Here is a 56,181-nt window from a genome sequence, read left to right on the forward strand (position 1 = left end):
GCAGATTCAACTTTACCAGTTCACCTTTGCATCGCTCGAAGGGCTACTTGGGGCCGATTTCCGCCCTTCGCGACAGCCAGAAATCAGCCAAAAGCAATCATTCACACCCTCGGAAAAGTGCGACTCAGACAGGTATGGGATATCTTGCCAACCTCGAAACGGACTTGTATCCATGGAGGAAAAATTGCGGATTTACATTACAGGTGCTTCGTGTGCGGGGGTGACCACTTTGGGTCAAAACCTCGCAACGCTGCTCGGGCTACGACAGGTCGATGTCGATGATTTTTTCTGGATGCCCACGAACCCTCCTTTTACGACTAAGCGACCTGTCGGTGAGCGCGTGTCATTGATTCAGCAAAAACTCGGTGACGAAGATTGGGTGCTGACCGGCTCTTGTATTGGTTGGGGAGATGCACTGATTACCCATGCGGATCTGATTGTTTTTGTTGTAACAGCTACACCCGTTCGCCTTGAACGGTTGGCCGCACGTGAACAGGAGCGCTTTGGAGATCGGATTGCACCTGGTGGTGATATGCATGAGATACATGTGGCCTTCCGGGAATGGGCCTCGGAGTATGACAATCCGAACTTTTCAGGACGTAACCGAGCGTGGCACGAGGCGTGGATATCAGCGCAAACGGCTCCGGTCTTACGGATTGACGGGATGAACAGCGCTGAAAAGATGGCTGCGGATGTCATTCATGCGTTGTCGCAAGTATCGCAATAGCTTGAAACCTGGACGGCAGAGGCGCCGTTGTAGGCAACTTCCCTGCCGGGATTGATTTAGAGGATGACCGCGATAAGCAACACGACGGTTATTTCCCGCCCAGGGCTTTAATGTCCTGAACCAGGCTATCGAGTGTCGGGCGCATGATTAATGGATCTGGCGCACCAGCGGGCGCATCTAGCCCTACTCTGTTGTGCCAGAAGGTTGGCAAGCCGACTTTCTGCGTGCCAAATAGATCGTAGGCTGACCCTGCTACGAACAGGGCGTGAGCGGGTTCTACACCCGCTAGTTGCAGCGCGAGCCTGTAAGGTTGCGGATCGGGCTTGTAGAAACCGGCCTGTTCAGAAGTGACAACGACGTCAAATGGCACCCCGAGAAGATCCGCCGCGATGCGCCCCAATCGCTCGGAACAGTTGGTAACCACCCCCAGTTTGTAGTGCGGCGCCAACTCGGTGAGAACGCGTTTGGCCTCGGGCCAGGGTTGCAACTGCGTCCAGCGTGCCTCCAGATTTTGCGCGGCCTCTTTGCCGAGCCCCACACTGATCGCGGCCTCCTCGACCAGCGTTTCATAAGGCCGGTAAGCGCCACAGCCGTAAGTCGCCTTCAAATAAGCCATACGCCAGGTGCGCCCCATTTCATCGGAGCCCGCAACGCAATTCCAAAGTGTCCACGAGTCCAGCAAAGCGGTGAGCAAATCGAACAAGACGAGTTTGACTGGAGTTTGCTGCACATTGTTTTCAATCAAATTCATAACGACTGACCTTCTTTAAAGTATTCAAACTTCAGCCACTGCTGAAATTTCCACCAAGGCCCCGTGATGGAGTGAACCACACGGGACGATGACTCTTGCGGGACGGTGCGCGCCCATCAGCGTTGCATAAGTCAGATTCACGGTCGGCCAGTCAGCCACATCAACAATGTAAATGTGCACGCTGACTAAATGACTCAACGAAGCACCCGCTGCATGCAGCACAGCCTCTACATTTTCCATTGCCTGAATAGTCTGGGCTTCGATGCCATCGGGAAAGGCTTGAGCATTCGGTGGAAACGGCAACTGGCCGGAAATGAATAGAAGCGGTCCTGCCATTACGCCATGTGAGTAATGCCCGCCGGGTACAGGTAGTTTCTCTGCCGTGATCAACTTCATTTGCCCTCCTTGATCGATCAACGTTGTGAATTCTGATGAATGAATCAATTACCAACCCGCGATGCGTGGCCAGTAACCAAGACTGCGTCCCTCGCTGAAAACGTGATAACCCGCGTGCTGCGCCGAGGTGGCGCAGGCGTGATTCGGCAGGATCCGCAGCAGCGTGCCCAAGGGCAGCAAACTCAAGGGGTCAAGCACCCCGGAGCGCGATGAAATGATCCCGTGTTCCTGATTGGTTGCGCTGACGATCAGGTCGCCAAGGGGCTGGCCGGCGGCGTCACACACGACACCATATCCCTGATCCACCGCTTGTTTGGCGGTACCACGATCGCGAGAAAGTGCCATCCATCCCGCATCCGTAATGATCCAGCCTTTTTCAGCTTGATGGCCAATGACCGTCGTCAGCACCGAGACCGCAATATCCTGCACCTGACAAACACCCAAACCCGCCATGACCAGATCGAAGAAGGCGAACACACCCGCACGCACTTCTGTCACCCCGGATAAATCCTCAGTAAAAAGTGCCGTGGGTGTCGAACCGACGCTGATGATCGGCAGGTTGAAACCTGCACGCGTCAATAGTTGGCTGGCATCGATCACTGCCGCGCGCTCCTGCCGGGCGCAGGCCTGGATTTGCGCGATCGACTGGCTGTCGTAGGACTTTCCGGCGTGTGTCATCAAGCCGCTGAGCCTGACGCCATTGGCGCTCAACAATTGCGCGATTTCCACCAATAGCGGTGATTGCGGGCTGAGCCCGGAGCGGTGACCGTCGCAATCGATTTCCAGCAAGACATCAAAAACATGCCCCGTCGTGTGCGCGAATTCGGCCAACAGTCTGGCGGTGTCCAGATTGTCGAGGACCAGCTTGAGCTGCGCGCCTTGGCTGATCAACGCGGCGGCATGCGCGAATTTGTTAGGCGCAATGCCAACGCCATACAGGATGTCGGTAAACCCGGCCTCGAAAAAGAAATCGGCCTCACGCAGCGTTGAAACGGTGATGGGTCCGCGCCCACCTGCAAACAGGCGCTCGGTGACTTCCAGCGACTTGTTGGTCTTCACGTGAGGGCGCAATACCACATTGAATGCCGCGATTTTATTGCGCATCCGTTGGATGTTGGCGTCGAGCCGATCGCAGTCCAGCACCAAGGCGGGGGTTTCGATTTGGGTGAGTAATGACATGTCTGGCCTCCTGGAATGAGGCTATTCTAGGCTTCCAGATTCAAATGAAAATTTAATACTCCTAACTCTAATATTCAGTGATGCTTAATGAACGAGACGTTGGATATCCGCTTTCTCCTGGTCATCCGGGAAAGCGAAAGTTTGTTGGCCGCGTCACGCAAGCTAGGGTTGACGCCCTCGGCGGTGACCCAGCGGCTTCAGCAAATGGAGAAAAAACTGTCGATTCGATTGCTCGATCGGTCAGCCCGGCAGCTGCGCTTTACCGATGAGGGCGAGTTCTTGTGCCTGCGCGGGGCTGAGCTGGTCGAGCAATTCGATTCCCTGCTGGCAGATTTGCAGGAGCGCCGCAGCGGCTTCGTTGGCAAGTTGAAAATCAATGCACCGTTCGGATTTGGCCGCCAGTACGTAGCGCCTGCGGTGGCGGCGTTTCAGCGCTTGCACCCAGAAGTCGAGATTGCATTGAGTTTGTCCGAACAGCCAATGGTCGAAGTCACTGATCGATTTGATGTTGTCATCCATATTGGGGAGTTGCGCTCATCCAATCTGGTGTGCCACTCCATTGCCGCCAACCGTCGCTATGTATGCGCCTCGCCTGCCTTTATCGAACAACACGGTTTACCGGAACACCCCGACAACCTGGCGACCCTGCCCTGCATTGCCCTGCGTGAAAACAACGAAGACGTCACGCGCTGGCATTTCACACGCGCACGTAAAACACTCAATGTGCGCATCCGCCCGGCGTTGAGCTGCAACGACGGCAGTGTTATCCGGCAATGGGCTTGCGAGGGGCACGGCATCATCATGCGTTCTGAATGGGATGTTGCCGATGCTCTGGCGGATGGAACGTTGATACGACTGTTTCCAGGCTGGAAACTGCCAGATGCCAATATTGTTGCCCTGACGCATCAACGCGAAGGGTTGCCCGCGAGAACGGTCAATTTCTTGCGTTTTCTCAAGGATCAGTTCGGAACGCAACCACCCTGGCGGCAGTAGATTGAGCTCCATCCATCGTCTGAAAGTGTTGCTTCCTGTGCGTCTTCTACACTGACCAAGCCCGCTCGTGACCGTTGATTACGACCACGAGCCAGCGGCCTTTTGCACGCCCCACACAAACCAGATCGCGAGGGGACATACGCCATGAATGCAATCACGACCAAAGACGGGACCGAGATTTTCTACAAGGATTGGGGTCCGAAAGACGCGACGCCCATCGTGTTTCACCACGGCTGGCCATTGAGCGCGGATGACTGGGACAACCAGATGATGTTCTTCTTGCTCAAGGGCTACCGGGTGATCGCGCACGACCGGCGCGGTCACGGGCGCTCGACCCAGACGTGGGAGGGCAACGAAATGGATACTTATGCCGCCGATGTCATCGAGTTGACCGATGCGCTCGACCTCAAGGGGGCGATCCATGTCGGCCATTCGACCGGTGGTGGTGAAGTCGCACGCTACACCGCGCGAGCCAAGCCAGGACGCGTGGCCAAAGCCGTACTGATTAGCGCGGTTCCACCGATCATGGTCAAGTCGGAAAAGAACCCTGGAGGTTTACCTCTGGAGGTGTTCGACGGGTTCCGCTCGGCACTGGTCGCCAGCCGCGCGCAGTTTTACGTGGACGTGCCGGCGGGGCCGTTCTACGGCTTCAATCGCCCCGGCGCCAAAGTCTCCCAAGGCGTCATCGACAACTGGTGGCGGCAAGGCATGATGGGCGGCGCAAAAGCGCATTACGACTGCATCAAGGCCTTCTCCGAGACCGACTTCACCGAAGACCTGAAGGCGATTCAGGTGCCGACACTGGTCATGCATGGCGAGGATGATCAGATCGTACCGTTTGCCGACTCGGCGCCGCTTTCGGCCAAACTGTTGAAGCACCCCACGCTCAAGACCTACCCGGGCTTCCCGCATGGTATGCCGACGACCAACGCGGATCAGATCAATGCTGATTTGCTGGCGTTTATTCGCGGTTGAAAATATGGGGACAGATTTATTTTCGAAGAAAATAGGTATGTCCCTTTATTCCCCGCAGGGAAGAAATATTCATGTTTGAAAAACACCCTGAACAGGCTAAAGAACGTCGGCTCACTCTGTGGGCAGGATCTGGCGCTGTTGTTGTTGGCATATTGTTTTTTTGGGGCGGAGGTGGGGCCGTCTCTTTTGCATTTATCGGACCTGGATTCGCGTTTGTTCTCGTCGCCATTTTTTGTAGTCATGAGGGGTTCGAGACTGCGCAGCGAATTGGAAAGTTTTTCCAATGGTTTTCTTAGTTTTGTGTCTGGAAGGTGACTTCGCCGCAGCCTTACTCATCCTGAGCGCAAACAGAGCCTGAGAAATTGGAGCGAGATGCTTGGGAAATGTCCTACATCAGCAACGGACATATCTCGTTAGTGTTTTCTCTCCAATCTCGATAAGGCACTGTCTTATGTCTCTGTTCAAACGTTCGGCTACTGAGTTGTTGGGTACGTTCTGGCTGGTATTTGGTGGTTGCGGCAGTGCGGTTTTGGCCGCGACGTTTCCTGGCGCGGGGATTGGTTTTCTGGGAGTTTCCCTGGCGTTTGGTCTGACGGTGCTGACCATGGCTTTCGCCATCGGCCACATATCCGGCTGTCATCTCAATCCCGCGGTCTCGGTCGGACTGGTAGTGGGTGGAAGGTTTCCGGTCAAAGAACTACCCGCCTATATCCTCGCTCAAGTGATGGGAGGGGTGATTGCAGCAGGCCTGCTGTACTTCATCGCCAGTGGTAAACCCGGTTTCGAACTGGCCAGTGGCCTCGCGTCCAATGGCTACGGCGAACACTCGCCAGGTGGCTACTCGATGGCGGCGGGGTTTGTCACCGAGTTGGTGATGACCGCGATGTTCATCCTGATCATCCTTGGCGCCACCGACAAACGCGCCCCTGCCAGTCTGGCACCGATTGCCATTGGCCTGGGGCTGACTCTGATCCACCTGATCTCGATCCCCGTCACTAATACTTCGGTCAACCCGGCGCGCAGTACAGGCCCGGCACTGATTGTTGGCGGTTGGGCGATTCAGCAGCTGTGGCTGTTTTGGTTGGCGCCGATGTTGGGCGCCGTCATCGGTGGCGTGACCTATCGCTGGCTGGGTAAAGATTCCCGATAACCTGCGTGCCCTGCGCGAAAGCGAGCATTAAGGGGACGGATGTATTTTGAATAAAATAAATCTGTCCCGTTATCCCGGTTTTACTGGGTCATGTAGCAGCAGGCTTCGCCAGCTGCTACAACGCCTGCTTTTCCCCTTTTTCAAGCCTCGTTCAGGAAGGCTTCAAGCGCACTTTCCAGATCCGATAACTCGACTGTTTTTCCGCTCCCCCAACGAGCAACGCGCCCATCACAGTCGACGACTACGCGCACGCCCTGCCCCATCCGGTCTCCAGGGAATTTGCGTAGTTTGAGTTCTACGGTCGTCGGGGTGAGCCAATTGGATTGATCCGCCGACCAACAAGCGTCCGAGAATCGAAAAACGCAGATGCCCTGCCGGGTATCGATAATGCGCGGCGGATATACCCAAAGAGAGTTGCGTGCTTCCCAAGGCGTCACCTGAACACAATAGTGACCGTCCGGTGAGCTGGATTGAATTTCGCTTTCGCCCACTAGCTGTGCGGGTTTTCGGGGATTACGCGAGGTTACGTACAGGTCGAATGCCCCGACTTGAGCAGTCATCAGAGCGGCATCCTTGTAGTAGTGAACGTGATTTCGATAGGCCACGAATTCATCCGACTGCGGACCGTCAGCAAATAACGAAGCCAGCGCCGCGCTTTGCATCAGCCAGTAAATGTCCTGCGAGAGTTCCTGGGCTTTGGAGCTGCTGAGATCAATCGCTTTTTCAAGCAGGTCCCTGGCCAAACGCCGCCCGGCCACGCGCAACGCTTCGTTGGCCACTGGCGTATCGAGTGTCTCTACTTGCGCAATGTAGGCCCGATAGCGACTGACCAACTGGCCGGTGGATAGCCCTAATGGAGGACAGGCGGGAGGCGGAAGATCAAGGGGCTTGAGCGCTTCAAAAGTCGGCATCCACACCAGGTTTTGTTTCAGGCGGGACGATGCTTGAGCGTCATCTTGCGCCATTGAAGCGTCGGCCTCCCGATGCGAATCCCATCCAAAGTACGCCTTGATGCGTTGCACAAACTTCATCACCCAATCATCCCTGAAAATAGCCTGATCGCCGTTGGGCGACTGACTGTATGTACACACTCTGGCCCGCGGCCGGATCGGGGCGCGATTCTGTCGAGCAATGTCGTGCATTTCAAGTTCATGCGACCAGGGTCATAGATAAAAAGATAAGGAAATAAGGGGACAGATTTATTTTCGAAGTAAATAAATCTGTCCCCTTTTTTCACAGCTTGTTTCGCGCGTCGTTCGACATTTTTCACTGTGCCCTTAGCAGCACGAAAAATGGCCGAACGACCCCGGTCAGCAGTTCACGATCGGGATTGGTTCGGGCCAGAACCCGCAGGCCCAGGATAATACCCAGTGCGAGTCGCGCAATGTCGGCTGGAGGTTGCGAGATAAGGATTGTCCCGTCGCGCTGCCCGGCCGTGACACAGTCGCGGACACACTTTTCGATTTCCTCAAAGACTTTGGTGACCACCTCTCGAAAGTCTTGATCATGCGACGCCACCTCCAACGCCGTGTTCACCACAAAGCACCCCTTGTGAAGCCGGTCGCCCAGCACTTCTTCAAGGGTTGCATCGAAGAACCGCTCCAATGCCTGTAGGGGCGGGTCATCGCTTCCGAAAATCGTCGAACAGGTTTCGAGTGCCTGACGGACATACCGATCGAGCACGAGACGGTAGATGGCTTTCTTATCACCGAACGCGTTGTAGAGGCTCGCCGTCGTCATTCCGGTTTGGTCGGCGAGGTCACGCATCGATGTGGCCTCAAAGCCGTTATTCCAGAAACGTTGCATTGCGGATTCGAGCACCGTTTCTTCATCGAATTGCCTAGGTCTGGCCATCTGAATCCCTTGATCAACTATGAGTGCAACATCGTTTATGGGCCAGTTTTATCACGGTCGTCATAAAAAAACCATTGCACGTTTTGTGACGTACGTTATAGAACTGTATAGAGCCGATATCGCGCTTCACATTGAGTCGCAACCGATCGTTGTGTCATCGCGCAGTAAACGGCCAATCCCCTCGACTAGATGCAAACCTGGAGTACACAGATGAACGAGCATACCCACGTAAACGGGATCTACCCTTTCCCGGCCGTCATGCAGTCTCGGACGATCGAAATCAATGGTGCATCCATCCATGTGCGGGTCGGCGGTCATGGGCCGGCAGTCATCATGCTGCACGGCTTCGGTACAACGGGCGACATGTGGGGGCATCTGGCGAGCGCACTCATCGAAGATCACATGATTATCGTGCCCGACCTGCGTGGCTGGGGCCTTTCGTCGAAGCCTGATGGCGGCTATGACAAGAAGACGCAGGCTGCGGACATAGTGGGTGTCCTGGACGCTCTGGGTGTTCAAACGGTCGATTTGGTAACGCACGACATCGGCGTGATGGTCGGCTACGCAGTTGCCGCCATCCACCCCGAGCGTGTTAGCCGATGGGTGGCAATCGATGCGCCGCTACCCGGCATCGGGCCATGGGGTCAGATCACACAAGATCCGGCCATGTGGCACTTTGGCTTTGGTGGCCAGGACATGGAGCGCTTGGTCGCCGGTCGCGAGCGCATTTATCTCGACCGGTTCTGGAACGAACTTTCTCAGGATCAAACGCGGTTTGATGAAGCGAAGCGCCAGCATTATGCGGCGCTCTATGCGCAACCCGGCGCAATGCGAGCGAGCTTTGCCCAGTTCCTGGAGTTCAGTCAGGATGCGATCGACAACAAGGCGCTACTTGCGCAAGGCAAGCTTCAAATGCCGGTCTTGGCCTTGGGTGGCGAAGCGACATTCGGCCCTATGATCGGCGCGGTGTTGCGAAGTGTTGCCGATAACCTCGAAGCCGTGATTATTCCGGATTGCGGGCACTGGATCACCGAAGAGCAGCCCCAGGCGACGACAGACTTGGTTGTCGATTTCCTGCATCGTCGTTCTTGAGTTAACCACGTTCGCTGTTTTACCGGGTCATGTCGCGAGCCTTACTGGGGCCTCTGTAACATCCTTTGATGTTGGTCGACTGGTCACCGTTATCGCTGTGGCGAGGGAGCTTGCTCCCTCGCCACAGAGATTCCATCGCTGGCTCTACCTCTTGACTGACGGGCATGAGACGAAATCTGTCCCCTGTTCCTCAATCGTAAAACGCCTCGACCAACGCCCGGCTCCCCACAAAAAAACTGTCCGCAACCAACCGCAACGGCTGAAGATCCAGGTCACTGGTCTTGTCGTCAATCAACTGCTGAAAATGCCGATACACCGCCGCGTACTCGCCCTCCTCCGATACCGCTTGGCGCACGCCGTCGACGCTCAACAAAGCACCGCCGTTGTCCAGTCGCAGGACGCCTTCAGTGCAGCGAATCTCGATGCTCCAGAGTTCGTCATGGCCGTGATCGAAATCGAACTCCGCGCGGACATCGAGGTGGCGCGCGTCGGACATTTTGATCGACGCGGCAATCGGCGACTGGCAGTTGCTGGGGACGCGCAGTTCGGCGGATTCGACAAACAGCGGCAACGCCAGCAGATGCGTGGCAATCGACAAGGCATTGATGCCCGGATCGAAGACGCCCAGGCCTCCGGGTTGCCAGATCCACGTCTGGCCGGGGTGCCACTTGCGCACGTCTTCCTTCCAGTCGATCTGCACGCTTTGCAGGGTGCGGGTGGCCAGCCAATCACGGGCAGCCTGAATGCCGGGTGCGTAGCGTGAATGCCAGGCGAACAAACCGCTGACGCCTTGCTCCGCGATCTGATTCACCAACGCCATCGCTTCACCCAGCGTGGCGCACGGCGGTTTTTCGACCAGCACGTGTTTGCCAGCGGCAAGTGCTTGTTGCACCAGGGCGAAGCGTCCTTGGGGCGGTGTGCAAAACGCAATCGCATCGACGGGCGGGCCGTTTTCCAGCAGCTCACCCAGGGACTTGAAGTTCTCGACCCCGGCGCAGGGCTGCCCTTGGGTGGCGACGGACACCAACTGGAACGCGGGATTGGCGTGGATAGCGGGGACGTGTTGGTCCTGGGCAATCTTGCCGTAGCCCACCAGACCGAGACGGATCGGTTGCATCAATGACTCCTGATTATTTTTCTTATCTTGGTAAGCGTGCGCGCAAGGTTACACCTCCCGGATCATTGATCGCAGCCCCCCACCGAACCTTTACCCGACAACCACCGTCCGAGTTAGAGCATTAATGCCCACCACTCGCTGCGAGGTCGCCGCTTGAAAGCCGCCATCATCAAAAAATACCGTCTGATCATCAAGACCATGGGCTATGTCGGCTGGGCGCTGTTCTGGTTGTTGCTCTGGGATATCGCCGTCACCGTGGACTTCATGCTGATTCTCAACAGCAAGATCACCCTGCCACTGATGCCTCTGACGTTGCTCGGTTCGGCATTGGTGGTGTTGATCAGTTTTCGCAACAGCAGTGCCTACAATCGCTGGTGGGAAGCGCGCACGTTGTGGGGGGCGATGGTCAATAACTCCCGCAGCTTTGCGCGGCAAGTCCTGACGTTTCTGGATGACCCGGGTCATGAGGTCAATCCGATGAAATCAACCCTGCTGCGCCGCCACGTGGCGTACGTAAATTGCCTGGCGGCGCACTTGCGGGGTCAGCCGTGCCCGGACGAGATACGCGCGTTTATTCCCGCCGAGGAGTTCGCGCGCAGCGGCTCTACCAATAACTTTGCCAACGACATCCTCAACGGTTCCGCGGCACTGTTGGCCCAGGAATACAAGGCCGGGCACCTGGACAGCATTCGCCTGGCGCGGCTGGAGACGACCCTGGTTGACTTGTCCAACAGCCAGGGCGGCATGGAGCGGATTGCCAATACGCCGCTGCCCTACCCTTACGTGTATTTCCCGCGGCTGTTTATTTCGCTGTTCTGCCTGATTGTGCCGGTGGGGCTGGTCGAGTCCCTGGGCTGGTATACCCCGCTGGCCTCGACGGTGGTGGGTTTCATGCTGCTGGCCATCGAACGCATCGGCACCGATCTGCAAAGCCCGTTCCGCAACAGCGAACACCAGATCCAGATGGAAGCCTTGTGCGAAACCATCGAGAAGAACCTGCACTCCATGCAGCGCGATTCGCTGGGCGGCGAACGTCTCCACTACCCCAGCCCGGCGGTGATTTAACAAAAATGCGGCGAGTGGTGAATTATTCCGTGTCTGCATGTATCTGAACCAAGAGGACGTGCCATTAAAACAATGGCATCGACAGCCATCAGGGACAGAGTAATTCGCATGAACTCAAGCAAGAAAACCGTCAATCCCATCGGATTGGAAGACATCACCATTGTCGACGACGCCAAGATGCGCAAGGCGATCACCGCCGCCGCACTGGGCAATGCCATGGAATGGTTCGACTTCGGCGTCTATGGCTTCGTCGCCTATGTGCTCGGCAAGGTGTTCTTTCCCGGCGCGTCCCCCAGCGTGCAGATGATCGCCGCACTGGCGACCTTTTCGGTGCCCTTCCTGATCCGTCCTCTGGGCGGTCTGTTCTTCGGTGCATTAGGCGACAAATATGGCCGGCAGAAAGTCCTGGCGGCCACCATCGTGATCATGTCCCTCAGCACCTTCGCCATCGGGCTGATTCCGTCCTATGACACGATTGGCATCTGGGCCCCGATCCTGCTGTTGCTGGCCAAGATGGCCCAAGGCTTCTCGGTGGGTGGCGAATACACCGGCGCCTCGATCTTCGTCGCCGAGTATGCCCCGGACCGCAAGCGCGGCTTCCTCGGGAGTTGGCTGGACTTCGGCTCCATCGCCGGGTTTGTCCTCGGTGCAGGCCTGGTGGTGCTGATTTCCGCGGTGATCGGCGAAGAGCAATTCCAGGCGTGGGGCTGGCGTCTGCCGTTCTTCCTCGCCCTGCCCCTGGGCATGATCGGTCTCTATTTGCGTAACGCACTCGAAGAGACGCCGGCCTTCCAGCAACACGTCGAAAAACTGGAACAAGGCGACCGCGAAGGTTTGGCACGCGGCCCGAAAGTATCGTTCAAGGAAGTCGCCACCAAGCACTGGCGCAGCCTGATGACCTGCATCGGTGTGGTGGCCGTGACCAACGTCACCTACTACATGCTGCTCACCTACATGCCGAGCTATCTTTCGCACAACCTGCACTACAGCGAAAATCACGGCGTGTTGATCATCATCGCGATCATGGTTGGCATGTTGTTCGTGCAGCCCCTGATCGGCTTTATCAGCGACAAGATTGGCCGCCGGCCCTTCATCCTGTTCGGCAGCATCGCGCTGTTCTGCCTGGCCATTCCTGCCTTTATGCTAATCAACAGCGGCAAGCTCGGGCTGATTTTTTCAGGGCTGCTGATCATTGCCGTGGTGCTCAACTTCTTCATCGGCGTGATGGCCTCGACCCTGCCGGCGATGTTCCCCACGCACATCCGCTACAGCGCTTTGGCCAGCGCGTTCAACGTGTCGGTGCTGATCGCGGGCCTGACGCCGACCTTGGTGGCGTGGCTGGTGGAAAGCACCAACAACCTGTACATGCCGGCGTATTACCTGATGGTGATCGCCATCGTGGGCCTGGTGACCGGCATTACCATGAAAGAAACGGCAAACATGCCCCTGCGCGGCGCGGCTCCAGCGGCTTCCGATCTTGAGGAAGCGAAGGAGCTGCTGCAGGAGCACGAAGACAATATTGAACAGAAGATCGAAGACATAGACGCCGAAATCGCCGCGTTGGAGGCCAAGCGCAAGACGCTGGTGCAACAGCACCCGCGCATCGACTGACGTCCCTAGCGACTGATCAAGGATGTCGCCAACAACGCCGCCAACCCCATCGGTTTGGCAAAGTAATAACCCTGAGCCTGCCCTGCGCCCATTTCGCGCAGCAGGTCCAGGGTCGCTTGATCCTCGACACCTTCCGCCACCACGCTCAAGTCCAGGGATTCGGCCATGCGCACAATCGCCCGGACGATCGCGCGACTGCGGGCGCTGGTGGTCAGTTCGAGGATGAACGACTTGTCGATCTTCAAGCCGCTGAAACGGTATTGATGCACATAGCTCAGGGATGAAAACCCGGCGCCAAAGTCATCGAGCACCACCGACATGCCGTTGTCGGCCAATTGCTGCATGGTCAGGCGGGCAATCGCCGGCTCGGCCACCAGCGCACCTTCGGTCAACTCCAGGCAAATCCGTGACGGCGCGACCCCGTGCCGCGCCAACAGCGCCAGCACATCACTGGCGAAGTCCGGGCGGGTCATGCTGTAGCTGGAGCAATTGACGTGCACCGGCGGCCAATTGGCGTGCTCGGGCTGGGCGAGGATCACGGCGATGCTGGTAAGCATGTACAAATCCAGTCGACCGATCAGGCGCAAACCCTCGACATCCGGCAAAAACTCGCCCGGCGCGATCACCCGACCGCCCGGCTGATGCCAGCGGATCAGCGCTTCCAGGGCCAACAGTTCGCCGGTTTCGACGCTGACGATCGGCTGGAAATACGGCAGCAGTTCGTCGGTCCGTTTGAGCGCGTTGCGCAAGGCGCCTTCCCGTTCGACCTGGTCCGATACTTCGCGGCGCACTTCCTGGTTGAACACCGCGTAGCTGTCACGGCCGGCACTCTTGACCCGGTACATCGCGGCATCGGCGTCGCGCAACAAGTCGGCGGGCTCGTGATGGAACTGATTGTCGGCGCTGACAATACCGATACTGCAGGACGAAAAAACCTGATGGCCATTGATGACAAACGGCAGGTCAAACGCCACCAGAATCCGCTCGGCGATTTCGATCACCACCTCCAGCGGCGCCTCGGGCGCGAGCACCGAAAACTCATCGCCCCCCAAGCGCGCCAGCATGTCGGTGTCGCGCAGGCAACCGCGTAAACGCTGGGCGGCCTGCATCAACAGCAGGTCGCCAAAATGATGGCCGAGGCTGTCGTTGACCATTTTGAAACGGTCTAGGTCGATGAACATCACCGCCAGGTGCCCGCCTTCGCTGCCGAACCGCGACCAGGCCAGATTGAGGCGCTGTTGCAGGTAGGTGCGATTCGGTAGCCCGGTCAGCGCATCGTGGGAGTTTTCGTGCTGCAACTTGGCATTGGCGTGATCAAGCTCACGGGTGCGGTTCTGCACCCGGGCTTCGAGTTTGAGGTTGGCGGCATGGATCGCTTCGGCGGCGGTGCGCCGGGACAACGCGGTATCGATGTGGCGCGACACGAACGTCAGCAATTCCTGGTCACGCAGGGTGTAGCGCACCTGGGAGGTATAGCTTTGCACCGCGAGCACGCCACGCACCACATCGCCATCGAACAGCGGGATGCCCAGCCAGGAATAGGATCGGTAATACACATCGGCGACTTCAATTTCGCCTTCCACGGTCAGTCGTTCTGCCTCGTCGGAATCAATCAGGCACGCTCGACGCTGACGGATGACGTACTCGGTCAAGCCCCGGCTCCCACGCCGTGCCACCGGGCGAATCGTCTGCCGCTCATCGACGTAGTACGGAAAGGTCACTTCAGTGGTCGCGTCGTCGAACAGCGCAATGTAGAAGTTCTGCGCGAACAGCAGATCACCGACGATGCCATGCAAGGTTTTAAACAACTCCGCCATGTCCCCAGGCTGGCTCGACAGCTCAGCAATCTGGAACAGCGCGCTCTGCAGATGTTCGGCGCGCTCTCGATCGGCCACTTCCTGCCTCAAGGCGTCGTTAAGTGCCGAAAGCTCCAGGGTACGACGCATCACCGTCTCTTCCAGGTCCGCCCGGTGCAGAATTCGGTCCAGCGCCATGGCCACGTGGCGGGCCACCACCAGAAACAGCGCGCGGTCTTCAGCGCTGTAGGTACGAGACACGTCGTAGACCTGCATCGCCAGCATGCCAAACACTTCATCCGACGCATTTTTCAACGGTGCGCCCATCCAGAACTCGGGACGATCACCCACGCAGTAGAAACGCCCCTCGGCCTGGGCCGCGAGAATGCCGGCGGAGTCGATCAGCAACGGCTGGCCGGTGGTCAATACGTAGGCGGTCAGCGACAGGTGCGAAGGGTCCAGGTATTCGTAGTTTTCGGACTCCAGGGCATCAACGTCGATGATGTCGACGTAATACGGGTAGTCCATCTTGCCAGTGCGCGGGTCATACAGCGCGAGATAGAAGTTCTCGGCATCGATGAGGCTGGCCAGCAGTCGGTGAACCCCCACCAGAAACACGGAACGGTCACGGGTCGAACTGGCCAGGTAGGTAATTTCATACAGCACACGCTGGGTAATCTGCGCACGGGCCAGGGTATTGGTCTGGACCTGAATGCCCAGGCGCTGGGCAAACTCGGCGAGCGCCGGTTCCTCGGCATCGTCAACGGGCGCGAGCAGCCAGCCCAGCACACTTTCGCCACGCCCGGTCGGCCAGCGGTGCAACTTCCAGGTCAGGCAAAAGGCTTCAAAGTCTTCATTCGCAACGCTTGACGGCCACTGCACCCGAGGGTCGCCCTGCCCGACCAGATGCATTTGCTCACCGGCGCGATAAACCACCCACGAAGTGGTGTGAGTCCAGCTGCGCGCTGAGTCGAGTAAATGTTCGATGGTGTCCCCGTTGCCAGCGTAGGCCATGCCGACAGTATCCATGTTCCCTTTTAGTTGAGAGGCGGAAACGCCGCAATCGTTCGATTGCCGCGTGGCGTCGGTCAATGGACGAACACTCATCAGCGCTCCCTGAGCCAAAATCTGGCGATACTTTCTTATTGAACACTAGCAATGTGCCAGCGATCTTTCCGTTTAAAGCTTATAGAAGTATTTATCAATGGTTTTATTTGCTTTAGTGCCAACTATGGGACGGACGACGAGTTATTCGCTATTTGTTGTCCTGGTCAGGCGTTTCCTGGCAAACCAACAAGATCCGCGCGACCCGCACTTGTCCTATCCTTCATGCAACCAATCACTCCGGACATCCGCCATGCCCGCCCCCGAAACCACCCTCCTCGACAGCTGGCACCACAACGCCCGATCCTGGATCGAAGCCATCCGCAGCGGGACGATCGAAAGCCGCCAGCAGGTCACCAATCAGGCCATTCTGCTGGCAGTGTTAAGCCGTCAGCCCGAGCGGGTGCTCGACCTGGGCTGCGGTGAGGGCTGGCTGTTACGTGCGCTGGCTGAACGAGGCATCGAGGCGGTCGGGGTGGATGGCGATGCGACGTTGATCGAAGCGGCGCGGGCGGCGGGTTCTTCGCGGGTGCATGTGGCGAGCTATGAAGAGCTGGTGGAGGCCAAGGCTGATATCGGCAGCGACTACGACCTGATCTGCGCCAACTTCGCCCTGTTGCACCAGGACATCATCCCTCTGCTCGCGGCCATGAACGCCCTGCTGGCCCCTGGCGGCGCACTGGTGATCCAGACGCTGCATCCGTGGACCGCGGCGGCTGGCGACTATCAGGATGGTTGGCGTGAAGAGACGTTCACTGGGTTCAAGGGCCAGTGGCAGCCCATGCCGTGGTATTTCCGTACCTTGTCCAGTTGGCTGAATGCGCTGGACATGGCGGGTTTTCGGCTCGCTGGCCTGCAGGAACCGCAGCACCCGCAAAGTCCGGTGCCGCAGTCGTTGCTGTTGGTGGCGGAGCAACGGGGGTGAGCCCTGGTCATCACACGACTTGATTACGCCCATTACGCTTGGCCTTGTACAGCGCGTCATCGGCCCGTATCACCAGGCTTTCCACCGTGTCGTGCGCGTTGGCGAGAGCAACCCCAAACGAAGCCGTCACCGTATCCAACACTTCATCAGTGCCGCGCGCCTTGATCCGCAACGCCTGGATCTTCTGGCGCAGCTCCTGCGCGAAGTCACGGGCGGCGCTGAGATCGGCGCAGTCTCGCAGGATCACGCAAAACTCTTCGCCACCATAACGTGCCGCCAGACCCTGGGGTGGCAGTGAGCTGCGCAAGACCTGGCCGACATGTTTGAGCACGCGATCGCCCAGTGGGTGGCCGTATTGGTCATTGAATTGTTTGAAGTGATCGATATCCAGCATGACGAGCGCAACACCGTGCGTAGGTGTGCTCAACGCCTGCTCTAACAATCGGGAGAAGGTGCTTCGATTGAGTACCTGAGTCAGGCCGTCCAGCGTCGCGTCGAGTTGGGCTCGCTCAAGTTTGTCGCGCAGGTTTTTAATCTCCGCTTGAGCCGTGTGCAACTGACTGAGGAAACGCTCCTGCTGATCGTGCATCGCCTGAGTGCTCTGTTGCAGCTCGCTGAGTATGGCGGGCAACCTTTTATCGACCGGCTCCGCGAGCATTTCCAGGCATTGCCCGAGGCTGGCCTTGAAGTTGAGACTGCCATTGACGCTATGGGAGACATCGCGCTCCATGCCATCAACCAGGTTGATCGCTTGCTGCTGGCCGGCGCGGGCATCTTCCAGTTCGTCACGAATAATGTAGTCACGAAACAGCCTGGACGCGGACTCCGAAGGGAAATAATCGAAATCTTTGACGACCCGGTCCAGGTGACGATTGAGTTCAGGTTCCAGGCCTTTGCTGTAGGTGTACCAAAGGGCGTAGTGCACCGGGTTGGGCGGGATGTTGTGTCGCACCATGAGCGGCACGGCTTGCTTGAGTAAAGCTGCCGCCTCGCGGTAGTCCTCTGGATACAACGCTAAGGCAGTCGCATGCAGCTCTGATTGGCTCATGACATCACTATTATTGGTTGTTATTGGCGAATTGCGCGGGAGCATAGCGTTACGTAGATCAAACGGCCATCCCACGGGGGCTTTATCGCCAGTGTTTAATTGGTGGGAGCGAGCTTGCTCGCGATGACGGTTTGTATCCAACACGCGTGTTGCCTGGCAGTGCGCAATCGCGAGCAAGCTCGCTCCCACAAGGATCTGCGGATGCCTGGATTATTTGCGCCGCACCGCTACACACTTAATCTCAACCAAAAGCCCCGGGTGTGCCAATTCACTCACACCGATGCATGTCCAGGCGCACAGCCCTTTGGGGAAGAGGCGGTTTTTCACCTCGCGAAACACCGCCATGTGCTTGGACATATCGACGTGATACGTGGTCATGTCCACCACGTCCTCGAAGGTGCAGCCTCCCGCCTCGAGCACCTCACGCAGGTTTTCCCAGGCGCAGATGAACTGCTGCTCAGGATCCTCGATCACTTGCAGGTCAGGCGTTCTGCCCACTTGGCCAGCACAGAACAGCGTGTCGCCGACCTTGACTGCAGGGGCATAACCCGCGCGTTCGACGATGGCTTTCATCGCGGCAGGAATGATGATTTCACGGTCCGACATCAATGGGTCTCCGAAGGGTTATTTGACCAGCCGTGTTTCCTTGGAAGGCCGGTAGCCAAAGTACGAGCTGTAACATTTGCTGAAATGGCTGGGCGACACAAAACCGCAGGCTACTAGCACGTCCACTTGGGACAGTTCGGTGTGCTGAAGCAGTCGACGCGCCTCGGTAATGCGCAATTCCATGTAATAGCGTTGCGGCGTGGTGCCCAGTTGTTCCTTGAACAGACGCTCGAGTTGGCGACGGGAACGGCCGGCGTACACCGCCAGTTGCTCCAGCTCCAGCGGTTCTTCGAGGTTGGCAAACATCAACTTCACCACCTCGCGCAGCGGAGCGCTCACGCAGATATTTTCCGTCGGTTTAATGCGCCGGTAGCGGGATTCCTCGAACGCCAGAATGTCTTCGATGCCCTCGACCAAGGCCTTGTCGTGCAGGCCTTTGATCCAGTCCAGCGCCATGTGGAAGGCCCCGGAAGGACTCGATGCCGTAAGCCGGTCCCGATCAATGACATAGGGCTCACTGGTGACCTGCGTCGCTTTGGCGATTTCCGCGAGTGCGGGGCGATGCTCGGGGTGAATGGCGCAACGGTAGCCGTCAAGCAAACCGGCGCTGCCCAGGAACCAGGCGCCATTCCACAAACCGGCCAGAATGACACCATGATCAGCCGCGTTTCTCAGCAGGTTGGTCAACTCATCATTGGCTTTCAGTTCGGTGCGGTAGCCGCCACAGACGACCAGCAGATCCAGGTGTTGAATCTCCGAACCATCAAAACGGGCATCCGGCCGAATGACCAGGCCCAGATCGCTGACGACCTCGCCTTCACTCAGGCCAAACGTCCGGGTGGAAAACAACTTGGGGCGAAGCAGGTTCGCGGTGACTATCGTATCCAGCGCTTGCGTGAAGGCGGGTAACGAGAAATGTTCCAACAGCAAAAAGCCTGTCCGTGCCATGGGGACTGGCTCGCCAGACTGCTCATTCAAATAGCGGAGATTTTTCCCCTTCATGCCTCCGCTGAATTGGCGTCGTTCGATCAAGGTCTGGGTTACTCGGTTATGGGGGCTGATGACCCGTCATGCTACCTCCAGACTGGTGTTCGGGCTATCGGGCTGAATTGATTGTAGGAGCGAGGCTTGCCCGCGAAGAACGATGACGCGGTGTGTCAGGCCTGACGCCATCGCGAGCAAGCTTTGCTCCTACAGGGGATTGAAGCGAAAAGGTGACAGATCTATTTTCCTGAAAAATAAATCTGTCACCTTTTTTATTGTAGGAGCGAGGCTTGCCCGCGAAGAACGATGACGCGGTGTGTCAGGTCTGACGCCATCGCGAGCAAGCTTTGCTCCTACAGGGTGTTGCGTTTACAGGTCAGTAATTTCCTTATGCTGCGGCACCAGCGCCTTCATCACGCTCCACGCCACCAGGTAGGCCAGTGCGCAGATGGCAAACATGATCATGTAGCCGGTATGAATGTCGTTGATCGATTTGTAGTAGTCGAACACCCAACCGCCAATCTTGGTCATCACAACGCCGCCCAAGCCCCCGGCCATGCCGCCAATCCCCACCACCGAAGCCACGGTTTTCTGCGGGAACATGTCGGACACGGTGGTGAAGATATTGCACGACCACGCCTGGTGCGCCGACGCGCCAACACCAATCAACAACACCGGTACCCAGAAACTGATGTAACCGAACGGCTGCGCCAGCAACACCAGCAGCGGGAACAGCGCGATCACCAGCATGGCTTTCATGCGACCGTCATACGGCTTGTCACCGCGTGCCATGAAGTAGCTAGGGAACCAGCCGCCACCGATGCTGCCGACCATGGTCATGCTGTACAGCACGGCCAACGGAACCACGATGTCCGGGCCTTTCATGCCGTATTGCGCCGACAGATAAGTGGGCAGCCAGAACAGGAAGAACCACCACACGCCATCGGTCATGAACTTGCCGAAAGCAAAAGCCCAGGTCTGGCGATAGGTCAACAACTTGAACCACGAGACTTTCTTGACCACTTCGCCCGCCACCGGCGTGGCGATCACTTGCACCGGCTCATCACTGCGGATGTAAGCCAGTTCCGCGGCCGACAGGCGCTTTTGCTGCTCCGGCTTCTGGTACAGCGTGATCCACACGGCCACCCAGACGAAGCCCAACATGCCGATCACGATAAACGCCGCTTCCCAGCCCCACAGGCCCGCAATCAACGGCACGCAGATCGGCGCCAGGATCGCGCCCACGTTGGCGCCGGAGTTGAAGATGCCGGTCGCGAACGAGCGTTCTTTCTTCGGAAAGTATTCGGCAGTGGCCTTAATCGCGATCGGGAAGTTACCCGCCTCACCAATCGCCAGCACCGCGCGGGACAACATGAAACCAGCGATCGATACCGGAATGACTGCCAGGCCAAATGCGCTGCACACCGCAGCGATCCCCTCGCCCATCGGCACCGCAAACGCATGCATCATCGCACCCGTCGACCAGATGCCGATCGCCACCACAAACGCGGTTTTGGTGCCTATTTTGTCGACCACACGCCCCGCGAACAGCATGGAAATCGCATAGACAAACTGAAACACCGACGCGATGTTGGCGTAATCGGTATTACTCCAGCCAAATTCCGTCGATAGACCCGGCGCCAACAGACTGAGCACCTGGCGGTCGAGGTAGTTGACGGTGGTTGCAAAAAACAACAGCGCGCAGATCGTCCAGCGGTATTTGCCTACGGCTTGGCCGACACGTTGCGCATTGATGGGCTCATTCAGATTCATAGCATCACTTTATTATTGGATTAGGGTGATGAACTCTCGACAACAACGCGAGAGTACAGGTGCACGTTCTCCATGCCCGGCGGCTGGAGTCAGACCTGTAGCAAGTGCTATGGGGCGTTTGTTGGAACCGTCGCCTGCAACGGACCGGACTGTGCATCCAGGCAAGCAGTCAGGATCGAACCACGGGGAGCGGCATTCGGGGAGGCGAGTACGCAGGTTGGATTCATGATGGGGCCGACACTCTTTTTTATTTTTAGGGTTCAACAGTCGATCTATCGTCTGTCGTCGTACAACTGTGCCTTTTATAGCGATGCTGATACCGGGCTGTCAATCTGAAAGATGGCCGTTCGTCTCGATAAAGGTAATTCGTGAATAGGCCGATTCTGCGCTGTGAGTGCCGAAGGCTGGCGTTTACATCACTGATTTTTTGCGAAGTGCCAGCCTGACAGGGTAGATGAGCGCCGTTGTACGACAACCCATATGAAACGGTCACTCCACCAACGAAACCAGACGCGGCTCCATTGAGGTCGCCAGCACATCCAGCAGTGCCAGGGTCACCGGCAACTTGAAACGCCGCCGCCCTGCACTGCCAGGATTGAGATAAAGCCGTTCGCCCCGCCATTCAATCAGTGGCTTATGTGAATGTCCGGTGATCACCAGCCTGACGTCCGCATCGAGTTCAATCGGGACGTCGGCCACGTCATGCACCAGTAGCGTCTTCCAGCCATGGAGGTCGAAATGCAGAAGATCGGGAATCTGCTTTGCCCAGGTCGCGTCCAGGTCGTTGTTGCCGCGCACGACGTACAACGGAGCAATGGCCGTCAGTTGATCAAGGATTTCAGCGCTACCAATGTCACCCGCATGAATGATCCGCTCACAACCCTCCAGCGCAGCCACCGCTTCGGTGCGCAGCAGACCATGGGTGTCGGAAATCACGCCAATTTTCATGTACAACTCCAGATAGATGAATGACCTCGCCGTCGGTCATTGCCATTGAACTCTCGCAACACGAGCACCGTCCAGCGCGCCTTCAATCCGGCAATCTTCCCTCCAGAAATCAATAAGTAACCGCGGCTGAAAAATCCTTTGAATTTTTTTCTGACGGCACCACTCCCTTAACTATGAGCAAATGGAGGGGGCCTCATGAAGACCGATCTTTACGTCATTGAATACAAGCTTCACGGACAAACGAAGTCATTCATCATCCGCGCGCAAAGCATGAGCAATGCCCAAGCTTGGCACTGGGCGAGTTGTGATGCGGGGATTGCGCCGATACCGAAGCCCGGCAGGCCGCCGCTTAAAGTCGTGTCCAAACCCCAGGCGGAAAAGTATGGGCTGACCGAAGTGAAGTGGCGGGAGTCGGCGACGTTGAACTGGACAGAGGTATCGACGTCATGAGCGGTGCCCGGCGGAGAGTGACGCCTGGGCTATGATCCATTGCGTCAGCCCGAAACCTAATGAGTACCAGCCAATGAACGCAACCAAAGACTCGGCGCGTGTATTGTTCATCGGGCAAGAGCCTGAGACCGTGGACTTCTCCGACCCTGCCCTCCCCCCGGGCTTTGACGCGGCGAAAATACATGCGGGCATCGCTTCCGGCATGCAGCAGATGACTGATCGCGGCTGGAACGCCGACCTGCTGTTGGTACGGCCCGACAACAGCGCTGCCCTAGATGTGGAGCGCCAGTTACTCGCGAGTCGCTACGACTGCGTGGTGATGGGTGGCGGGCTGCGCATCCCCGCCAAAAGCTTGCTGTTGTTCGAAGCGTTGATCAATGCAGTGCACAAAGCGGCGCCGGATGCCGCCATTGCGTTTAATACGTCACCGCAAGATACGGCGGATGCGGCGGCGCGGTGGTTGAAGGTTGTTCGCTGATCGCCGCGCAATGGACCTGACGGGTGTCGGCGATTCAGCCGATATCGACGTTCAAGGCGATGTCCCAAGTGCCAGCGCCGTTTTTCGCCAGGCCGATCATCATCAGGCCGAGGGCTTCGAGCGTCTGGGCCATGTGCAGGCCGCCGACATCCAACGGGCGCAGCCCGAGACTCTCGATGAACGTCGAGACGCGCGCCTTGGCCTGCGGATCGTCGGCGGCAATGAACGCGTCGAGGCGCCCACCCTTAGCAAGTACGTGGCCGAAGAGGGTGTTGAATGCCTTCACGACATGCGCGCTGGCGGGAACGATCCTGGCAATCTCCTGGGCACCAGAACTGCCGGCGGGAGAAACGAGGCCCGTGAGGTCCGGAGAGGCCGTGTTGGTGATGTCGATGATCACCTTGCCGTCGAGCGCGTCTCCGTAATCGGCCACCACCGACGCCGCACCGGCATACGGCACGGCGAGGATGACGATGTCGCCGGCCGGAATGGCCCCGTACGTCCCTGTGGTCGCTCCGGCCGCGAGCTTGTCAGCCAGCGCCTGCGCCTTGGCGGGGTCGCGGCTGACCACCTCGACGGTGTATCCCGCTTTGGCGGTACGACCGGCGATCGCCGCGGCCATGCCTCCTGAACCGATGATGCTGATAGTGCTCATGTGCAGTTCCTCGTGAATTAGCGTTTTGCTCGTTGTCTCGACTGCATCCCACGATTGAGATCCCGGGTGTGCCGAGCTGCGTGCGTCATTCCTCATGCCATCCCCGGGTCGACAGAATCGTTACCCGAACGGATTACGCATCGCGACATTGCTGTGCGCCGGGGCCGTTGCGCCCCGGCGCCCTCCTCAGCTCAACTCAGCCGGCAGGGAAGTAATGGCCGTTGTCCAGGTCCTCGAGCAGGCCGGGCTGAACAGGCTTCCAGCCGAGGGTCTGGCGGGTGATTAGGTTGGACGCCGGGAGGTCCAGGGTGACCAGATTCGCGAGGAATCCAAAGTATCCCGGCAGCATCAGTACGTCCGCTGGAATGCTCACGGCCGGCACGCCCAGACGGCTGCCAATGGCCTCGGCGATCTCGCGGAACCGGATGCCCTCACTCTCGACCCCGTGCCAATATTTGCCAGCCTCACCCTTCTCAAGCGCCAGGCGGAACAAGATGGCGAGGTCCCGGGCGTGTACGGCCGGCCACCGGTTCGCGCCTTCTCCCGGGTAACCGATGACGCCTTTTTCCTTCGCCAGCCCGATCAACAATGGAAGAAAGGCGACGTCGGTCGTGCTGTGCGCGATTGTAGGAATCCGCACGATCGACGACCGCACGCCCCGCTCTGCGAGGCCGATCACGGTGGTTTCGACGATGTTGCGAACCCGCAAGGTTCCCTTGTACGCATCGCCGCCGGGAAGTGACGGGTCTTCCTCGGTGGCTGGTCGGCCCAGCTTTTCCCACCCGGGCCCACCGATGCTCCCCGACACGACCAGCGGCTTGCCGCTTCCAGCCAGCGCCTCGCCGTACGCGAGCATGATCTGGAGTTCCGCAGCGGCCACGGCGTCGATCCCGCCAGTGGGCAGCAGGTCTTGCCGGTGCGCGACATGAATAACGCCGTCGGCGTCCGCCGCCGCAACCTTGAGCCCCTCGAGTTCGGAAATATCCCCGCGACGCACCTTGGCGCCGAGCGCGATCAGCGCAGCCGCGGACTTGTCGGACCGGGCCAGGCCGGTGACCTCGTGGCCAGCGGCGATGAGCTCGGGAATGATGTACGAACCGATATGGCCGGTTCCGCCAGTGACTAAAACGTGCATGTTAAGACTCCATATGCGTGATGTGATGCGAGAAATGGTGATACGGGAACGTTCAGCCGAGATGGCTGACGCCGATTGAGAAGTGGGTGTGCTTGACGGAGTGGGCGATGAGGCCTAGCGGCAGCAGGCAGACATGCGAGCCAGAAACAGCGGGCCTAGGCCGCCGTTCGCAGCGGCCATGTCACCTGAGCCAATAATGCTGATAGTGCTCATGCGCAGTTTCCTTGCAGGTATAGGGTTGATCATTTCATGGCTGCTGGTGCGATCCGACGAACTCACTCAACGTAAGATCCATGCTGGTCTTTTCACTTGTAAAAAGCAAGTGATCTATTGAGTTTTACTTGCGACATGCAAGCGATGCTAAGATCCAGCCATGAAGACAACTCTTAAAGAAGACTTTCGATCCCACTGCGCGGTGAACTACGGCGTGGAGATTTTCGGCGACCGATGGTCGCTCTTGATCATTCGCGACATCATTTTTGTTGGAAAGAAGACGTATGGCGATTTCCTGAAATCGGAAGAGGGAATCGCGACCAATGTTCTTGCTTCCCGACTGGCCTTTCTTGAGGAGCAAGGCGTTCTGTCGAAGGCGCCCAACCCCGACGACAAGCGCAAGGACTTTTACACGTTGACCGAGAAGGGCCTGGATCTGATTCCAATCGTGATCAGCATTGTGCTCTGGAGTGCGAAGCATGATTCGAAGTCGTACGTGCGGCGCCGCGAGGAGTTTGTTGCTCGATTAAGTCAAAACCCCATGCAGGTGAGCGAGGAAGTGAAGGCGCTGGTGCGCGATGGCGGGTGCCTCTTTCCTGAGAGCGGGGGCTGAACAAGGCGGCAAACACGCCCTGTCACGGCGCGCAAACCAGATGCACACACCTTGCGCCCCGCGCCAGTGCTTGCGCGTCCATCAGTCGAACTTGACCAAGTCCTTGAAGATCAATTGACCCCAGCTATTTCCGCGTGCCTGCACAAGCAATCCACCTTCCGAAAGCCCACCCAGTTTGATCGGCGAGAACCCGAGATTTTCTGCAAGCGCACCAATCTCCGCTGCGGCGCCGTCATCGTCGCTCGCCAGGAACACGACTCTCCTGCCACCCTGTACAGCCGGATCCTGGCCAAGCACGGCGGCGCCCAAATGGTTGAAGCCCTTGACCAGTCGTCCGCCCGTGAAGGCCTGCGCAACGACCCTGGAAGAAGGCTCTCCTCCCAGGTCCTCAGGGGACACGCCGTAGGCATTGGTCACATCGATGATGGTCTTTCCCTTCCAGGTCGGCAGCACCTTCGCGACCTCCGGGTGCGACTCGAAACGGACAGCCAGAAAGATGATGTCCGCTTTGACCGCGTCCGCCAGTTTTGTGGGAATGATCTGAGGGCCGATGGCGGCCGCGGCGGATGCAAAGCTTTGCGGGTCGTGGGTGGTTGCAACGGATACTTCGATGCCATTGCGGGCAAACGACTTGGCCAAGGCCTGGCCGATATTGCCGAAGCCGATAATTGCGTAGCTCATAAATTCTCCAGAGGTTTACCGAGTTCTACGGCGCTCCGAATAATCGAATGGAGCGCCTGGGCGTAGGGCGTCAGAGTTGCGCAAGACCGCCGTCAACGGCGACTTCGCTGGCGGTCATGAAGCTGCTGTCCGACGACGCGAGAAAGGCAGCCACGGCCCCGATCTCTGCTGGATCGGCCATGCGCTGAAGCGGGGTCATCGCGGCGTAGACTTTCTGGCCCTCCTCACCCAGTGCTTCCTTCGCGAGCTCGGTCGCCGTCGCCCCGGGCGACAGCACGTTTACCCGGATGCCAGTGCCCTTCAAGTCCTCCGCCCAGGTCCGCGCAAGATTGCGCACCGCCGCCTTGCTCGCGCTGTAGGCGCTCATTCCCGGGGCGCCCGTGGTGCCGGCACTCGACCCGGTCAGGATGATCGAACCACCCTGCCCCATCAGCGGCAGCGCCTTCTGGACTGTGAAGATCGTCCCCTTCACATTGGTGTCGAAGGTTTCGTCAATGTGCTCGGCGGTGATCTTGCCGAGCGCAAGCTGGCTTCCCGCCCCGGCATTGGCGAAAACGATGTCGAGGGTTCCGCGCTCGGACTTCACCGCCGCGTAGAGTCGGTCGAGGTCGGCCAGATCGGAGACCGAGCCCTTCACCGCGCGGGCATTGGGTCCGAGTTCGGCTACAGCGGCATCAAGCGCTTCCTGCCGGCGGCCGAAGATGAAGACGAAAGCGCCCTCCTCGATGAAGCGTTTTGCGGCGGCGCGGCCGATGCCGGTAGCGCCACCGGTAATGACAGCAGTCTTTCCATTCAGTCGGGTCATGTCGTGCATCCTTCGTTGGAGTTGTACCCAAGCAGGAAATTGCTTGCTTGAGACGAGGATGCAGCGCTGATAACCTAAGGACAAGTATGCACCTTTTGGTAAGTATCAAAAAATGACGACGACTTCTGAAATCTGTGACACCGGTTGCGGGCTCAACGCCACGTTGCGCATCATCTCGGGCAAGTGGAAACCGCTGGTCTTGTTTTTCCTGCGCGGCGGCCCGAAGCGCTATGGCGAACTCAAGCGGTTGATCCCGGGCGTCAGTGACAAGGTGCTGATCCAGCAATTGAAGGATCTGGAAGCCGATCACGTGCTGGCGCGGACCGACTACAAGGAAGTGCCACCCCGAGTGGACTACACGCTGACCCCGCTTGGCCGCAGCCTGGCTGAAGCGATCGTGCCGCTGTGCACCTGGGGAACCGAAAACGCGGCGCAAATGGCAAGCATCTTCGCCAAGCGCGACGCTTTGGCCTAGCGGGATGCTGAAGAACCGCTGAGTCGGGCAGCCATCGGCCAACAGCGGACGTTCGATTCGGTGCGCTGTTAGACCGGAAGCGCTCTTTTAGCCAATACTGTGCCGCAGTTTGTCTCTGAGCATGACCACACCCCATGGAAGCGCTCACATCGCGGCGATGTGGCTGCCGTCGCTCATCGCCGAAAGAACACAATTGCCGCCATGGTCGAGGAAGTACAGACGCCCGTTATCCAATGCGCTTACCTGCTCGCCGTGGTTTTCCTGTAGTGCGCAGCTACTCCGTAGCACGGGTCATCTAGCCTGCATTACACAAATAGCCCACGAGCTTGCGACGTGCACAAGTCGCGGGGCGCTTGTTTTTATCTGGTCGTGAATCAAGCTTTCGACAACTCCCCATCGACGACACGCCAGAGATCGCGCGGGTTGTCATGCTTCAACGCTTCGGGCAGCAGGTCGTCTGGAAATCCCTGATAGCAAACAGGCCGCAGGAAGCGTTCGATCGAGCTCATGCCGACTGAAGTGAAGCGGCTATCAGACGTCGCAGGAAACGGTCCGCCATGAATCGACGCATATGACACTTCTTGCGGATGTGCGAACGCATTAACGACGATGCGACCTGTGCGACGCTCAAGAATTGGCAACAGGCGCGCGGCAAGTGCGTGATCGGATTGGTCGAGCTGCATGGTCGCGCAAAGTTGCCCACGGAACTGCTTTGCGATCGCGATGAATTGCTCGACATCCTTCACGCGCACCAGCAGTGCAGCAGGACCGAACACTTCCTCCGACAGCGTTGCATCATCAAGCATGCGCGCACCGTCGACTTCGAAGAGCACCGATTGCCCGTCCCATGCGCCTTGCGATTCACCCCCTGCCGCGATGCGTTGGGCGCCTGCTTCGGCCTGTCGCTCGACATTCTTGCGGTACGCGTTATTGATGCCGGGCGTCAGCATGGTGCGCGCTTGCATGTCTTCGACGCGGGCAATCATTGCGTTCTTCAGTTCGACATAGCCGGGGCCATCGATAGCCAGCAGAATCGCAGGCTTCAAGCACGCCTGGCCGACGGTGACCAGCATACGTTCAGCGAACCCGTCGCCGATCACACCACCGCGTGCGGCGAGCGCCGATGGCAGCACGAATGTCGGATTGACGCTGGTCATTTCGGTGAAAACGGGAATCGGATCAGGACGCAGCTGCGCGCGCCGAAAAAGCGCCATACCGCCAACTTCCGACCCTGTGAAGGTCACCCCCTTGATGAGCGGATGATCAACCAGCGCCTCGCCGATTTCATTGCCGCCACCGCGAACGAGCGAGAACACGCCCTCATGCAGACCAGCGTCTTTGACAGCCTTCTGGATCACGCGCCCCATCATTTCCGATCCGCCAGGATGAGCGTTGTGCGCCTTCAGAATGACCGGGCAGCCAGCCGCCAGCGCCGACGCTGTATCACCGCCTGCCACCGAATAGGAGATCGGAAAGTTACTCGCGCCGAATATTCCAACCGGACCCAGCGCAATCTTCTGCAAGCGATGATCCATCCGTGCGCGCGGTTGACGGTCGGGTTGAGCGGGATCGATGGTCGCCTGTCGAAAGCGCCCTTGACGAACGACCGTCGCGAACTGGCGAAACTGAATCGCAGATTTCGCCGCTTCACCTTCGAGTTGTGCAACCGGTAGGCCGCTTTCAAGTGAGATGCGTTGCGCCAGTTCAGACGCGATCGCATCAAGGCCGTCAGCGATGCGCTCCAGGAAGTCGGCACGTTCGGCGAGACTCGTATTGTTGTAGCTGTCGAAAGCGTCGTCGGCGAGTTGAGCGGCGCGATCGACTTGCGCGACGCCACCGAACGCGAACGACGGTTCAATCTCGGTGTTGGTTGCAGGGTTCAGCGCTTTCATCGTGCCGGCGGTTGCGGACACTTCCTGGGCGCCGATAAGCAGGTTGCCAGTGAGTTTCATAGCGGTTCTCTTCAAGAGTCAGGCGGCGGCGCCAGTGTTGAGGGCAGCGATGAGATCGGCTGTCGTCAGGATTTCGTGGGCGAAGGTGGGGCCGTTCAGTTCATGTGCGGCATGCATCATTTCCTTCTTGAACGCGGCCGTTGCGTCGCGCACCAGCGTGACGTGGTAGCCCAGCTCCATCGCAAAACGGCTCGTTGACTCAATGCAGGTATTGGCAAGCAGACCGATGACGATCACGTGCGTGATGCCTTGCTGCTTCAACTGGAAGTCGAGATCGGTGTTGGCAAAGCCGCTTTGGCCCCAGTGTTCCTGAACGATGATGTCGCCGTCCTGCGGAACGAAATCGGGGTGCCATTCACCGCCCCACGTGCCCTTGGCAAAGGTGTGGCGTTGCTGCACGAGACGCTGGGTCGGATTCGGATGATCCCAGTTGTCGTAATCGCCCGGCTGCCAGCGACGATGCGGCACGTAGAACACCTGGATATCGCTCGCACGGGCGGTTGCAACGGTGTTGCGCAGGTTCTCCAACAAACGGACGTCATCAGCGACTTCCTTGAGCATCGGGAACAGCTTGCCGCCGTCCGAGAGAAAGTCGTTATACGGATCAACCAGCAGCAGACCAGTACGTTCCGCGCGATATACGGGATTAGTCATTTCGTTCTCCAGTCAGAAGATAGTTGCGAACAGTGTCGCGTTTCGCATTCGACCTCGGACCGCTTTGGTCGGACGCCCGTGGTGCCTCACAAATCGAATGCAGTGAGCAAAATCTATCACTATGAAAATCATAGAGTCAATGATTACGTGGTTTTCACGATGAATTCGTCGCTTGCGACAGATTGGCCCCAGTCGTCATTAGAGACGGGTACAGACCCATGCATGTCCGATTTGGATCGTGTTACTATGAAATTAATAGTCAATCTGGGAGACAAGTTGTGACACTTCAAACAGAAGCACCCGATACGGTGTGTCCGGTAGCGCGGTCGTTGGATATCGTCGGTGATCGATGGACCCTGTTGGTCATTCGCGAGCTGTTCATGGGCACCAGTCGCTTCGAAGAAATTCAGATTCAGACGAAAGCGACGCCGCAGATGCTGACGGCACGCCTGAAGTCGCTGGAGGCGAACGGGATGGTCGAACGTCATCCGTATAGCGAAAAGCCGTTGCGCCATGAATATCGTCTGACCGAGAAAGGCAGCGCGTTCTATCCAGTCATCTATGCATTGAGGGGATGGGGCGAAACCTGGTCCAAGGACAAGAGCGAGGAGATCGCCGTGCGTTTCGTTCATCGTGCATGTGGCCACGATGTAGGTTTGGGGTCTGTGTGTCCCGGATGCGGGGATCTGGTTGAACGTAAAGATCTGGAAGTAACCATGAGCGATCAATTTGCAGCCGAACGCGCAGAACGGCGTGCGGCGTTCAAAAGCAAGTAAGGGGCTGCGCGAACGACCACTGCTGCTGTCGCGGCGGGCTCGACATGCGTGCATCAATCGACCATCAGCAGTTGTTTTCATGAAAGCCATAACCTTGCGCCAGCCCGCCGGACTGGCAAACCTCATACTCACGAATCTTGCCGATCCCGTCGGGAGAAATCCGCGTGCGTATCCACGCGAGCTCACTCAACGCCCATGACCTAGGTGTCGTTACTGGACGCTTACGCACCGACGACGGTCGCATTCCGATGTCGGATGGCGCGGTTATCGTCGAAGCAATCGGCGACGGCGTAACAGAGTTCGCAATTGGCGATGCCGTTGTATCGACCTTCTTTCCGTCTTGGCTCGACGGTGGCCCGACGCTCGCGGATTTTTCGACAACACCGGGTGACGGTGTCGACAACATTATCGAAGTGGGCGGCCCGGACACGCTTGGCCAGTCGATCCGCGCTTGCCGTATCGGTGGTCACATCGCACTGATCGGCGTATTGACCGGCCTTGCCGGGCAGGTGCCGACGGGTGAACTGATGCGTCGTCAGCAGACACTGCAGGGGCTGATCGTTGGCAGCCGCAGGCACCAGATAGACATGATCCGCGCAATCGACGCAAACGGCATCAAGCCTGTAATCGACCGTACGTTTGCACTTGATGAGATTGCCGACGCATTCCGTCACCAGGCAGCCGGCAAGCATTTCGGCAAGGTTTGTTTGTCTATCTGACAGGAAGGGCGCAGCCCACTATTTAAAGCAAGCTCAATCAGTGCTGGAGACATCTCGGATGCATGATCGAAGTCGACGAATATGGGTCGATTATCAGCCTCACCACCAACAGCAACCAGCCAATAGCCGAGGCCCCTAACCCACCCTACCGCTGCTGAAAAGCCACTTTCACCCCAAGCCCGACAAACATCGTCCCGATTATTTTCCCTTCCCACCGACGCAACCTCGAAAGGCCTTTAACCCACCGACTCAACGGTCGAATGGCGATAGAAAGGACGCTGGTATACACCGCGCTCAGCGCCGAAAAGATCAACCCAAGCACCGCAAATTGAATCAAGGACGAGCCCGACTCCGGGTGTATGAATTGAGGCAGGAACGCCAGGAAGAAAATCGCGGTTTTCGGGTTCAGTACTTCTGCGCCGATCGCTTGAAAGAAAGCCTGGGGCGGTGTCACATCCGCTAATTGAGTTCGCGCAATGGCACCGGATTTGGCAAGGAATGCGCGCACGCCCAGGTAGATCAGATAGCAGGCTCCTGCGGTCTTCACGACGTTAAACGCGAGCGCCGAGGTCATCAGGATGGCCGATAGACCCAGCGCGGCGCTCAGCGTGTGGATCAGGTCACCGGATGCGACACCCAACCCTGTGGCAATCCCGACTTTTCGTCCACCCTGAAGGGTCCGTGTGATGACTAACAGCACGGCGGGGCCGGGGATTAAGAAAAGACCGATCACGACGGCTACGTACGTCACGATAGAGGGCAGATCAAACATCGCGAGTCACCTCAAGGCAGGACAGGGCAACAGTTATCCTGATCTGAGGTTTGAAAGCAACAGGCCCTTACGGATCGACCTGCCCCATCATCTCAGCCACCGTTTCCGTGCGATTGGCATACCGCTGCGCCAACACCGCACACACCATCAATTGAATCTGATGGAACAACATCAACGGCAAAATCAACACCCCCAACGTGCTGCCGGCGAACAGCACCTGGGCCATCGGCACACCCGTGGCCAAACTTTTCTTCGAACCGCAGAAGAGGATGGTGATGCGGTCTTCCTGACTGAAGCCGAAGGTTTTGCCCAGCACCGTGGAGGCCAGCAGCACCAGCGCCAGGACGATGCAGCACACCACCACCAACCCGGCCAGTTCCCAGAGCGGAATCTGGTGCCAGATGCCTTCGATCACCGCCTCGCTGAACGCGCCGTAGACCACCAACAGGATCGAGCCCTGATCCACGAATTTCAGCCAGGTCTTGTTGCGCGCGACCCAGTTGCCGACCCAGCGCCGAGCGATCTGTCCGGCCACGAACGGCAGCAACAGTTGCACGCTGATCTTGAGGATTGCATCGATGGTCGAGCCGCCATCGCCGTGCACATCCAGCAGCAAGGTCACCAGCAACGGCGTAAGAAAGATCCCGAACAGGCTGGACGCCGCCGCACTGCAAATCGCCGCCGGGACATTGCCACGCGCCAGCGAGGTGAACGCAATCGCCGACTGCACCGTGGCGGGCAGCGCGCAGAGGTAGAGCATGCCCATGTACAAATCGTTGCCGATCAGCGGCGACAGCAATGGCTTGAGCGCCAGCCCGATGAGGGGAAACAGGATGAAGGTCAGGCTGAATACCAGCAAATGCAGGCGCCAGTGACCGGCACCGGCGATGATTGATTCGCGGGACAGCTTGGCGCCATGCAGGAAAAACAGCAGGGCAATCGCGATGTTGGTCAGCCAGCCAAAGCCCACGGCGACCTGACCGCTGGCGGGCAGGAAACTGGCGAGGATCACCACACTGATCAGGGTCAGGGTGAAGTTGTCGGGCAGGAAACGGGGGCGGGTCATCAGTCGGGTCATCCGGGAGGAACATTGCGACCACTCTATCCCGATGCCCAATGACCGACTAACGCCAACGAGCCAGTAGATAGCGCCAAAAGGACATAAAACCTATCGGCTAGCCACTGAGTGGTAATCCCCTCCCGCCACCGCGCGCAAATAGGCCTGATCCGCCTTCCGTCGCAAATCTCGCCACTCCTCCCAATTCACAATGCCTTGACGATCCATTTCATCTGCCTGGCGCAGCAGCTCCTCATGATAGGCATCTGGACATTCCATTCGCAGCGCGCAGTTGTCGAGCGCTCGATGCCAGGCGTCCAGCGCACAGAGGCGGTGTTCTTGAGCCGGAGTCAGCATGTTTTTGAATGAGTTCATGACGGTATCCTGCAAAAAGGAACTACACCGGTAGACGTCGCGTGACGATCAGTTCCACGGCCGCGATGCGATCAACCTGTTCGTACCCGGCTTCCAGCAACTCCTCGCCAAAGACGTCCGGATCGAGCTCCCGGTAGTGCCATTCCAGGTGTGCCCGGTCCAGCGTCTCTTTCACTGACGCAAGAAACGGGTCCTGGCCATCGACGATGGCGACACCGGTATACAGCAGCAACGAGCCGCCTTCGGACAAACGCTCAAGCGATTCGTGAACGATCCGCACGGACAGATCGGCGCCCAGCGCATCACCGCCATGGCGATAAGCCCGCCGCCTGGAATCCTTCATGTAAGGCGGATTGGCGACGATCAAGTCGAAGCGCCCTTCTGTCTCATTGAGCACATTGCTGGCGTGGCAGACCACGTTATCCAAGCCTGCCAGTGTGACGTTGATCCGGGTGAAATCGAGCGCCTTGGGGTTGATATCCACCGCGAAGACTTCAGCCTCGGGTTTGGCCCGGGCAATGAGCATCGCGCCGGCGCCGGTGCCACAGCCGATGTCGACAGCGCGCTTGATGACGCAACGGGTCGAGCGCAAATGCCGCTCTATGGTTTGGACAAAACGATAGGTATCGGGGCCAAAGAACACCGAATCTTCCTGGGTGGTCGGAAAGGCAGAATGAACCAGCAGCAGGTTATCCAGCGATGACCATCTGACCGTACTTTTGAGCCGCTCATGATCACGTTCCAACACGCCGCTTTCGATCAATTTGTTCTCGTCGCTCGGTGGCAACAGGCCCTGCTCGAATGACCTGCTCCAACCAAACGCATCACGCAGGGTTCTGCCGATGGCATTGCCAGCCCTGTCATTGACACACTGATGAGTGACAGGCGTTGGCGTCACGAAGGAGTAACCGCTGTTGCGCAGCAACTGGCCCAGTTGCAGCAATGCGGACTGCCCGCTCATACCGATTGCCCCTTTACGTTCTCGCTCATCGCCTTGACGAACGCCCGCGTGGCGTAAAGCCCGGCCGGGGTCGCATGCATGGCCGGGCACATGAACGCGCCAAGCAATGTCATTTGCTCATTGGGCGCGCAGTGTTCGAGATCGCTGAGTAGCCCTTGCAGGTCTGGGTCGGTTTGCGCGATCGAAGCTTGTACATCCGGTTGTCCCGATGACTTGTTCCTGAACTGAAATCGAAAGGCATTGGCGGCGCTTTCTTCCACGATCCGCTCACCGGCAATCCAGTCCCACAGCAACTGCTTTTCGTAACCGGAGAACACGCCAAACATCGGCGCGCCAGCACCGTCGATCAACTTCCAGAACCGACTGTTGACCGGGTCTTCATCGCGTTTGATCCAGCCTTTGTTCAACAAGGCGTCGAGGAATGCCGGGATCTGATTCGGCTCGGCCAACCACTCATTGATGGTCCGGCCTTCCAAGCGGCAATAGTCGGAATGCATGTGCTGCCCGAACATTCTCTTGCGTTCGAGCATGGCCACGACTTCCTGATCCAGGTCGAAGGACTTGATGATCGCCTTTGAGCCAATGCCGAGTTCATTCAGCTTGTAGCCTTGCACGACACGCCGATAAAACTCATCGCGCTCGGCCCCCATCGGCATCAGCGACAGCACACTCTGGGCCGCTTTACGCGCATGCCCGGTGCTGGCGTTATCAATCGTCACATGCAGCGAAAAATAGTACGGGTCGATGCCCAGCTCATTCAATTCGAACGAGGTGATCAGCAAGTGTAACGGCAGCTGTTCATACCCCAGGTTGTAGCCGATGACTTCCGGCAGAAACGCCGCGCCATGCTGAGCCAGCGCCAACTGGATCGCGCCCTGCTCGTAATAGATATCCGCCAGCGTATCGCCGGGGTCGCAGTCCAGATCGGCGATCAGTTTTTTATACAACGCCACATGATTGAGCGCCAATTCACCGTCGCCCAACTCCTCCAGATACGTACGAATCAACCCATGAAACCGATAATCCGACCAATGCGGCAGCAGGCCGTAGAGCCAGGCGCCGTCCACCAACTTGGTCGGCGCGACATGCTGCAGGAAATACAGTGCGTGGCTGCGCCCCGTGAAAAAACGCCGGGGGCCGCCGGCATGCCGCGCTTGCAGATACGCCGAATATTGCTCGGCAACGTTCGCCACACCCTCGCCTATCCAGTCCTCAAGATGTTGCGGATTGCTCGGCACTTCACACACCGAGTGCTCGGCGCGGGCCAATTCCTGGCGCAGAAAATCCACAACATCGACATCGCGCAGTGCTTCACTCGGCTGCATCAAGGCGTCATAAACGGTCTTGGCCTGATTGCTGTCGGTGGCTACCGGGCTACCTATTGGCGTGCCGGTAAGGGTCTGAAGGTGTGTCATAGGATTACCTGGCAGTCATCTCAAAAGAATCCCGGCTCAGTGCCTAATGCCGATCAGTCAAGAATTTGAATGCCGCAATCCTTGTGGGAGCGAGCTTGCTCGCGATAGCGGTATCACGTTCAACATTGATGCTGACTGTTACGCCGCTATCGCGAGCAAGCTCGCTCCCACATGTTCTGCGCCTTAACTGACGGGCATTAGTCTTCGCGCCGCTCTAATTCTTACGATTCACCCCTATTCAGAAGATTCATTGAATTTCACGGTTGTCCGGTGGACGGCAATTTTCGCAACCCCAGCTACCCTGCCATGGGCTCGTGTGCCCTTTGGAATACCCCTGACGATCCGTGACGCGAGCGTTCATTTAGCCGGCTTCGAGGTGTTCAGCACCACCGCCGCGCGAATCAGCGCCTTCAACGCGGCCTCATCAATCTTCTCGCCCTGGTGAATATCAATGGCCCGCCGGGTATTGCCTTCGAGGCTGGAGTTGAACAGGCCTGAAGGGTCCTCCAGCGAGGCACCCTTGGCGAAGGTCATTTTCACCACGGCCTTGTAGGTTTCGCCGGTGCAGAGGATGCCGCCGTGGGACCACACCGGCACGCCGCGCCACTTCACTTCCTCGACAACGTCGGGGTCGGCCGTGTGAATGAGGGCCCGGATCTGCGCCAGGGTCTCGCCCCGCCAATCGCTCAGTTCGTGGATTTTTGCGTCGATCTGCGAAGAGGCGCTAGCGCCCTCCTCTGCGTCCATTGCCTTTTTCATGGTGTCGCCTCAGGGTGATTGCCGACCCTTGAGTATTGCTGACGGACGATTTTTCTCCAGGCGCCGCGACCGCTGGGTAGGGTCGCCTCGCGCATCCCTGAACCTCGACCGATAATGCAAAGTCGTGGGCTGCACACGTTCACCGAGGGACTGAAAAATGCCGCTGACTCTTTACTACCATCCGCTCTCGTCGTACTGCCACAAAGTGCTGGTTGCGCTGTACGAAAACGACGTTGAATTTGAAAAGAGGCTTGTTGATCTGGCGAGCGAGGCCGACAGGGCCGAGCTTCAGGCACGCTGGCCGATTGGCAAATTTCCGGTCGTCCACGATCACGCTCGCCAACGGGACGTGCCGGAGTCCACGATCATCATCGAATACCTGGACCGGTTTTATCCGGGTCCGCAGCCCTTGGTTCCCGAGGATTGGGAGGCGGCGCTGGAGGTGCGTTTGTGGGATCGTTTTTTCGATCTCTACGTTCAGGGGCCGATGCAGCGAATCGTGGCGGATCGCTTGTTTTCGGCCCATGGCGATTTGACCAAAGAACACGCCCTGCTGACGACGGCGTATTACATGCTGGAGCGGCGAATGGCTTCGCGGATCTGGGTGGCCAGCGAGGCATTCAGCATGGCCGACTGCGCGGCGGTCCCGGCGTTGTTCTATGCCAGCACACTGCTGCCGTTTCCCGGCGACTGCGGACACTTGAGCGCCTACTTTGAAAGGTTGATACAGCGACCGTCGGTGCAGCGGGTCATTGATGAAGCCAAGCCGTATTTTCAGTTTTATCCGTTTGCGGAAGCGATCCCGTTGCGGTTTCGCTGACATAGCCGCAGCGCAAACCAATTGTAGGAGCGAGGCTTGCCCGCGAAAGCTATGTAACATCCACCGTAGAGGTTGAATGGTATAGCGCTTCGCGGGCAAGCCTCGCTCCTACAGTTTTGGCGGCGCTACGGAAAGGTCTGAAGGTAAGCCAACAGGTTTTCGATCTTTTCCGGATCGCTGATTCCCCAGAAGATCATGCGGGTGCCCGCCACCACGCTTTTTGGGTCTTCGATGTACTTGGCCAGGGTTTCGCGGGTCCAGACCACACCGGATGATTTCATCGCCTCGGAGTACTGATAGCCCGTTGTGCTGCCGGCGGTGCGGCCGATCACGCCATTGAGTTCGGGACCAAAGCCCGGGCGCGCCGATTCGCCGACTTGATGGCAGCCGCCGCAGGTTCGGCTGAACAGTTTGCCGCCCGCCTCGGCATCGCCGGCCGCGTTTACCTCGGTACCGAGCAATCCTGTGGTGAGCAATAAAGCGAAGGTCAGTACGCTGGCGCGGATCATGTAGCGGCTCTCGAAAAAACGAGCAGCTATTTCATCACGACCCGCGTCGATACCGAAGCCTTCAATTTAATCGTGCAGCAAACCCGAGCTGTACTCATTGAAGTTGTTGCCGATAGCGCTGCCGCCGAAGTTCAGCTTGTTCGTGGGGCGGCCATCAAACTGCTGGCAGCCATCTGAAAAACAGCTGCTGGTGGTCACACCGGAACCGGAACAAGCGCTCAGGAGCAAAGCACCGGCGATCAACACGACTTTGAAGAGATTCGATTTCATTGTTCCGTTCCCTTTGGCTGCAAGCATGGCCACGCACAACCCGAAGCCATCAGCCTAAGCCGCGCTCGCACCTGAAACCAATGAAACATCGAAGCTCGACAGCTTGGGTTCAGCCAAGTGGTCGCCTCCTCATTTGCGGGCCAATTTGTAGCGCACGCAGTCCTCATAAAAGCTCTTGCGGATCGCTTCCGGCTTGAACCGCGATTGGCTGTCATAGGTTTGCTCGGTAATGCCCATGGCCATCATGCGCATCCATGCCTTGTTGAACTTGTAACCCTGGATCTTCTGGCGTGCGGCATACAGCGAAACACCTTGCAGCTTCAATTCCTGAGCCCTGGCCGCCGTCCCCGCCCCCCAACTGCACATATACCGATCGTTGGGCATCAGCTCTTTGGCTTCCACCGGGATGGCAATGCTCGCCAGGGCAAACGAGATCACTAGATTGCGCAATTGAATTCCACCTAACCATCTGAAAGTGCGGCGATTCTGGCGATTACGCGAGGGGTTGGGGGCCAGCAAATTGCCTTACTTGAGACACCGAGGGATAAGTCCTTGAAACCGGGGTGGCGCAGACAATGCCGCAAGCCTGTTGCGCTGCTACGCTAAGTTTTCAAATCAAGCCGCAGGGAGCAGCGTAATGGCCTTAATTTACGATGTGCCGCGAATCGGAACCCATTACAAATTCGGGCAAAGAGGCCCAACGTGCTGGTATTACGCGGCGAAGATGCTGCTCAAGTTCCACGGTCTGTACGATAAGGCAGACGTGTCGGCAGAGTCGATCTACGAGCAGATGAAAACCCTGCACGAATTGCGACGCAGCTTTACCGAGACCGGTGAGACCAGCAATGCCCTGTCGACTGCCGGCCTGCAGGCGAATCAGGCCAAGATGCTGGCTTATCAAGCGGCGATCACCCGTTTAAAGGCAAAACCCAACCTGTCGAAGGCGCAAAAAGAGCAACTCGCGACACTCGAAAAGGCCAAGGCCGACGAACGCCTGCCCCGAATTGACGCGGCCATTGAGCTGCTGAAGAAACAAGCGCTCGCCGATATGGGCCGGCTCGAAATCTTGCAGTCGTTTATTGGCGGTGGGTACTTTTGCAAGATAAACCGCGAACAGTATTTGAAACCGGAAGACGTTGAACCTTTGCTGGAGCGCTGGGGCCCGTTTTACACCGGCGGTTCCGTGGTCGCGGCGGTCAAGACCGACACCGGTGAGGTGGTTCCTGGCGGTGACCGCATTATTTCGGTAACGGAGTTCAAGCCCGACGGCTCCCACGCGATTGTCGTCTGCGGCGCTGACGACAAACTTGTTTATTACAAGGACCCGCACGACAGCTCCGAATTAAGGACGATGGACCTCAAGAAGTTCCATGCCGGCCTCGATACCGACGTCACCGACTTCCTCATCGCCATCAACTGCAACATGCCCTACGACCCGGACAATGGCGGCTGCACACATATGCTGACCAAACGAATTGTGATTGCACCCTAGGCACCTTGACGTCACTTGGGTGAAACGGAGGCCGTGATGACAAAAACAAAAAGACTGATGGGGTTGATGGCTTTGTTGCCGGCTATCACTGCGCAGGCCGATGACGGCGGTATCAGTTTTTGGCTTCCCGGCCAGTTCGGTGCATTGGCGGCGGCGCCGACCGAGCCGGGCTGGAGTCTGCCGCTGGTTTATTACCACGTCAGTGCCAGTGAAGGTGGGAGCAAACCCTTTCCACGGGGCGGCCGCACCACCGTGGGGCTGGATGCGAAAGCTGATTTGCTGTTTGCCAGCCCCACTTACACCTTCGCCGAACCGCTGTTGGGCGCTCAAGCAGCGGTGTCGGTGGTCGCTGCGGTGGGTCGATCCGAGGCCAGTGTCGATGCCACGTTGACCGGCCCGCGCGGGCGGGCTTTCTCCGGGGGCACGGACGACAGCCTCAAGGGCGCGAGCGACGTTTATTTGCTCGGCACGTTGAAATGGAACCATGGGGTGCACAATTTCATGGCGTACAGCATGGGCAACCTGCCCGTCGGCGCCTACGACCCGGATCGCCTGGTCAATACCGGGCTTGGCCATGCCTCGATGGACGCGGGCGGCGGCTACACCTACTTCGACAAGACCAACGAGTTTTCCGCCGTGGCAGGCATGACCTACAACTGGGAAAACACCGATATCGATTATCAAAACGGCATCGACGCCCACCTGGACCTGAGCGCCTCGCACTTCATCACCAGCCAGACCCACCTGGGTGTGGTCGGCTACGTTTACCATCAGGTCACGGGGGACAGCGGCAGTGGCGCGACCCAGGGCGATTTCAAATCCAAAGTCAGCGCCGTCGGGCCCCAGGCCGGGCACTTCTTCAAGGTCGGCAAAGAACTCTGGTATGCCAACCTCAAGGGTTACTACGAGTTTGACGCCGAGAATCGCGCCGAAGGCTGGAACACTTGGCTGTCGTTGGTCGTTCCGCTTTAAAAAAAGGGGACGCATTTATTTAACGGGTTTGATGTTGGATGGAAGGACCTCTTCGCGAGCAAGCCCGGCTCCAACAGGGGATTTGCTGTGAACACAAATTACGTGCTCGACGATGATCCCCTGTGGGAGCGGGCTTGCTCGCGAAAGCGGTTTCACATTCAACATTGATAGCGGCTGACACGACGCCTTCGCGGGCAAGCCCGGCTCCAACAGGGGATTTGCTGTGAACACAAATTACGTGCTCGACGATGATTCCCTGTGGGAGCGGGCTTGCTCGCGAAAGCGGTTCTAGGTGTTGGTCTTCAGTTTGTTCCACAGGCGGGTTGTCAGCCGTGCGATGGCGGGCGGCAGGTCTTCGACGGTGAACAATCGGTCCAACACTGTTTTGGGCGGGTAAATCGCCGGGTCCTGCTTCACCTCCGGCGCCACATCGGCGTCCGCCGCCAGGTTGGCGTTGGCGTAATGGACACTGCTGCTGATGTTGGCAATCACCTTGGGCTCAAGCAAGTAGTTCATGTAGGTGTAGCCGTTCTTCTCGTGGGGCGCGCTCTTGGGCATGACCACCATGTCCATCCACAGGGTCGAACCTTCGTTCGGGATCGAATAGGCGATGTCGATACCGTTTTTGGCTTCCTTGGCACTGGCGGCGGCCTGCACGATGTCGCCGTTGAAACCGATCACCGCGCAGATGTTGCCGTTGGCCAGGTCGCTGACGTACTTGGAGGTGTGGAAGTACTGCACGTAGGGCCGGATCTTCAGTAGCGCTTGCTCGGCCTTGGCGTAATCCGCCGCCTCGTGGCTGTGGTGCGGCAGGCCCAGGTAGTTGAGGGTGATCGGCAGGATCTGCGTCGGGTTATCGATAATCGCCACGCCACACTGGCTCAACTTCTTGATGTTGTTCTCGTCAAAAAACAGGCTCCAGGAGTGGGTGACATCGGTGTTGCCAAAGATCGCTTTGATCTTCTCGACGTTGTAGCCGATCCCCGCCGTGCCCCACATATACGGATAGCCGTACTGGTTGCCGGGGTCATTGACCTCGAGTTTTTTCATCAGCGCCGGGTCGAGGTTTTTCCAGTTGGGCAGTTGGCTCTTGTCCAGTTTCTGGATCGCCCCGGCCTTGATCAACCGCGACATGAAATGGTTCGACGGACTGACCACGTCATACCCGGTATTGCCGGTCATCAACTTCGATTCCAGCACTTCGTTACTGTCGTGGATGTCGTAGGTCGCCTTGATCCCGGTGGCTTTGGTGAAACTGGGCAAGGTGTCCTCGGCGATATAGCCGCTCCAGTTGGAAATGTTGACCTGTTCGTCGGCGTACGTGACCGCCGAAAACGTTGTGAGCAAGACCGCCAGGGAAACAGGATTAACGCGCATGTTCGATCACCTGATTTTTGAAGAATTTTTGTTGTTTGTGATGCCCGGTTTCTAGATTTCTGTTCTGGCCCTGACCGCCTCCACACGCATGCGCAGCATGGCACCGATATCGAGCAAAGGCTTGGGCGGCAGCCAGCCGGGCTGGGCTCGTTGCATGACCGACGCCAATATCGGCGAGTCGGCGCCCGAGGCCAGTTCGGCCAGCAGTCGCCCCCAAAGGGTGCCGCGCGCCACGCCCGAACCGTTGCAGCCGGCCACGGCAAACACGCCCTCTTCGACCTTGGCGAAATACGGTTGCCCGGAGCGCGAGGCGCTCAAATGACCGCTCCAGGTGAATCGAATGTCTTGCTCGCTCAGCCACGGGAACCGACGCTGCAAACCCAGCGCGTGATGTTTTCTGCGGGACAGCAGATCGCTGTTGGATAAATCCTGAGCGCGGTATTCGGCGGTATTGCGGATCATCACGCGACGATCCGGAGTCAGTCGCACCGTGGCCCCGAGTGGCCGGGTGGACAGCACGCCCCAGGGCTCAACGCTGCCCATCGCTTGAAACTCATCGACGGTCAACGGCCGTGTCAGACTGGCGCTGAGTTCCATCGGGAACGTGCCGCTGTCGACGATTCCCGAGCGTGGGATGAAGGCGTTCAGGCACACCAGCACGTGCTTGGCCTCAATGCTGCCGTCGACACCTTGGGCACGAATCCGCCCTTTATCCAGACGCTGAAGGCCGGTGATATCGGTGTTTTCGTAGAGGCTTACGGTGGGCGGCAAGGCTTCCAGCAAGCCCTTCACATATTTGGCCGGTTGCAGCAAGGCGTTGCCGTTGCCACACCAGATCGCCGCCTGGTAATGCGCGGTTCCGAGTTTTCGCTTGAGCTGTTCGCCTTCCAGAAACTGCGCCGAAGCCCCCACGGCGTGCAGCGTTTGCAGCTTGGCCTCGACGTGGGTCAACTTGGCGGGATCGCTGACGGCGAAGAAATAGCCGGCATCCCGAAAGTCGCACTCGATGCCGTGACGGGCAATTCGCTGGCGGACTTCCTCGCTGGCAGCGCGGGAGATCGAGGTGTCCACTTCATAACCGGCGAAGCCCCGATGCCCCGACAGTTCATCCGTGGCTGGATGTTCATGGGCCACGACGAACCCGGAATTACGCGCCGAAGCACCCTGCGCCGCGCGCTGCCGGTCGACAATCACGATGCGCGCCTGAGGATGCATTTCGGCGAGTGAATGCGCGGCGCACAGCCCCGTAATCCCGGCGCCAATGACCAGCCAATCGGCTTTTTCCGTACCGCTCAGGCGATCACGGACCGGGGCGTTTCCCGCCTGCGCAATCCAGCCACATACGTTTTCCATGCATCACCTCATTGACTGTCGTTCGGCAAGCCGCCCCTGACGCTACATGCAGTAATCGCATGAGCCGTGTCAGATGACAGCAGCCAGAGCTGGAATCTATAAGGTCTGTAGTGATACAACCAACGTTATAAAATCATCAGGCCATTCTGAAAACGCATGGATAAAATTCGCCACGTTCCTTCTTTCCAAGGCCTTCAAGCGTTGGTTGAGGTCGCTGATTCGGGCAGCTTCACGCAAGCGGCGCAAAAGCTCTGCCTGACCCAAAGCGCCGTCAGCCGCAAAATCCAGCAATTGGAGAGTCACTTCGGCGTGTCGCTGTTCGTCAGGAGCAGCCGCAGCCTGCAATTGACCGCGGAGGGCGAGCAGGTCCTGGCCAGTGCGCGCCATATCCTGGAGCAACTGAAAACCCTTGAAGATCGCCTCTCCCCGCAAAAGCGCCCCTTCCGCATCCGCATGCACGTGTCCCTGGCAGTTCGCTGGTTGTTGCCGAAACTGAGCGACTTCTACCTGCGCTACCCGGAGGTTTCCCTGTCGATAGAAACCGTGGCGACGGAGATCGTCGAACCGGCCAGCGACAGCGACGCCTACATCCTCTATCTGCCGGAGCCCTCGAAGGATCCAGCCAGCCTGACCCTGTTCGAAGAAGCGCTGGTGCCGGTGTGCGCACCGGGCCTCGGCCCATTGACGTCGATGGACGATCTCGTACGCTTCGCGCTGCTGCATCGTTCGGCGGACAAGCAAGCGTGGATCGACTGGCTGGCGGCCAATGGCGGCAAGTCGCTGGAGGATTACCGGCACATCCCCTTCAACCTCGATGAGCTGGCGCTGGATGCGGCGGCACGGGGTTTGGGCGTGGCGATGACGGATCTGACCCTGGCGCAGGAGTCGCTGGATCGCGGGGTACTGGTGGTTCCGTTTGGCCAGCCGCTGAAGACCCGAGGGATTTATTCGCTGTGCCCGCAACCGTCGGCGGCGAGCCATCCGGCGTGCGGGGCGATCATGCAGTGGTTTGCTGAACAGGCCGGTTAGCCAGATTTATCTGACCCGCTATACGTTCCTGGCTTCGCGGAAAACCTCGTTTGCTAATAAGTAAGAGGTTTTCCCATGAGCGACCATTGCGAACTCACCCAATTTACTGGTCACCGCCAACGCCAACCTTGACTGGACAGCCATGCTCGGCAGCTTGCGTGGCAACGGGCGCCTGCATTTTGTCGGCATCGTCCCCAGCGCCATTCCCATACACGTGATTGACCTGCCCCCCAGCAAAAGACCTTGTCCGGCTCGCCGGTCGGTTCGCCCAGCAACACCGTGACCATGCTCGAATTCCTCTCCCCCTTATTCGAAACTGCCTGTGCGCTCACGCTGCTACGCCACCTCAATTTTCATCCAAATTAGATTATTACGCTTGGCGAAATCGGCACGATATACCACCGGTGACACGTTGAGTTTTTCGATCAATAGCCAGCCATGAGCGCCTTGATCGCTTTGCTCGACTCGCTCAATTCGTCGCGGTCAATTTCAATAAAATCCGTACTAAAACATCGGTTCTCAGGCGTTTTTTTCAAGAACCCTAAATCAAAGTTTCAAAAAACAGTATTGATGAATTTAGTCGGGCATAGCTGGGTTTGGCATAAGCTCGTTCGTTTAATCACCTAAGGTGTGTTGGGCGGACGTTTACTGCTGGCATTAGACTGTCTCTACTAGAGAATGGCTTGCCCAGCCAGCCAAGGCAAAAGTCATCGACTTCCACCCATGAATCGCCTGGTGATTCGCGGCATCGCATAACGGTCGTACAAATGCCTTCTTGATCAATCTTGACAAAGCTACGGAATTTGCGACGCTTAGATATCAATAACGTAAAAAACAACATGGTGAATTCCTTCCTGGCAGCTCTAGTTATGACCTGGGATTTGAAGGGTCTGGAATAAAAATGGCTTTTTGGCAGCATAAAACAACCCGTTTAAAAGGCTAGAACTGGTGCCAACTTAAATTAAGTGCACACCATGTCTTGGCTTTACGAGGTTGTGTAGGTGACTTGGCCGGACGGATACCCTGTTTGAGGAGTTCTGCGCGCTTAACAAGTACGGGCATCATCTTCAGACCGAACACAGGCCGTCTTGCTGCCGCCAGACTCGATAATCTTTGCCCACAATTTAGCAAAATACCCTGAACCCCACTGCCGAGCCACGCCATGAAACATATGACTATTACCGACGTCGAGTACGCCGGAAAACATAAGCAGGCCCGCAAGGAGTTGCTCCTGATCGAGATGGATCGAGTAGTTCCGTATAAGGGGCCGTGTGAGGGTGCCGACGGGGTATTTCATCAGTTTGAATACGTAGAACATGAGTTTTTATGCGCTAATCATCTTCAACTTCTTCAACAAAATAGCAACTATGGCGTGTACCGCCTGGGTCGATGATGAAGACGCCTTGCCCTTTGCCACACTCAGATGATTGGGGTATCAAATAGGCTTTTTTCTTGTCGATCCACGCATTCAGTTTGTAGATGTAGATACCCATGCCAATGGCAATACCCAGCACCAGTAGCAAGCAAAGAACAAACTGTGCAGTGTAATCGTCGCTTTCCCTTTCTGGGCTAGTGGGTTGCATATCGAGGTCCTGTTGTTGAAATACGCCGCCATGATAAGGATCGGTGGGTTAACGCCAGGTGAACATTGTCGTGAGGAAAGGTAACTCCGCTATCCTCCGCCCAACTAGTGAAAAACCAGGGGTCCGTGCGTGCATATTCATCTGCTGCTGGTCGAAGACAATATCGACCTTGCGAACACTGTCATCGAGTATCTGGAAATCACCGGGATCGTCTGCGACCATGCCAGCAACGGGCAAATGGGCTTGAATCTGGCGCTCGCTCAGCACCATGACGTGATCTTGCTGGACATCCTGCTGCCGCGTATGAACGGCCAACAGGTGTGCAAAAAACTGCGCGAGCATGGAAATCAGACACCGATCCTGATGCTCTCATCACTGGATGCCTTGGCCGATAAGCTCGCCAGTTTTTCGGTCGGGGCCGACGACTATCTGGTCAAACCCTTCGAACTTCCGGAGCTGGTTGCACGGATTCGTGCCCTGAGCCTGCGCCGTAGTGGACAGGCTAATCGGCTGCAAGTCGCTGACCTGATCATGGATCTTTCAGCGCGCAAAGCCAGTCGCAACGGTCAGGAACTGCACCTGTCACCGACCGGCTGGACATTGCTCGAATGCCTGATGCGCGCCAGCCCTGCGCCCGTCAATCGCGAGCGTCTCGAAGCAGCGATCTGGGGTGACAAGCTGCCTGACAGCAATACGCTCAAGGTGCACATGCACCGTCTGCGCAAGGCTGTGGACAAAGACTTCGCCGTGGCGTTGATCCAGACATTGCCCGGTATCGGCGTTCAGTTGGGGGCCATATGCGCAAAGGGCTGAGCTTGAAGTGGGTGATCAGTGGCAGCTTGCTGTTGGTCATTGCCATGGTGCTGATTATCTACAACCAGCTACTGCCGGCTTACACCGAGCACGGACTCCGATATACCGACAGCGAGGCGATGGAAGAAGAAGCGCAGTTATTTGCCCGGCATTACCAGCAGGACCCGACGACGCCGCCGCCTGATAACGACTTCGTCAAGAGCGCGCTCAGCAAGGAGGCCTTGCCGAAAAACATCCGCGACTTGCTCGAAACCACGCCGAGCATGGCGTTCGGTGCCGTGCAGTACTTCGGCGACGTTGACTCCTACGACGATTATGCCGGCACGGTCGTTCTGATCCACCCGTTGTACGACGGCAAAACGCTATATATGTACGACACCAGACATGACTATGAAAAAGACGGCGAAGTCGAAACGCCATTGTCCGATGCCTACCTGGAACACGAGTTATCGATGGTCAGCCTGATCAGTCTGGCGGTGTTTATTCCCGCACTGATCATCATCGCCCTGCTGGCCTGGTGGGTGGTGCGGCCGCTCGGTCGGCTGACGCAATGGTCGGCCAGCCTGGAAAGCGCCAGTGCGCCCGCCGATCAACGGCCGCATTTCATCTTCCGTGAGTTCAATCTGCTGGCTGACTCACTGAATCACAGCGTGCAACAGGTCAAAGCCGCGAGCCTGCGGGAAGAGCGCCTGCTACGCTACGCCAGCCATGAACTTCGCACATCGCTGGCGGTACTCAAGGCCAATGTCGAATTGCTCGCCGTTCAGGCCGGCGGCGAGCTGCCCCCGCCCTTACAGCGGATCGAGCGCTCGGTGCTGAACATGCAGCGAATTGCCGAGACCCTGTTGTGGATGAGCCGCGAAAGCCCGGAAGCGCTACCAGAAGAAGCGTTCGACATGCGCCAACTGTTGAATGAACTGATTCAGGAACATCGCTACCTGATCGGCAAACGCAAAATCGAGCTGATCCTGCACATCAGTGATGAGCCTTGCCGGCTGCCCCTGACTGCGTGCCGCATCGTCGTGGGTAACTTTCTGCGCAACGCCCTGCAATACTCTGACGATGGCAGCTTCCAAATAACCTTCGATCAGCTGCAACTGCGCATCGTCAACCGGATACGCACCCCCCAGAAGCATCAAGAATCTGCCGACTTCGGTTACGGCCTCGGGCTCGTACTGATGCGCCAGCTCTGCGCAAAACTGGGTTGGCACATTGAGGTCGTATCCGAAAAGAATCGCTTCACGGTCATCCTGAAATTATCGGCTCAGACACCGCAGCAGCTTCCCGACGCAACGGACACCTGAACAGACTTCAGCGCGCCTCCTCCAACTCGTCATGCCGCAACCCGATGAGCGCTCATTTCATCTCGACAAACGAGCGCTCCATGACCAGCGTGTGGGATCGTCCGATCATTCAGATCAGATTATTACGCTTGGCGAAGTCGGCCAGATACACCACCGATGTCACATTGAGTTTATCGATCAGGCGAGTTTTATAGGTACTGACGGTTTTGTTGCTCAACAACATGACATTGCCGATTTCCTTGTTACTCAGACCTCGTGACAGTTGCTGCAAAATCGCCAACTCGCGGTCGGACAGTCCGCGGATCATCTCAAGCTCAGTGGAATCGATATCAACCCGGCGTACGGAATTGCCCGCCAGGTTTGGAAAGAACGTATAGCCCGCCATAAGCGCCTTGATCGCTTTGCTCAATTCGTTCAAATCGTCGGTTTTCGAGATATATCCGGCAGCGCCCGCCTTCATGCAGCGCATGGCATAAAAGGTTGCGGACTGGGCGGTCAATACCAGGATCTTGCTCGACAGTTTCAGTGCGCTGATCCGGTTGATGGCTTCCAATCCGTCCAGCCTGGGCATGGTGATATCCAGCACGATCAGTTCCGGGTCATGCTGGCGAGCCAGTTGCACCGCATCGGCGCCATTGTCAGCCTCGGCAACGACTTTAAACTGCTCACGCTCCAGCAGCACCTTCACCGTCGCCCGAATAAACGGATGATCGTCTACCACCAACGCTTTATGCATTTGCACCTCATTGCAATAGGCAAAAAAAATGACAAGACTCATACGATGATTACTGTCACGACGAACGACATTCTTGAATTTGATTCCTGGTATGGAGTGTCAGTTAGTTAATGTCGGCAGTTCGGAAAACCACCAACTTTTGACTCTAATAAGCGATTCTTTATTTAAGTAAAAACTATTTTACCGGCGCCGCATTCGCACCCGGAACGTGAGCACTGCAGTATCCAACGTTTTAATTATGTTTTAAATCGCCTCACACCTGGTGCGCTCACGCGCCAGCGTCAGGACAGAGAGAAGAATAAAAAACAAACCGGTGTCCGTACATACAACTATCGGGGTAGGTCGTGAACCCATTGCGAGGCAGACCACCACGAACGCTTCCCGCTCGAGATGGATCAGGAAGCGCCCTGAAAAGGGCTGGTTGCGCAGATGGAACCGGCCCGACCTAAGGGTAAAGCGTTGTCAGGCGTGGAAAATCGGGACACCCTCTAATTGTTTAGGAAAGTGCTGCGATACGTGAAGTAACATTTAGAACAGTCACTTCCAGAGATCAAGAGCCCTGCTGGTGAGCAACTCTGGCGTCCCAGTCCACCGGGGTTCCAGCGCAGCTCTCTGGCGCGTTTTTTGCTTATCCAAACCTTGCAATCGTTCTTGAACTAGCGGTATCGAAAATGGCACTCAATCAAATATTGTCGCTCCAGGAAGTTGCGAACTGGAATAGGGTCCTTGCGCGTCTGTTTGACCGGCAATTGGAAAATGACCTTCCGGGACTGCTTTCTGATGCGATGAAGCAATTTATCGAACACGATACTTTCATCCTAAAAGTCTACGACCATGGCAACGATTTGCCGATAATCATTTCTCATGACATCCCAACCCATCGGCATTATCAGTATTTCGAAAATTACTTTGCATCGGCCTACAAAGAAGATCCGCTGCTGAAAAAGCTTCGATATGACGGCACTGGCAACGTGGTTCAGATCAATGCAAATACCTGCTCGCTGAAAAACTCTGCCTACTACCGAACCTACTATGAGGATCTCAACCTCAATGACGAAATAGATATCTTGTTGCCAGTGGCGCCCCGCCAATCCCTGGTGCTATCGATTGGCCGATGGGGTGATGTTGCCCATGAAGACGAACTGGCAACATTGAGCAGCGTGTATCCGCTGATCGAATGTTTGCTGAAAAACTTCTGGAAACAGCGATCCGCGCAGCAAGACGTGCGCCCTATGCCACATTCTGTCGAAACACGTCTGGCCACCTTCGGTGAGGAACAGCTGACCGTGCGGGAGCGGGAAATCACTCGATGGATGTTGCAAGGCAAGTGCACCAAAGAAATTGCTCGTGTACTGGAAATCAGTGCGCAGACCATCAAGGTCCATCGTAGAAATATTTACGCCAAGCTGGGCGTCAATACTGAACTGCAACTGTGCAGCCTGTTTGCCGCGACGGCACTTCCCTACTCTCACTAGCGCCTTCAAATACCAGGCACTCGCAGCACTGCTTCGGTCCGGCAGTGTTGCGCTGCGCGCGTCGTTACCCGCGCAATTCAAAGACCAAAACCTTCTGTGCTGAACAATTCATCTACCCCGATAGAGGCATTCCACCCTCCTGACCTTCCTCCTACCCTGCTGACTTGCCCATCTTTTTTGTTGGGCAATTCGATGGCAGTTCGGCGAGGGTATGTGCAATGAAGACCGGTTTTGTCTGGCATGAAATTTACATGTGGCATTCAACGGGATGCCACGCTGGAGTCTATCGCCCAGGACTGACGATCCAGCCCGGAATCCCTTTCGAGGAGGCGCAAACCAAACGACGTTTAAAAAACCTGTTGGACGTCAGCGGCCTTAGCGCACACCTGCAACCGATCACGGCCGTCGCGCTGACGGAAGAACAACTGCAACGTGTGCACACCTCGGCCTATTTGAATGTGCTCAAACAACTTAGCGATGGCAACGGCGGGCAATTGAGCGCCAATACCCCTGTGGGCAATGGCAGCTACGACATTGCCAAACTGGCTGCTGGCGGCGTGGTTTCTGCGGTAGATGCTGTTCTGCGGGGGGCGGTAAAAAATGCTTACGCACTGGTGCGTCCTCCGGGACATCACGCTGAACCGGACACAGGCATGGGGTTCTGTTTACTGGCCAACGCCGCACTGGCTGCAGATCATGCCCTGGAGCACTTCCATCTTGAGCGCGTAGCAATCGTCGACTGGGATGTTCACCACGGAAATGGTGCTCAGCGGATCTTCTGGGAGGATCCGCGAGTACTGACGATCTCGGTGCATCAGGATGGAAACTACCCCGCCGATTCGGGCCACACGCACGAACAGGGTGCGGGTCCAGGCCTGGGGTACAACTTCAACATTCCGCTCCCGCCCGGCTGTGGTAACGGGGCCTACCTGCACGCATTCGACACGCTGATTCTGCCCGCCCTTCGCGCCTACCGCCCGCAATTGATCATCGTACCTTGTGGCTTTGATGCGGGAGCTTATGACCCATTGGGTCGCATGATGCTGCACAGCAACACCTATCGAGCCATGACCCAGCGAGTAATGGCGGTCGCAGACGCATGTTGTGAGGGGCGGCTGGTGCTGTGCCATGAAGGAGGCTACGAACCTAACACTGTGCCCTACATGGGATTAGCCGTTATTGAGACGTTGAGCGAGCTCCCCACTGCGATTACCGATCCCAATCTTGCTGATATGCAAGGTCTGACAGGACAAGCGCTGAAACCCCATCAACGCGAATGGATTGCCCGTTTGCTGAATAAACTTCAAGGCCCCTTGCTGCCAGGTCCGGAAGAGGAAGGCTGTGTATGAACTCACTTTCGGCATCCAGAAAATACTTATCTAACGCAAGTTTGCGTTTCAACATAACACCCATAAAAACGGTTGGATTGAAATTGATCAAGAACATCCCCTCGCTCCGCTTGCTTGGCAAAGTCCTGTGCGGTCTCGGCCTGCTCAGCTCACTCGCCCAAGCCGAAGCTGATGATCGCACCTTGCGAGTCTACAACTGGTTCGACTACATCACCCCCAAGGCCCTGGAAGACTTCAAGGCCCAGAACCCCCAGACCGAAATGGTCTACGACGTCTACGATAGCAACGAAAGCCTGGAAGCCAAGCTGCTCACCGGCAACTCCGGTTATGACGTGGTGAACCCGGGCGACATGTTCTTCGCCAAGGAGATCGGGGCGGGGGTGTTCCAGCCACTGGACCGCAGCAAGCTGCCAAACTGGCAACACCTCGACCCCCATCTGATGAAGCTGGTCGAAGACAACGACCCGGGCAATCAATTTGGTGTGCCCTACATGTACGGCACCGTCCTGATCGGTTTCAACCCGGCCAAGGTCAAGGCCGTATTGGGCGACAACGCACCGGTGGACAGCTGGGACCTGATCTTCAAGGAAGAAAACATCAGCAAGCTCAAGCAGTGCGGTGTCGCCCTGCTCGACTCGCCGTCGGAGATTCTGCCGCTGGCCCTGAAACATCTCGGCCTGGACCCCAACAGCACCAGCCCGGCGGACTACGCCAAGGCTGAAGCACTGATGATGAAGATCCGTCCGTACATCACCTACTTCCACTCGTCCAAGTACATGGCCGACATCGCCAACGGCGATATCTGTGTCGCAGTCGGTTACTCCGGTAGCTTCTTCCAGGCCGATAACCGCGCCAAGGACGCCAAGAATGGCGTGGTGGTCGACATGCGTCTGCCGAAGGAAGGAGCGCCCGTTTGGTTTGACATGCTCTCGATCCCCAAATCAGCGAAAAATCCGGAAGACGCCTACGCCTTCATCAACTACTTGCTGCAACCGAAAGTCATCGCGCCAATCAGCGACTTTGTCGGCTACCCGAACCCGAACAAGGACGCCACTGAGCTGGTTAATCCGGCGATCCGCAACAACCCGAACCTGTACCCCACCGAAGCGGCCATGAAAACCCTCTACAGCCTGAAACCGCTGCCCCGTGACGCGGAACGGGTACGAACCCGGGCCTGGAGCAGAATCAAGTCAGGTGTCTGAATATTCCCTTCGGGGTGCCCAGTAGAACGCTCAGGTAGTTAAGTTCAGAACCTGTCGCATCACTCAGTGCAGCGAGAAACGCTATGAAAACCCATTTCGAGTTAAGTGTTGCCCTTAAATCCGAGCCCAAGTGTGATGGAAACATTAACCGCTTCAACCGTCAGCAGTCAGTGGTATCAGCATGATCGAGGTCACCGAGGCTTCAATCGCCCAACTGCGCGCCGCGCTTGAATCCGGCCAGACAACGGCCGTTGAACTGGTCCAGGCCTATCTCGCCAGGATCGACGCCTACGACGGCACCGATACGTCTACCGCCCTGAACGCCGTGGTGGTCCGCAACCCCGAGGCGCTGAAGGAAGCCCAGGCCTCCGATGCCCGTCGGGCCTCGGGGCAAAAGCTTGGGCCGCTCGATGGCATCCCTTACACGGCCAAGGACAGTTATCTGGTCAAGGGGCTCACCGCGGCTTCCGGGAGCCCAGCCTTCAAAGACCTGATCGCTTATCGCGACGCGTTCACTATCGAACGCCTGCGCGCCTGCGGGGCGATCTGCCTGGGCAAGACCAATATGCCGCCAATGGCAAATGGCGGCATGCAGCGCGGGGTCTACGGCCGGGCCGAGAGCCCGTACAACGCTGACTATCTCACCGCGCCCTTCGCCTCGGGTTCATCGAACGGCGCCGGGACCGCCACCGCTGCCAGTTTCGCGGCATTCGGCCTGGCGGAAGAAACCTGGTCGAGTGGCCGGGGACCTGCCTCGAACAACGGTTTGTGCGCCTATACACCTTCGCGCGGGGTGATTTCGGTGCGAGGCAACTGGCCGCTGGTACCGACGATGGACGTTGTCGTGCCGTATGCCAGAACCATGGGCGACCTGCTTGAGGTGCTCGACGTGGTGGTGGCCGAAGACCCTGACACTCGCGGCGATCTGTGGCGGATGCAGCCCTGGGTGCCGATCCCGAGCGTCGCCTCGGTGCGTCCGGCCTCCTATAGGTCGCTGGCGGCGAACAGTGGAGCACTGGTCGGAAAGCGCTTCGGCGTTCCGCGCATGTACATCAACGCCGATCCGCAAGCCGGCACCTCTGAGGCGCCGGGTATCGGTGGGCCAACCGGTCAACGCATCAACACTCATCCTTCGGTGATCGGCCTTTGGGAACAAGCTCGCCAGGCACTCGAAGCCGCGGGTGCCGAAGTGCTTGAGGTCGACTTACCCCTGGTCTCCAACTACGAGGGTGATCGTCCTGGCGCATCGACGCTGCTCAATCGCGGGCTGGTGTCTAAAGAGTTCCTGCGCCATGAATTGTGGGATCTGTCGGCCTGGGCATTCGATGACTTTCTGCGGGCCAACAACGATCCGAAATTGAACCGTCTGGTCGATGTCGACGGACCGCAGATTTTCCCGCATGACCCAGGCACTCTGCCCTGCCAACAGGGCGCCTTTGCCATTGACATGAGCGAGTACGTGCAGATGGCCGAGCGTGGCATTACACCCTGGGACCAGATCGCCACTCTGGCTGGCGGACTCCGGGGGCTGGAACAGACGCGTCGGATCGACCTAGAAGACTGGATGGATCGGCTTGGGCTCGATGCCGTGCTATTCCCGACAGTTGCCGACGTTGGCCCGGCGAATGCCGACGTCGATCCGCAGTCATCGGACATCGCGTGGAGTAATGGCATCTGGGTCGCCAACGGCAACCTCGCCATCCGGCACTTGGGCGTGCCTACCGTCACCGTGCCGATGGGCGTCATGCCGGACATCGGCATGCCAGTCGGGCTGACCTTTGCCGGTCGTGCCTATGACGATTCGACACTGCTGCGTTTCGCTTCAGCATTTGAGTCGACTGGGACGAAGCGCAGGATCCCGCCTCGTACCCCACCCTTGTCCGCGGCCAATTAACAAAAAGGTCGGGATAGGGGAAATACGGAAACCAATCCCGCCTAATCAAAAACCGGCCGGGGGAATGCCTATCCCCCATGTACGCGGAAAGAAACTTATCCGAAGCCACATAATCGGCAACCGCCCGTAACGAGGCCGCTGACTCGCCACCAAGACCTCTTCGCGAACTGGCCAAAGCCAATGCGAAGCTGAAAATTCAGGTCGTACTTCCGGCCTCGACCGCCACCGAAATCTGGACCGAAGGCGTCTGCGGCGTGCCGCTGTCGACGCTAGGAAAAGACACCGTCATGAGCGCGGAAAATTGCGTTGACGCAGCCCTTGCCGCGACGCAAACGCGCACTCCGACTTCTCGTTATCGCCTTGCATGACCGTCCCAAGCGGCTCTGGCAGTCAGGGCCGCTTTTTTGCTTTCAGCCGCAGAATAGCGCCCTGGAAATCAATGATGCTCGTCCCGGCAATCGTCTCGGCGAAGCCCATTCCGAATACGCGACCAGGGGTTTCAAAACCAGCGTGTCGCTCACCGGCCAATACCCTGCGCGCCGCTTCAACGGCAGACAGCGGCGTAAAGCTGTAGCCGTTGACGGTCTCGATCACCGAGCGTGCAACGCTGCCGTCAGCGCCTGTTACTTCAGCCACGGCCCGGGCGCGATGGGCATCTCGCTGCTCAGTGCTGGGGCCGTCGGGCAGTTGTGACAGATCCCCTTCGGGGAACGCATCACCACTGATGTGCACGAACATCGCGATATTGGCGATCCCGGTGGAGTGCCAGCCAGTGACCAGGTCGCCGAAAGACAGCGGCGCGCACATGACCGGGCCATCGCCGAAATCGAAGTATTGCGGCTGCGCGTCCGGGGTGGCCAGCAGTTCTCCGTCAACCCGCGCCATAAGGCCCGCGCCGATGATTTCAGCGACACTCATGGCCGATCCCCGCGACATGGATCCGGGCACCTGCAACGCCACCTTC

At 57.7% G+C, this 56,181-nt stretch carries 56 protein-coding genes and 3 pseudogenes (1 of these 59 only partly in view); 27 read left to right on the plus strand and 32 right to left on the minus strand.

Features of this window, described 5'->3' with window-relative positions; translation table 11 throughout:
* The first annotated feature begins 184 nt into the window (after positions 1-184).
* A complete protein-coding gene (locus tag BK667_RS22495) occupies positions 185-727 on the plus strand; it encodes an ATP-binding protein (protein WP_123599018.1) in 543 nt (180 codons plus the stop codon).
* 88 nt (positions 728-815) lie between these two features.
* Here the strand turns inward: BK667_RS22495 and BK667_RS22500 are convergent, their stop codons facing one another.
* From BK667_RS22500 to BK667_RS22510, 3 genes are read right to left on the minus strand one after another with little or no spacing between them, the layout of a single operon-like run.
* Positions 816-1,478, minus strand: coding sequence for an HAD family hydrolase (locus tag BK667_RS22500; RefSeq protein ID WP_123598944.1), 663 nt, complete (start codon positions 1,476-1,478; stop codon positions 816-818).
* A gap of 24 nt (positions 1,479-1,502) precedes the next feature.
* On the minus strand, positions 1,503-1,874 hold the full coding sequence (locus BK667_RS22505) for a RidA family protein (protein WP_123598945.1): 372 nt from the start codon (positions 1,872-1,874) through the stop codon (positions 1,503-1,505).
* A 48-nt stretch (positions 1,875-1,922) separates the two neighbouring features.
* Positions 1,923-3,035, minus strand: a complete 1,113-nt coding sequence (locus BK667_RS22510) for an alanine racemase (protein WP_375539183.1) — start codon at positions 3,033-3,035, stop codon at positions 1,923-1,925.
* A gap of 105 nt (positions 3,036-3,140) precedes the next feature.
* On the opposite strand from BK667_RS22510, the gene BK667_RS22515 reads away from it, so the two are divergent.
* From BK667_RS22515 to aqpZ, 4 genes are all read left to right on the plus strand, one after another.
* On the plus strand, positions 3,141-4,046 hold the full coding sequence (locus tag BK667_RS22515) for a LysR family transcriptional regulator (protein ID WP_123598947.1): 906 nt from the start codon (positions 3,141-3,143) through the stop codon (positions 4,044-4,046).
* 144 nt (positions 4,047-4,190) lie between these two features.
* A complete protein-coding gene (locus BK667_RS22520) occupies positions 4,191-5,021 on the plus strand; it encodes an alpha/beta fold hydrolase (RefSeq protein ID WP_123598948.1) in 831 nt (276 codons plus the stop codon).
* 71 nt (positions 5,022-5,092) lie between these two features.
* Positions 5,093-5,317, plus strand: coding sequence for a hypothetical protein (locus BK667_RS33115; protein WP_148060155.1), 225 nt, complete (start codon positions 5,093-5,095; stop codon positions 5,315-5,317).
* Positions 5,318-5,472: 155 nt separating this feature from the next.
* Positions 5,473-6,171 carry an aquaporin Z gene (gene aqpZ / locus BK667_RS22525; protein ID WP_123511727.1) on the plus strand — a complete coding sequence of 233 codons (699 nt, stop codon included), beginning with the start codon at positions 5,473-5,475 and terminating at the stop codon, positions 6,169-6,171.
* 140 nt (positions 6,172-6,311) lie between these two features.
* On the opposite strand, the gene BK667_RS33330 is transcribed toward aqpZ, so the two are convergent.
* Together BK667_RS33330 and BK667_RS22535 are read right to left on the minus strand one after the other, a co-directional pair.
* Positions 6,312-7,313 (minus strand): hypothetical protein, encoded by a 1,002-nt coding sequence (locus BK667_RS33330; protein WP_185058265.1) that lies wholly within the window; start codon positions 7,311-7,313, stop codon positions 6,312-6,314.
* A gap of 124 nt (positions 7,314-7,437) precedes the next feature.
* Positions 7,438-7,977 carry a TetR/AcrR family transcriptional regulator gene (locus tag BK667_RS22535; RefSeq protein WP_221179175.1) on the minus strand — a complete coding sequence of 180 codons (540 nt, stop codon included), beginning with the start codon at positions 7,975-7,977 and terminating at the stop codon, positions 7,438-7,440.
* Positions 7,978-8,235: 258 nt separating this feature from the next.
* Between BK667_RS22535 and BK667_RS22540 the strand changes: the two genes are divergently transcribed.
* Positions 8,236-9,117 carry an alpha/beta fold hydrolase gene (locus BK667_RS22540; protein WP_123511723.1) on the plus strand — a complete coding sequence of 294 codons (882 nt, stop codon included), beginning with the start codon at positions 8,236-8,238 and terminating at the stop codon, positions 9,115-9,117.
* 190 nt (positions 9,118-9,307) lie between these two features.
* Here the strand turns inward: BK667_RS22540 and BK667_RS22545 are convergent, their stop codons facing one another.
* Complete coding sequence (locus BK667_RS22545) at positions 9,308-10,234, minus strand: Gfo/Idh/MocA family protein (protein ID WP_123598950.1); 927 nt, start codon at positions 10,232-10,234, stop codon at positions 9,308-9,310.
* Positions 10,235-10,387: 153 nt separating this feature from the next.
* Between BK667_RS22545 and BK667_RS22550 the strand changes: the two genes are divergently transcribed.
* Complete coding sequence (locus BK667_RS22550; RefSeq protein WP_123598951.1) at positions 10,388-11,299, plus strand: bestrophin family protein; 912 nt, start codon at positions 10,388-10,390, stop codon at positions 11,297-11,299.
* Between the two features lie 108 nt (positions 11,300-11,407).
* A complete protein-coding gene (proP, locus tag BK667_RS22555) occupies positions 11,408-12,910 on the plus strand; it encodes a glycine betaine/L-proline transporter ProP (protein WP_123511717.1) in 1,503 nt (500 codons plus the stop codon).
* Positions 12,911-12,915: 5 nt separating this feature from the next.
* Here the strand turns inward: proP and BK667_RS22560 are convergent, their stop codons facing one another.
* A complete protein-coding gene (locus tag BK667_RS22560) occupies positions 12,916-15,813 on the minus strand; it encodes a sensor domain-containing phosphodiesterase (protein ID WP_123598952.1) in 2,898 nt (965 codons plus the stop codon).
* 250 nt (positions 15,814-16,063) lie between these two features.
* Here BK667_RS22560 and BK667_RS22565 point away from each other — a divergent pair, with 250 nt between their 5' ends.
* Complete coding sequence (locus BK667_RS22565) at positions 16,064-16,735, plus strand: class I SAM-dependent methyltransferase (RefSeq protein ID WP_123511713.1); 672 nt, start codon at positions 16,064-16,066, stop codon at positions 16,733-16,735.
* A 10-nt stretch (positions 16,736-16,745) separates the two neighbouring features.
* On the opposite strand, the gene BK667_RS22570 is transcribed toward BK667_RS22565, so the two are convergent.
* The 5 genes from BK667_RS22570 to BK667_RS22590 all read right to left on the minus strand — a co-directional run bounded on the left by BK667_RS22570 (position 16,746) and on the right by BK667_RS22590 (position 22,094).
* Complete coding sequence (locus tag BK667_RS22570; protein ID WP_123598953.1) at positions 16,746-17,783, minus strand: GGDEF domain-containing protein; 1,038 nt, start codon at positions 17,781-17,783, stop codon at positions 16,746-16,748.
* 210 nt (positions 17,784-17,993) lie between these two features.
* Complete coding sequence (locus BK667_RS22575) at positions 17,994-18,389, minus strand: RidA family protein (RefSeq protein WP_123598954.1); 396 nt, start codon at positions 18,387-18,389, stop codon at positions 17,994-17,996.
* An 18-nt stretch (positions 18,390-18,407) separates the two neighbouring features.
* Positions 18,408-19,391 (minus strand): transcriptional regulator SouR, encoded by a 984-nt coding sequence (gene souR / locus BK667_RS22580; RefSeq protein WP_123598955.1) that lies wholly within the window; start codon positions 19,389-19,391, stop codon positions 18,408-18,410.
* 351 nt (positions 19,392-19,742) lie between these two features.
* Entirely contained in the window at positions 19,743-21,146 is a 1,404-nt protein-coding gene (locus BK667_RS22585; protein ID WP_123511705.1) for an MFS transporter, read from the minus strand.
* A gap of 489 nt (positions 21,147-21,635) precedes the next feature.
* Positions 21,636-22,094: a metallophosphoesterase family protein gene (locus tag BK667_RS22590; RefSeq protein ID WP_123598956.1), complete on the minus strand. Its 459-nt coding sequence runs from the start codon at positions 22,092-22,094 to the stop codon at positions 21,636-21,638.
* A gap of 195 nt (positions 22,095-22,289) precedes the next feature.
* Between BK667_RS22590 and BK667_RS22595 the strand changes: the two genes are divergently transcribed.
* Together BK667_RS22595 and BK667_RS22600 are read left to right on the plus strand one after the other, a co-directional pair.
* The gene (locus tag BK667_RS22595) at positions 22,290-22,544 is read left to right on the plus strand and encodes a DUF6555 family protein (RefSeq protein WP_123511701.1); all 255 of its coding nucleotides are present in this window, start codon (positions 22,290-22,292) and stop codon (positions 22,542-22,544) included.
* A 73-nt stretch (positions 22,545-22,617) separates the two neighbouring features.
* On the plus strand, positions 22,618-23,022 hold the full coding sequence (locus BK667_RS22600) for a hypothetical protein (protein WP_123598957.1): 405 nt from the start codon (positions 22,618-22,620) through the stop codon (positions 23,020-23,022).
* A 34-nt stretch (positions 23,023-23,056) separates the two neighbouring features.
* Here the strand turns inward: BK667_RS22600 and BK667_RS22605 are convergent, their stop codons facing one another.
* Both BK667_RS22605 and BK667_RS22610 read right to left on the minus strand, forming a co-directional pair.
* Positions 23,057-23,773 carry an NADPH-dependent F420 reductase gene (locus BK667_RS22605; RefSeq protein ID WP_259698150.1) on the minus strand — a complete coding sequence of 239 codons (717 nt, stop codon included), beginning with the start codon at positions 23,771-23,773 and terminating at the stop codon, positions 23,057-23,059.
* Between the two features lie 100 nt (positions 23,774-23,873).
* A complete protein-coding gene (locus BK667_RS22610) occupies positions 23,874-24,812 on the minus strand; it encodes an SDR family oxidoreductase (protein WP_123598959.1) in 939 nt (312 codons plus the stop codon).
* 373 nt (positions 24,813-25,185) lie between these two features.
* Here BK667_RS22610 and BK667_RS22620 point away from each other — a divergent pair, with 373 nt between their 5' ends.
* Positions 25,186-25,638: a winged helix-turn-helix transcriptional regulator gene (locus BK667_RS22620; RefSeq protein ID WP_123511693.1), complete on the plus strand. Its 453-nt coding sequence runs from the start codon at positions 25,186-25,188 to the stop codon at positions 25,636-25,638.
* 81 nt (positions 25,639-25,719) lie between these two features.
* Here the strand turns inward: BK667_RS22620 and BK667_RS22625 are convergent, their stop codons facing one another.
* Together BK667_RS22625 and BK667_RS22630 are read right to left on the minus strand one after the other, a co-directional pair.
* Entirely contained in the window at positions 25,720-26,319 is a 600-nt protein-coding gene (locus tag BK667_RS22625; protein ID WP_123598960.1) for an NADPH-dependent F420 reductase, read from the minus strand.
* A 70-nt stretch (positions 26,320-26,389) separates the two neighbouring features.
* Positions 26,390-27,124, minus strand: a complete 735-nt coding sequence (locus tag BK667_RS22630) for an SDR family NAD(P)-dependent oxidoreductase (RefSeq protein WP_123598961.1) — start codon at positions 27,122-27,124, stop codon at positions 26,390-26,392.
* A gap of 112 nt (positions 27,125-27,236) precedes the next feature.
* Here BK667_RS22630 and BK667_RS22635 point away from each other — a divergent pair, with 112 nt between their 5' ends.
* A complete protein-coding gene (locus BK667_RS22635; RefSeq protein WP_123511687.1) occupies positions 27,237-27,599 on the plus strand; it encodes a winged helix-turn-helix transcriptional regulator in 363 nt (120 codons plus the stop codon).
* A 374-nt stretch (positions 27,600-27,973) separates the two neighbouring features.
* On the opposite strand, the gene BK667_RS22640 is transcribed toward BK667_RS22635, so the two are convergent.
* A complete protein-coding gene (locus BK667_RS22640) occupies positions 27,974-29,551 on the minus strand; it encodes an aldehyde dehydrogenase (NADP(+)) (RefSeq protein ID WP_123598962.1) in 1,578 nt (525 codons plus the stop codon).
* 18 nt (positions 29,552-29,569) lie between these two features.
* Positions 29,570-30,205 (minus strand): cysteine hydrolase family protein, encoded by a 636-nt coding sequence (locus BK667_RS22645; protein WP_123511683.1) that lies wholly within the window; start codon positions 30,203-30,205, stop codon positions 29,570-29,572.
* A gap of 278 nt (positions 30,206-30,483) precedes the next feature.
* Here BK667_RS22645 and BK667_RS22650 point away from each other — a divergent pair, with 278 nt between their 5' ends.
* Together BK667_RS22650 and BK667_RS22655 are read left to right on the plus strand one after the other, a co-directional pair.
* A complete protein-coding gene (locus BK667_RS22650) occupies positions 30,484-30,981 on the plus strand; it encodes a winged helix-turn-helix transcriptional regulator (RefSeq protein WP_259698151.1) in 498 nt (165 codons plus the stop codon).
* 79 nt (positions 30,982-31,060) lie between these two features.
* A pseudogene (locus BK667_RS22655) lies at positions 31,061-31,700 on the plus strand (zinc-dependent alcohol dehydrogenase family protein).
* A 145-nt stretch (positions 31,701-31,845) separates the two neighbouring features.
* Here BK667_RS22655 and BK667_RS22660 read toward each other — a convergent pair.
* From BK667_RS22660 to BK667_RS22685, 6 genes are all read right to left on the minus strand, one after another.
* A complete protein-coding gene (locus BK667_RS22660) occupies positions 31,846-32,472 on the minus strand; it encodes a LysE family translocator (protein ID WP_123598964.1) in 627 nt (208 codons plus the stop codon).
* Positions 32,473-32,539: 67 nt separating this feature from the next.
* On the minus strand, positions 32,540-33,538 hold the full coding sequence (locus BK667_RS22665; protein ID WP_123599020.1) for a bile acid:sodium symporter family protein: 999 nt from the start codon (positions 33,536-33,538) through the stop codon (positions 32,540-32,542).
* Between the two features lie 102 nt (positions 33,539-33,640).
* Positions 33,641-33,904, minus strand: coding sequence for a hypothetical protein (locus BK667_RS22670; RefSeq protein ID WP_123511667.1), 264 nt, complete (start codon positions 33,902-33,904; stop codon positions 33,641-33,643).
* A 22-nt stretch (positions 33,905-33,926) separates the two neighbouring features.
* On the minus strand, positions 33,927-34,865 hold the full coding sequence (locus BK667_RS22675) for a methyltransferase (RefSeq protein WP_123598965.1): 939 nt from the start codon (positions 34,863-34,865) through the stop codon (positions 33,927-33,929).
* Complete coding sequence (locus tag BK667_RS22680) at positions 34,862-36,280, minus strand: iron-containing redox enzyme family protein (protein WP_123598966.1); 1,419 nt, start codon at positions 36,278-36,280, stop codon at positions 34,862-34,864. The genes BK667_RS22675 and BK667_RS22680 overlap by 4 nt, the downstream gene beginning before the upstream one ends.
* 357 nt (positions 36,281-36,637) lie before the next feature.
* Positions 36,638-37,039: a DUF1801 domain-containing protein gene (locus BK667_RS22685; protein ID WP_123511661.1), complete on the minus strand. Its 402-nt coding sequence runs from the start codon at positions 37,037-37,039 to the stop codon at positions 36,638-36,640.
* Positions 37,040-37,196: 157 nt separating this feature from the next.
* Between BK667_RS22685 and BK667_RS22690 the strand changes: the two genes are divergently transcribed.
* On the plus strand, positions 37,197-37,859 hold the full coding sequence (locus tag BK667_RS22690) for a glutathione S-transferase family protein (RefSeq protein WP_123598967.1): 663 nt from the start codon (positions 37,197-37,199) through the stop codon (positions 37,857-37,859).
* 125 nt (positions 37,860-37,984) lie between these two features.
* On the opposite strand, the gene BK667_RS22695 is transcribed toward BK667_RS22690, so the two are convergent.
* From BK667_RS22695 to BK667_RS22705, 3 genes are all read right to left on the minus strand, one after another.
* The gene (locus BK667_RS22695; protein ID WP_123511657.1) at positions 37,985-38,368 is read right to left on the minus strand and encodes a c-type cytochrome; all 384 of its coding nucleotides are present in this window, start codon (positions 38,366-38,368) and stop codon (positions 37,985-37,987) included.
* 66 nt (positions 38,369-38,434) lie between these two features.
* Positions 38,435-38,638 (minus strand): hypothetical protein, encoded by a 204-nt coding sequence (locus BK667_RS22700; RefSeq protein ID WP_123511656.1) that lies wholly within the window; start codon positions 38,636-38,638, stop codon positions 38,435-38,437.
* Positions 38,639-38,767: 129 nt separating this feature from the next.
* Positions 38,768-39,094 (minus strand): hypothetical protein, encoded by a 327-nt coding sequence (locus BK667_RS22705; RefSeq protein WP_375538759.1) that lies wholly within the window; start codon positions 39,092-39,094, stop codon positions 38,768-38,770.
* Between the two features lie 181 nt (positions 39,095-39,275).
* Here BK667_RS22705 and BK667_RS22710 point away from each other — a divergent pair, with 181 nt between their 5' ends.
* Together BK667_RS22710 and BK667_RS22715 are read left to right on the plus strand one after the other, a co-directional pair.
* Positions 39,276-40,130 carry a hypothetical protein gene (locus BK667_RS22710; RefSeq protein ID WP_123511651.1) on the plus strand — a complete coding sequence of 285 codons (855 nt, stop codon included), beginning with the start codon at positions 39,276-39,278 and terminating at the stop codon, positions 40,128-40,130.
* Between the two features lie 36 nt (positions 40,131-40,166).
* A complete protein-coding gene (locus BK667_RS22715; RefSeq protein ID WP_123511649.1) occupies positions 40,167-41,102 on the plus strand; it encodes a SphA family protein in 936 nt (311 codons plus the stop codon).
* 288 nt (positions 41,103-41,390) lie between these two features.
* Here the strand turns inward: BK667_RS22715 and BK667_RS22725 are convergent, their stop codons facing one another.
* On the minus strand, positions 41,391-42,479 hold the full coding sequence (locus BK667_RS22725; protein ID WP_123598969.1) for a polyamine ABC transporter substrate-binding protein: 1,089 nt from the start codon (positions 42,477-42,479) through the stop codon (positions 41,391-41,393).
* Positions 42,480-42,530: 51 nt separating this feature from the next.
* The gene (locus BK667_RS22730; protein WP_123598970.1) at positions 42,531-43,832 is read right to left on the minus strand and encodes an NAD(P)/FAD-dependent oxidoreductase; all 1,302 of its coding nucleotides are present in this window, start codon (positions 43,830-43,832) and stop codon (positions 42,531-42,533) included.
* 156 nt (positions 43,833-43,988) lie between these two features.
* Between BK667_RS22730 and BK667_RS22735 the strand changes: the two genes are divergently transcribed.
* The 3 genes and pseudogenes from BK667_RS22735 to BK667_RS22745 form a co-directional block, all read left to right on the plus strand.
* Positions 43,989-44,861: a LysR substrate-binding domain-containing protein gene (locus BK667_RS22735; RefSeq protein ID WP_123598971.1), complete on the plus strand. Its 873-nt coding sequence runs from the start codon at positions 43,989-43,991 to the stop codon at positions 44,859-44,861.
* A gap of 103 nt (positions 44,862-44,964) precedes the next feature.
* Positions 44,965-45,158 (plus strand): annotated as a pseudogene (locus tag BK667_RS33635) (alcohol dehydrogenase); the annotation flags it as partial.
* Positions 45,159-46,023: 865 nt separating this feature from the next.
* Positions 46,024-46,128, plus strand: a pseudogene (locus BK667_RS22745) (IS5/IS1182 family transposase); the annotation flags it as partial.
* Between the two features lie 64 nt (positions 46,129-46,192).
* Here BK667_RS22745 and BK667_RS22750 read toward each other — a convergent pair.
* Positions 46,193-46,444, minus strand: coding sequence for a hypothetical protein (locus BK667_RS22750; RefSeq protein ID WP_123511641.1), 252 nt, complete (start codon positions 46,442-46,444; stop codon positions 46,193-46,195).
* A 129-nt stretch (positions 46,445-46,573) separates the two neighbouring features.
* Here BK667_RS22750 and BK667_RS22755 point away from each other — a divergent pair, with 129 nt between their 5' ends.
* Positions 46,574-47,257: a response regulator transcription factor gene (locus BK667_RS22755; RefSeq protein WP_123511639.1), complete on the plus strand. Its 684-nt coding sequence runs from the start codon at positions 46,574-46,576 to the stop codon at positions 47,255-47,257.
* Positions 47,242-48,561 (plus strand): sensor histidine kinase, encoded by a 1,320-nt coding sequence (locus tag BK667_RS22760; protein WP_123511637.1) that lies wholly within the window; start codon positions 47,242-47,244, stop codon positions 48,559-48,561. Before BK667_RS22755 ends, BK667_RS22760 begins: the two co-directional genes overlap by 16 nt.
* Before the next feature lie 109 nt (positions 48,562-48,670).
* Here BK667_RS22760 and BK667_RS22765 read toward each other — a convergent pair whose 3' ends face one another.
* On the minus strand, positions 48,671-49,297 hold the full coding sequence (locus tag BK667_RS22765; protein ID WP_123511635.1) for a response regulator transcription factor: 627 nt from the start codon (positions 49,295-49,297) through the stop codon (positions 48,671-48,673).
* Between the two features lie 671 nt (positions 49,298-49,968).
* Here BK667_RS22765 and BK667_RS22770 point away from each other — a divergent pair.
* From BK667_RS22770 to BK667_RS22785, 4 genes are all read left to right on the plus strand, one after another.
* Positions 49,969-50,772 carry a helix-turn-helix transcriptional regulator gene (locus BK667_RS22770; RefSeq protein ID WP_123598972.1) on the plus strand — a complete coding sequence of 268 codons (804 nt, stop codon included), beginning with the start codon at positions 49,969-49,971 and terminating at the stop codon, positions 50,770-50,772.
* A 218-nt stretch (positions 50,773-50,990) separates the two neighbouring features.
* Positions 50,991-52,121: a histone deacetylase-like amidohydrolase gene (locus tag BK667_RS22775; protein WP_123598973.1), complete on the plus strand. Its 1,131-nt coding sequence runs from the start codon at positions 50,991-50,993 to the stop codon at positions 52,119-52,121.
* Between the two features lie 110 nt (positions 52,122-52,231).
* Entirely contained in the window at positions 52,232-53,323 is a 1,092-nt protein-coding gene (locus BK667_RS22780) for a polyamine ABC transporter substrate-binding protein (RefSeq protein WP_259698159.1), read from the plus strand.
* A gap of 181 nt (positions 53,324-53,504) precedes the next feature.
* Positions 53,505-55,217: an amidase gene (locus BK667_RS22785; RefSeq protein ID WP_123598975.1), complete on the plus strand. Its 1,713-nt coding sequence runs from the start codon at positions 53,505-53,507 to the stop codon at positions 55,215-55,217.
* Positions 55,218-55,607: 390 nt separating this feature from the next.
* Here BK667_RS22785 and BK667_RS22790 read toward each other — a convergent pair whose 3' ends face one another.
* Positions 55,608-56,181, minus strand: partial view of a saccharopine dehydrogenase family protein gene (locus BK667_RS22790; RefSeq protein ID WP_123598976.1) — the 3' portion only. It continues 437 nt past the right edge of the window; the window shows 574 of its 1,011 coding nt (coding positions 438-1,011); the start codon falls outside the window, past its right edge; it ends in the stop codon at positions 55,608-55,610.

The sequence above is a fragment of the Pseudomonas frederiksbergensis genome, from assembly GCF_003732705.1.
Classification (GTDB): Bacteria; Pseudomonadota; Gammaproteobacteria; order Pseudomonadales; family Pseudomonadaceae; genus Aquipseudomonas; species Aquipseudomonas frederiksbergensis_F.

What these genes read in the sequence shown, in the direction of transcription:
- BK667_RS22500 (WP_123598944.1), bottom strand. Translation starts at nt 1,478, where the DNA reads ATGAATTTGATTGAAAACAATGTGCAGCAAACTCCAGTCAAACTCGTC.
- BK667_RS22505 (WP_123598945.1), bottom strand. Translation starts at nt 1,874, where the DNA reads ATGAAGTTGATCACGGCAGAGAAACTACCTGTACCCGGCGGGCATTAC.
- BK667_RS22515 (WP_123598947.1), top strand. Translation starts at nt 3,141, where the DNA reads ATGAACGAGACGTTGGATATCCGCTTTCTCCTGGTCATCCGGGAAAGC.
- BK667_RS22520 (WP_123598948.1), top strand. Translation starts at nt 4,191, where the DNA reads ATGAATGCAATCACGACCAAAGACGGGACCGAGATTTTCTACAAGGAT.
- BK667_RS33115 (WP_148060155.1), top strand. Translation starts at nt 5,093, where the DNA reads ATGTTTGAAAAACACCCTGAACAGGCTAAAGAACGTCGGCTCACTCTG.
- aqpZ (WP_123511727.1), top strand. Translation starts at nt 5,473, where the DNA reads ATGTCTCTGTTCAAACGTTCGGCTACTGAGTTGTTGGGTACGTTCTGG.
- BK667_RS33330 (WP_185058265.1), bottom strand. Translation starts at nt 7,313, where the DNA reads ATGCACGACATTGCTCGACAGAATCGCGCCCCGATCCGGCCGCGGGCC.
- BK667_RS22535 (WP_221179175.1), bottom strand. Translation starts at nt 7,977, where the DNA reads ATGCAACGTTTCTGGAATAACGGCTTTGAGGCCACATCGATGCGTGAC.
- BK667_RS22540 (WP_123511723.1), top strand. Translation starts at nt 8,236, where the DNA reads ATGAACGAGCATACCCACGTAAACGGGATCTACCCTTTCCCGGCCGTC.
- BK667_RS22545 (WP_123598950.1), bottom strand. Translation starts at nt 10,234, where the DNA reads ATGCAACCGATCCGTCTCGGTCTGGTGGGCTACGGCAAGATTGCCCAG.
- proP (WP_123511717.1), top strand. Translation starts at nt 11,408, where the DNA reads ATGAACTCAAGCAAGAAAACCGTCAATCCCATCGGATTGGAAGACATC.
- BK667_RS22560 (WP_123598952.1), bottom strand. Translation starts at nt 15,813, where the DNA reads ATGAGTGTTCGTCCATTGACCGACGCCACGCGGCAATCGAACGATTGC.
- BK667_RS22565 (WP_123511713.1), top strand. Translation starts at nt 16,064, where the DNA reads ATGCCCGCCCCCGAAACCACCCTCCTCGACAGCTGGCACCACAACGCC.
- BK667_RS22570 (WP_123598953.1), bottom strand. Translation starts at nt 17,783, where the DNA reads ATGAGCCAATCAGAGCTGCATGCGACTGCCTTAGCGTTGTATCCAGAG.
- BK667_RS22575 (WP_123598954.1), bottom strand. Translation starts at nt 18,389, where the DNA reads ATGTCGGACCGTGAAATCATCATTCCTGCCGCGATGAAAGCCATCGTC.
- souR (WP_123598955.1), bottom strand. Translation starts at nt 19,391, where the DNA reads ATGAAGGGGAAAAATCTCCGCTATTTGAATGAGCAGTCTGGCGAGCCA.
- BK667_RS22585 (WP_123511705.1), bottom strand. Translation starts at nt 21,146, where the DNA reads ATGAATCTGAATGAGCCCATCAATGCGCAACGTGTCGGCCAAGCCGTA.
- BK667_RS22590 (WP_123598956.1), bottom strand. Translation starts at nt 22,094, where the DNA reads ATGAAAATTGGCGTGATTTCCGACACCCATGGTCTGCTGCGCACCGAA.
- BK667_RS22595 (WP_123511701.1), top strand. Translation starts at nt 22,290, where the DNA reads ATGAAGACCGATCTTTACGTCATTGAATACAAGCTTCACGGACAAACG.
- BK667_RS22600 (WP_123598957.1), top strand. Translation starts at nt 22,618, where the DNA reads ATGAACGCAACCAAAGACTCGGCGCGTGTATTGTTCATCGGGCAAGAG.
- BK667_RS22605 (WP_259698150.1), bottom strand. Translation starts at nt 23,773, where the DNA reads ATGAGGAATGACGCACGCAGCTCGGCACACCCGGGATCTCAATCGTGG.
- BK667_RS22610 (WP_123598959.1), bottom strand. Translation starts at nt 24,812, where the DNA reads ATGCACGTTTTAGTCACTGGCGGAACCGGCCATATCGGTTCGTACATC.
- BK667_RS22620 (WP_123511693.1), top strand. Translation starts at nt 25,186, where the DNA reads ATGAAGACAACTCTTAAAGAAGACTTTCGATCCCACTGCGCGGTGAAC.
- BK667_RS22625 (WP_123598960.1), bottom strand. Translation starts at nt 26,319, where the DNA reads ATGAGCTACGCAATTATCGGCTTCGGCAATATCGGCCAGGCCTTGGCC.
- BK667_RS22630 (WP_123598961.1), bottom strand. Translation starts at nt 27,124, where the DNA reads ATGACCCGACTGAATGGAAAGACTGCTGTCATTACCGGTGGCGCTACC.
- BK667_RS22635 (WP_123511687.1), top strand. Translation starts at nt 27,237, where the DNA reads ATGACGACGACTTCTGAAATCTGTGACACCGGTTGCGGGCTCAACGCC.
- BK667_RS22640 (WP_123598962.1), bottom strand. Translation starts at nt 29,551, where the DNA reads ATGAAACTCACTGGCAACCTGCTTATCGGCGCCCAGGAAGTGTCCGCA.
- BK667_RS22645 (WP_123511683.1), bottom strand. Translation starts at nt 30,205, where the DNA reads ATGACTAATCCCGTATATCGCGCGGAACGTACTGGTCTGCTGCTGGTT.
- BK667_RS22660 (WP_123598964.1), bottom strand. Translation starts at nt 32,472, where the DNA reads ATGTTTGATCTGCCCTCTATCGTGACGTACGTAGCCGTCGTGATCGGT.
- BK667_RS22665 (WP_123599020.1), bottom strand. Translation starts at nt 33,538, where the DNA reads ATGACCCGCCCCCGTTTCCTGCCCGACAACTTCACCCTGACCCTGATC.
- BK667_RS22670 (WP_123511667.1), bottom strand. Translation starts at nt 33,904, where the DNA reads ATGAACTCATTCAAAAACATGCTGACTCCGGCTCAAGAACACCGCCTC.
- BK667_RS22675 (WP_123598965.1), bottom strand. Translation starts at nt 34,865, where the DNA reads ATGAGCGGGCAGTCCGCATTGCTGCAACTGGGCCAGTTGCTGCGCAAC.
- BK667_RS22680 (WP_123598966.1), bottom strand. Translation starts at nt 36,280, where the DNA reads ATGACACACCTTCAGACCCTTACCGGCACGCCAATAGGTAGCCCGGTA.
- BK667_RS22685 (WP_123511661.1), bottom strand. Translation starts at nt 37,039, where the DNA reads ATGAAAAAGGCAATGGACGCAGAGGAGGGCGCTAGCGCCTCTTCGCAG.
- BK667_RS22690 (WP_123598967.1), top strand. Translation starts at nt 37,197, where the DNA reads ATGCCGCTGACTCTTTACTACCATCCGCTCTCGTCGTACTGCCACAAA.
- BK667_RS22695 (WP_123511657.1), bottom strand. Translation starts at nt 38,368, where the DNA reads ATGATCCGCGCCAGCGTACTGACCTTCGCTTTATTGCTCACCACAGGA.
- BK667_RS22700 (WP_123511656.1), bottom strand. Translation starts at nt 38,638, where the DNA reads ATGAAATCGAATCTCTTCAAAGTCGTGTTGATCGCCGGTGCTTTGCTC.
- BK667_RS22710 (WP_123511651.1), top strand. Translation starts at nt 39,276, where the DNA reads ATGGCCTTAATTTACGATGTGCCGCGAATCGGAACCCATTACAAATTC.
- BK667_RS22715 (WP_123511649.1), top strand. Translation starts at nt 40,167, where the DNA reads ATGACAAAAACAAAAAGACTGATGGGGTTGATGGCTTTGTTGCCGGCT.
- BK667_RS22725 (WP_123598969.1), bottom strand. Translation starts at nt 42,479, where the DNA reads ATGCGCGTTAATCCTGTTTCCCTGGCGGTCTTGCTCACAACGTTTTCG.
- BK667_RS22730 (WP_123598970.1), bottom strand. Translation starts at nt 43,832, where the DNA reads ATGGAAAACGTATGTGGCTGGATTGCGCAGGCGGGAAACGCCCCGGTC.
- BK667_RS22735 (WP_123598971.1), top strand. Translation starts at nt 43,989, where the DNA reads ATGGATAAAATTCGCCACGTTCCTTCTTTCCAAGGCCTTCAAGCGTTG.
- BK667_RS22750 (WP_123511641.1), bottom strand. Translation starts at nt 46,444, where the DNA reads ATGCAACCCACTAGCCCAGAAAGGGAAAGCGACGATTACACTGCACAG.
- BK667_RS22760 (WP_123511637.1), top strand. Translation starts at nt 47,242, where the DNA reads ATGCGCAAAGGGCTGAGCTTGAAGTGGGTGATCAGTGGCAGCTTGCTG.
- BK667_RS22765 (WP_123511635.1), bottom strand. Translation starts at nt 49,297, where the DNA reads ATGCATAAAGCGTTGGTGGTAGACGATCATCCGTTTATTCGGGCGACG.
- BK667_RS22770 (WP_123598972.1), top strand. Translation starts at nt 49,969, where the DNA reads ATGGCACTCAATCAAATATTGTCGCTCCAGGAAGTTGCGAACTGGAAT.
- BK667_RS22775 (WP_123598973.1), top strand. Translation starts at nt 50,991, where the DNA reads ATGAAGACCGGTTTTGTCTGGCATGAAATTTACATGTGGCATTCAACG.
- BK667_RS22785 (WP_123598975.1), top strand. Translation starts at nt 53,505, where the DNA reads ATGATCGAGGTCACCGAGGCTTCAATCGCCCAACTGCGCGCCGCGCTT.